Source organism: Burkholderia sp. Bp9012 (assembly GCF_003853825.1).
Classification (GTDB): Bacteria; Pseudomonadota; Gammaproteobacteria; order Burkholderiales; family Burkholderiaceae; genus Burkholderia; species Burkholderia diffusa.
In genome coordinates, this window is record NZ_QTQA01000002.1 from 224402 (window position 1) to 280637 (window position 56236).

Annotated in this window: 52 protein-coding genes and 1 pseudogene (1 of these 53 only partly in view); 28 read left to right on the top strand and 25 right to left on the bottom strand. The window is 65.6% G+C overall.

Annotation, left to right across the window (positions count from 1 at the left end; translation table 11 throughout):
- Positions 1-534, bottom strand: partial view of a pirin family protein gene (locus tag DIE11_RS03240; protein ID WP_124621476.1) — the 5' portion only. Its footprint begins 348 nt before the window's first position; the window shows 534 of its 882 coding nt (coding positions 1-534); it begins with the start codon at positions 532-534; the stop codon falls past the left edge of the window.
- Positions 535-782: 248 nt separating this feature from the next.
- On the opposite strand from DIE11_RS03240, the gene DIE11_RS03245 reads away from it, so the two are divergent.
- Positions 783-1661, top strand: coding sequence for an EamA family transporter (locus tag DIE11_RS03245; protein WP_174906360.1), 879 nt, complete (start codon positions 783-785; stop codon positions 1659-1661).
- Positions 1662-1706: 45 nt separating this feature from the next.
- On the opposite strand, the gene DIE11_RS03250 is transcribed toward DIE11_RS03245, so the two are convergent.
- Both DIE11_RS03250 and tsaE read right to left on the bottom strand, forming a co-directional pair.
- Positions 1707-3233 (bottom strand): N-acetylmuramoyl-L-alanine amidase, encoded by a 1527-nt coding sequence (locus tag DIE11_RS03250; protein WP_124621478.1) that lies wholly within the window; start codon positions 3231-3233, stop codon positions 1707-1709.
- A complete protein-coding gene (gene tsaE / locus DIE11_RS03255; RefSeq protein ID WP_059607989.1) occupies positions 3215-3766 on the bottom strand; it encodes a tRNA (adenosine(37)-N6)-threonylcarbamoyltransferase complex ATPase subunit type 1 TsaE in 552 nt (183 codons plus the stop codon). The genes DIE11_RS03250 and tsaE overlap by 19 nt, the downstream gene beginning before the upstream one ends.
- Positions 3767-3783: 17 nt before the next feature.
- On the opposite strand from tsaE, the gene queG reads away from it, so the two are divergent.
- Genes queG through xerD form a run of 3 tightly spaced genes read left to right on the top strand, consistent with a single transcriptional unit; the run spans position 3784 to position 6502 of the window.
- Positions 3784-5019, top strand: a complete 1236-nt coding sequence (gene queG / locus DIE11_RS03260) for a tRNA epoxyqueuosine(34) reductase QueG (RefSeq protein WP_124621479.1) — start codon at positions 3784-3786, stop codon at positions 5017-5019.
- A gap of 53 nt (positions 5020-5072) precedes the next feature.
- On the top strand, positions 5073-5540 hold the full coding sequence (locus tag DIE11_RS03265) for a methylated-DNA--[protein]-cysteine S-methyltransferase (RefSeq protein WP_059608017.1): 468 nt from the start codon (positions 5073-5075) through the stop codon (positions 5538-5540).
- A complete protein-coding gene (gene xerD, locus DIE11_RS03270; protein WP_124621481.1) occupies positions 5540-6502 on the top strand; it encodes a site-specific tyrosine recombinase XerD in 963 nt (320 codons plus the stop codon). The genes DIE11_RS03265 and xerD overlap by 1 nt, the downstream gene beginning before the upstream one ends.
- 46 nt (positions 6503-6548) lie before the next feature.
- On the opposite strand, the gene DIE11_RS03275 is transcribed toward xerD, so the two are convergent.
- Entirely contained in the window at positions 6549-8111 is a 1563-nt protein-coding gene (locus DIE11_RS03275) for a class I adenylate-forming enzyme family protein (protein ID WP_124621484.1), read from the bottom strand.
- Between the two features lie 295 nt (positions 8112-8406).
- On the opposite strand from DIE11_RS03275, the gene ybaK reads away from it, so the two are divergent.
- Both ybaK and plsY read left to right on the top strand, forming a co-directional pair.
- On the top strand, positions 8407-8898 hold the full coding sequence (gene ybaK / locus DIE11_RS03280; protein ID WP_059607993.1) for a Cys-tRNA(Pro) deacylase: 492 nt from the start codon (positions 8407-8409) through the stop codon (positions 8896-8898).
- Positions 8899-9080: 182 nt separating this feature from the next.
- Positions 9081-9719: a glycerol-3-phosphate 1-O-acyltransferase PlsY gene (gene plsY, locus DIE11_RS03285; protein WP_124621486.1), complete on the top strand. Its 639-nt coding sequence runs from the start codon at positions 9081-9083 to the stop codon at positions 9717-9719.
- 93 nt (positions 9720-9812) lie between these two features.
- Here the strand turns inward: plsY and DIE11_RS03290 are convergent, their stop codons facing one another.
- A complete protein-coding gene (locus tag DIE11_RS03290; protein WP_006762345.1) occupies positions 9813-10298 on the bottom strand; it encodes a YajQ family cyclic di-GMP-binding protein in 486 nt (161 codons plus the stop codon).
- Between the two features lie 136 nt (positions 10299-10434).
- Between DIE11_RS03290 and murB the strand changes: the two genes are divergently transcribed.
- Complete coding sequence (gene murB, locus DIE11_RS03295; RefSeq protein WP_124621488.1) at positions 10435-11484, top strand: UDP-N-acetylmuramate dehydrogenase; 1050 nt, start codon at positions 10435-10437, stop codon at positions 11482-11484.
- A 128-nt stretch (positions 11485-11612) separates the two neighbouring features.
- Here murB and argF read toward each other — a convergent pair whose 3' ends face one another.
- On the bottom strand, positions 11613-12542 hold the full coding sequence (gene argF, locus DIE11_RS03300) for an ornithine carbamoyltransferase (RefSeq protein WP_059607996.1): 930 nt from the start codon (positions 12540-12542) through the stop codon (positions 11613-11615).
- Positions 12543-12955: 413 nt separating this feature from the next.
- On the opposite strand from argF, the gene DIE11_RS03310 reads away from it, so the two are divergent.
- Positions 12956-13276: a DUF3579 domain-containing protein gene (locus tag DIE11_RS03310; protein WP_006762342.1), complete on the top strand. Its 321-nt coding sequence runs from the start codon at positions 12956-12958 to the stop codon at positions 13274-13276.
- A 148-nt stretch (positions 13277-13424) separates the two neighbouring features.
- Here the strand turns inward: DIE11_RS03310 and rpsT are convergent, their stop codons facing one another.
- Complete coding sequence (rpsT, locus tag DIE11_RS03315; protein ID WP_006482211.1) at positions 13425-13697, bottom strand: 30S ribosomal protein S20; 273 nt, start codon at positions 13695-13697, stop codon at positions 13425-13427.
- A 259-nt stretch (positions 13698-13956) separates the two neighbouring features.
- Here rpsT and murJ point away from each other — a divergent pair, with 259 nt between their 5' ends.
- Both murJ and DIE11_RS03325 read left to right on the top strand, forming a co-directional pair.
- Positions 13957-15552 (top strand): murein biosynthesis integral membrane protein MurJ, encoded by a 1596-nt coding sequence (gene murJ, locus DIE11_RS03320; protein ID WP_409364561.1) that lies wholly within the window; start codon positions 13957-13959, stop codon positions 15550-15552.
- An 8-nt stretch (positions 15553-15560) separates the two neighbouring features.
- On the top strand, positions 15561-16403 hold the full coding sequence (locus tag DIE11_RS03325) for a SirB1 family protein (RefSeq protein WP_059608018.1): 843 nt from the start codon (positions 15561-15563) through the stop codon (positions 16401-16403).
- Positions 16404-16480: 77 nt separating this feature from the next.
- Here DIE11_RS03325 and DIE11_RS03330 read toward each other — a convergent pair whose 3' ends face one another.
- The 5 genes from DIE11_RS03330 to lpxK all read right to left on the bottom strand — a co-directional run bounded on the left by DIE11_RS03330 (position 16481) and on the right by lpxK (position 20443).
- Positions 16481-17239, bottom strand: a complete 759-nt coding sequence (locus tag DIE11_RS03330) for an SDR family NAD(P)-dependent oxidoreductase (RefSeq protein ID WP_124621492.1) — start codon at positions 17237-17239, stop codon at positions 16481-16483.
- Between the two features lie 210 nt (positions 17240-17449).
- Positions 17450-18112 carry an adenylate kinase gene (adk, locus tag DIE11_RS03335; protein WP_059607999.1) on the bottom strand — a complete coding sequence of 221 codons (663 nt, stop codon included), beginning with the start codon at positions 18110-18112 and terminating at the stop codon, positions 17450-17452.
- A 208-nt stretch (positions 18113-18320) separates the two neighbouring features.
- The gene (gene kdsB, locus DIE11_RS03340; protein WP_059527793.1) at positions 18321-19112 is read right to left on the bottom strand and encodes a 3-deoxy-manno-octulosonate cytidylyltransferase; all 792 of its coding nucleotides are present in this window, start codon (positions 19110-19112) and stop codon (positions 18321-18323) included.
- Between the two features lie 118 nt (positions 19113-19230).
- Complete coding sequence (locus DIE11_RS03345; RefSeq protein ID WP_006750935.1) at positions 19231-19434, bottom strand: Trm112 family protein; 204 nt, start codon at positions 19432-19434, stop codon at positions 19231-19233.
- Complete coding sequence (lpxK, locus tag DIE11_RS03350) at positions 19415-20443, bottom strand: tetraacyldisaccharide 4'-kinase (protein ID WP_059608000.1); 1029 nt, start codon at positions 20441-20443, stop codon at positions 19415-19417. The genes DIE11_RS03345 and lpxK overlap by 20 nt, the downstream gene beginning before the upstream one ends.
- A 284-nt stretch (positions 20444-20727) precedes the next feature.
- On the opposite strand from lpxK, the gene DIE11_RS36165 reads away from it, so the two are divergent.
- From DIE11_RS36165 to sodB, 3 genes are all read left to right on the top strand, one after another.
- Positions 20728-20970: a hypothetical protein gene (locus DIE11_RS36165; RefSeq protein ID WP_185633708.1), complete on the top strand. Its 243-nt coding sequence runs from the start codon at positions 20728-20730 to the stop codon at positions 20968-20970.
- Complete coding sequence (xseA, locus tag DIE11_RS03355) at positions 20894-22276, top strand: exodeoxyribonuclease VII large subunit (protein ID WP_124621494.1); 1383 nt, start codon at positions 20894-20896, stop codon at positions 22274-22276. Before DIE11_RS36165 ends, xseA begins: the two co-directional genes overlap by 77 nt.
- 240 nt (positions 22277-22516) lie before the next feature.
- The gene (gene sodB, locus DIE11_RS03360; protein ID WP_044848579.1) at positions 22517-23095 is read left to right on the top strand and encodes a superoxide dismutase [Fe]; all 579 of its coding nucleotides are present in this window, start codon (positions 22517-22519) and stop codon (positions 23093-23095) included.
- 553 nt (positions 23096-23648) lie between these two features.
- Here the strand turns inward: sodB and DIE11_RS03365 are convergent.
- Positions 23649-23849, bottom strand: a complete 201-nt coding sequence (locus DIE11_RS03365; protein ID WP_124621496.1) for a hypothetical protein — start codon at positions 23847-23849, stop codon at positions 23649-23651.
- A 514-nt stretch (positions 23850-24363) separates the two neighbouring features.
- Between DIE11_RS03365 and DIE11_RS03370 the strand changes: the two genes are divergently transcribed.
- The 4 genes from DIE11_RS03370 (at position 24364) to DIE11_RS03385 (ending at position 30441) form a co-directional block, all read left to right on the top strand.
- On the top strand, positions 24364-27144 hold the full coding sequence (locus tag DIE11_RS03370) for a type VI secretion system Vgr family protein (protein WP_124621498.1): 2781 nt from the start codon (positions 24364-24366) through the stop codon (positions 27142-27144).
- A gap of 82 nt (positions 27145-27226) precedes the next feature.
- Positions 27227-29080: a GPI inositol-deacylase gene (locus DIE11_RS03375; protein WP_260437065.1), complete on the top strand. Its 1854-nt coding sequence runs from the start codon at positions 27227-27229 to the stop codon at positions 29078-29080.
- 98 nt (positions 29081-29178) lie between these two features.
- Positions 29179-30138, top strand: a complete 960-nt coding sequence (locus DIE11_RS03380) for a T6SS immunity protein Tli4 family protein (protein WP_124621500.1) — start codon at positions 29179-29181, stop codon at positions 30136-30138.
- Positions 30139-30153: 15 nt separating this feature from the next.
- A complete protein-coding gene (locus tag DIE11_RS03385; protein WP_124621502.1) occupies positions 30154-30441 on the top strand; it encodes a PAAR domain-containing protein in 288 nt (95 codons plus the stop codon).
- On the opposite strand, the pseudogene DIE11_RS03390 reads toward DIE11_RS03385, so the two are convergent.
- Positions 30441-30595, bottom strand: a pseudogene (locus DIE11_RS03390) (IS3 family transposase); the annotation flags it as partial. The gene DIE11_RS03385 and the pseudogene DIE11_RS03390 overlap by 1 nt on opposite strands.
- Positions 30596-30892: 297 nt before the next feature.
- On the opposite strand from DIE11_RS03390, the gene DIE11_RS03395 reads away from it, so the two are divergent.
- From DIE11_RS03395 to DIE11_RS03410, 5 genes are all read left to right on the top strand, one after another.
- Positions 30893-32422 carry a patatin-like phospholipase family protein gene (locus DIE11_RS03395; RefSeq protein ID WP_124621504.1) on the top strand — a complete coding sequence of 510 codons (1530 nt, stop codon included), beginning with the start codon at positions 30893-30895 and terminating at the stop codon, positions 32420-32422.
- A 940-nt stretch (positions 32423-33362) separates the two neighbouring features.
- Positions 33363-33515, top strand: a complete 153-nt coding sequence (locus DIE11_RS36170; protein WP_155626355.1) for a hypothetical protein — start codon at positions 33363-33365, stop codon at positions 33513-33515.
- Positions 33516-33574: 59 nt separating this feature from the next.
- Positions 33575-34252 carry a helix-turn-helix domain-containing protein gene (locus tag DIE11_RS03400; RefSeq protein ID WP_124621506.1) on the top strand — a complete coding sequence of 226 codons (678 nt, stop codon included), beginning with the start codon at positions 33575-33577 and terminating at the stop codon, positions 34250-34252.
- Positions 34253-34358: 106 nt separating this feature from the next.
- Positions 34359-36086 carry an ATP-dependent endonuclease gene (locus DIE11_RS03405; protein WP_124621508.1) on the top strand — a complete coding sequence of 576 codons (1728 nt, stop codon included), beginning with the start codon at positions 34359-34361 and terminating at the stop codon, positions 36084-36086.
- A gap of 10 nt (positions 36087-36096) precedes the next feature.
- Positions 36097-37473: a UvrD-helicase domain-containing protein gene (locus tag DIE11_RS03410; RefSeq protein WP_221622441.1), complete on the top strand. Its 1377-nt coding sequence runs from the start codon at positions 36097-36099 to the stop codon at positions 37471-37473.
- A 506-nt stretch (positions 37474-37979) separates the two neighbouring features.
- Here the strand turns inward: DIE11_RS03410 and chrA are convergent.
- Entirely contained in the window at positions 37980-39191 is a 1212-nt protein-coding gene (gene chrA, locus DIE11_RS03415) for a chromate efflux transporter (protein ID WP_124621512.1), read from the bottom strand.
- Between the two features lie 100 nt (positions 39192-39291).
- A complete protein-coding gene (locus DIE11_RS03420) occupies positions 39292-39999 on the bottom strand; it encodes a Crp/Fnr family transcriptional regulator (RefSeq protein WP_059608003.1) in 708 nt (235 codons plus the stop codon).
- 81 nt (positions 40000-40080) lie between these two features.
- Here DIE11_RS03420 and DIE11_RS03425 point away from each other — a divergent pair, with 81 nt between their 5' ends.
- From DIE11_RS03425 to DIE11_RS03435, 3 genes are all read left to right on the top strand, one after another.
- Positions 40081-40605: a DUF962 domain-containing protein gene (locus tag DIE11_RS03425; protein ID WP_124621514.1), complete on the top strand. Its 525-nt coding sequence runs from the start codon at positions 40081-40083 to the stop codon at positions 40603-40605.
- Positions 40598-41653 carry a 2-dehydropantoate 2-reductase gene (locus tag DIE11_RS03430; RefSeq protein ID WP_124621516.1) on the top strand — a complete coding sequence of 352 codons (1056 nt, stop codon included), beginning with the start codon at positions 40598-40600 and terminating at the stop codon, positions 41651-41653. Before DIE11_RS03425 ends, DIE11_RS03430 begins: the two co-directional genes overlap by 8 nt.
- Before the next feature lie 83 nt (positions 41654-41736).
- Positions 41737-42351: a methyltransferase domain-containing protein gene (locus DIE11_RS03435; RefSeq protein WP_124621518.1), complete on the top strand. Its 615-nt coding sequence runs from the start codon at positions 41737-41739 to the stop codon at positions 42349-42351.
- 15 nt (positions 42352-42366) lie between these two features.
- On the opposite strand, the gene DIE11_RS03440 is transcribed toward DIE11_RS03435, so the two are convergent.
- Together DIE11_RS03440 and mdtD are read right to left on the bottom strand one after the other, a co-directional pair.
- Positions 42367-43641: an EAL domain-containing protein gene (locus DIE11_RS03440; protein ID WP_124621520.1), complete on the bottom strand. Its 1275-nt coding sequence runs from the start codon at positions 43639-43641 to the stop codon at positions 42367-42369.
- A 183-nt stretch (positions 43642-43824) separates the two neighbouring features.
- Positions 43825-45264, bottom strand: coding sequence for a multidrug transporter subunit MdtD (mdtD, locus tag DIE11_RS03445; protein WP_059608008.1), 1440 nt, complete (start codon positions 45262-45264; stop codon positions 43825-43827).
- A 200-nt stretch (positions 45265-45464) separates the two neighbouring features.
- On the opposite strand from mdtD, the gene DIE11_RS03455 reads away from it, so the two are divergent.
- Positions 45465-45788: a DUF2917 domain-containing protein gene (locus DIE11_RS03455; protein ID WP_124621522.1), complete on the top strand. Its 324-nt coding sequence runs from the start codon at positions 45465-45467 to the stop codon at positions 45786-45788.
- On the opposite strand, the gene DIE11_RS03460 is transcribed toward DIE11_RS03455, so the two are convergent.
- Complete coding sequence (locus DIE11_RS03460) at positions 45761-46993, bottom strand: citrate/2-methylcitrate synthase (RefSeq protein WP_124621524.1); 1233 nt, start codon at positions 46991-46993, stop codon at positions 45761-45763. The genes DIE11_RS03455 and DIE11_RS03460 overlap by 28 nt on opposite strands.
- Before the next feature lie 139 nt (positions 46994-47132).
- On the opposite strand from DIE11_RS03460, the gene DIE11_RS03465 reads away from it, so the two are divergent.
- Positions 47133-48524, top strand: a complete 1392-nt coding sequence (locus tag DIE11_RS03465; RefSeq protein WP_124621526.1) for a CoA transferase — start codon at positions 47133-47135, stop codon at positions 48522-48524.
- Between the two features lie 21 nt (positions 48525-48545).
- On the opposite strand, the gene DIE11_RS03470 is transcribed toward DIE11_RS03465, so the two are convergent.
- A complete protein-coding gene (locus tag DIE11_RS03470; RefSeq protein WP_059528318.1) occupies positions 48546-49292 on the bottom strand; it encodes a GntR family transcriptional regulator in 747 nt (248 codons plus the stop codon).
- A gap of 168 nt (positions 49293-49460) precedes the next feature.
- On the opposite strand from DIE11_RS03470, the gene DIE11_RS03475 reads away from it, so the two are divergent.
- Positions 49461-50306 (top strand): aldo/keto reductase, encoded by an 846-nt coding sequence (locus tag DIE11_RS03475; RefSeq protein ID WP_059608012.1) that lies wholly within the window; start codon positions 49461-49463, stop codon positions 50304-50306.
- A 26-nt stretch (positions 50307-50332) separates the two neighbouring features.
- Here DIE11_RS03475 and DIE11_RS36790 read toward each other — a convergent pair whose 3' ends face one another.
- The 5 genes from DIE11_RS36790 to DIE11_RS03500 all read right to left on the bottom strand — a co-directional run bounded on the left by DIE11_RS36790 (position 50333) and on the right by DIE11_RS03500 (position 56124).
- Positions 50333-51427 (bottom strand): hypothetical protein, encoded by a 1095-nt coding sequence (locus DIE11_RS36790; protein WP_260437066.1) that lies wholly within the window; start codon positions 51425-51427, stop codon positions 50333-50335.
- A gap of 290 nt (positions 51428-51717) precedes the next feature.
- Positions 51718-52728, bottom strand: coding sequence for a HoxN/HupN/NixA family nickel/cobalt transporter (locus DIE11_RS03485; RefSeq protein ID WP_260437067.1), 1011 nt, complete (start codon positions 52726-52728; stop codon positions 51718-51720).
- A 183-nt stretch (positions 52729-52911) separates the two neighbouring features.
- Positions 52912-55023, bottom strand: a complete 2112-nt coding sequence (gene fusA, locus DIE11_RS03490; RefSeq protein ID WP_124621530.1) for an elongation factor G — start codon at positions 55021-55023, stop codon at positions 52912-52914.
- A 227-nt stretch (positions 55024-55250) separates the two neighbouring features.
- Entirely contained in the window at positions 55251-55751 is a 501-nt protein-coding gene (locus tag DIE11_RS03495; protein ID WP_059465624.1) for a DUF192 domain-containing protein, read from the bottom strand.
- A gap of 160 nt (positions 55752-55911) precedes the next feature.
- The gene (locus tag DIE11_RS03500; protein WP_072465376.1) at positions 55912-56124 is read right to left on the bottom strand and encodes a hypothetical protein; all 213 of its coding nucleotides are present in this window, start codon (positions 56122-56124) and stop codon (positions 55912-55914) included.
- Positions 56125-56236 lie beyond the last annotated feature (112 nt).

Sequence of the window (56236 nt, forward strand, 5' to 3'; positions counted from 1 at the left end):
CACGTACAGTGTGCGCGAGAACGTCTTGACGGGCGAGCGCAGGCCGAACGCGTCGCCGGCGATCACCGTCAGCGACACGCCGTTCTCGTCGCGCTGGGGCAGCGCGTCGGCCGCATGGTGCTCGAACGACGGCTCGGTGGTCTCGTGGGCGACGGGCAGCGCGACCCAGGTCTGGATCCCATGCACCGTGTGGCCGCTCGCGCGCTGAGCGTCGGGCGTGCGCTCCGAATGGACGATGCCGCGACCGGCCGTCATCCAGTTCACGTCGCCCGGCACGATCTCCTGCAGCGAGCCGAGGCTGTCGCGGTGCAGGATCGCGCCGTCGAACAGGTAGGTGACGGTGGCGAGCCCGATGTGCGGGTGCGGGCGCACGTCGAGCCCGGTGCCGGCCGGCAGCGTCGCGGGCCCCATGTGATCGAAGAAGATGAACGGACCGACGAGGCGCGCGGCGAGCGCGGGCAGCGTGCGGCGCACCTGCAGGTTGCCGATGTCGCGGATGTGCGGCTTGAGCAGGGCTTTGATCGAATCGGTCATGGCGGCCTCGTGGGCAACGGCTGGAATGCCGGTCATTGTACTGGCGGCGCGGTGGCGACGCGCGTGTCGGGGGCGCGTGCGAAATGATTCCCGGGTGTTGCGGACGTGCGGGCACGAGTCGTGCAAGCGCCATGTCGTTGTGCCCGTCGCCGATTCCATGCGCGCCGCGCGGGTATCGGGCCGCACGGCGAAATTCGGTAGACTGATCGGCTTCAGGAAACCATCCGACAATTGAGGAGACGCCGATGATGGCCACGAAGGACTTGCTGCTCGCGCTGGTCGTGATCGTGGCATGGGGCGTGAACTTCGTCGTGATCAAGGTCGGCCTGCACGGCATGCCGCCGATGCTGCTCGGCGCGCTGCGCTTCACGCTCGCGGCGGTGCCCGCGGTGTTCTTCGTGCGCCGGCCGCAGATTCCGTGGCGGATGCTGATCCTGTATGGCGCGACGATCCAGCTCGGCCAGTTCGTGTTCCTGTTCACCGGCATGTACGTCGGTATGCCGGCCGGCCTCGCGTCGCTCGTGCTGCAGTCGCAGGCATTCTTCACGCTCGTGTTCGCGATGCTGTTCCTCGGCGAGCGGCTGCGTGTGCAGAACCTGATCGGGCTCGCGATCGCCGCGGGCGGGCTCGTCGTGATCGCGGCGCAGGGCGGCCGCGCGATGACGCTCGCGGGCTTCCTGCTGACCATCTGCTCGGCCGCGATGTGGGCGTTCGGCAATATCGTCACGAAGAAAGTCGGCAAGGCCAATCTGGTGTCGCTCGTCGTGTGGGCGAGCCTCGTGCCGCCCGTGCCGTTCTTCCTGCTGTCGCTCTGGTTCGAGGGGCCGCAGCGGATCGGGGCCGCGCTGGCCGGGCTCGACGGCGCGTCGATCTTCGCGGTCGTCTATCTCGCGTTCGTCGCGACGCTCGTCGGCTACGGCTTGTGGAGCCGCCTGATGTCGCGCTATCCGGCCGCGCAGGTCGCGCAGTTCTCGCTGCTGGTGCCGATCGTCGGGCTGGCGTCGTCGGCGCTGCTGCTCGACGAGCATCTGACGCACGCGCAACTGATCGGCGCCGCGCTCGTGATGGGCGGGCTCGCGGTGAACGTGTTCGGGGCAAAGCTGGTGCGCCGCTTCGCGGCGTCGTGACGCGCCGGCACGCAGCGCGTGCCGGCGGCGAGGAAGGCGGCCGAGTCAGGCCATCCGGTTCTTCGCGAGCGGCGGATTCGCGGCGAAGTAACGTTTGATGCCGCGGAAGATCGCGTCGGCCATCTCGTCGCGATAGCTGTCGTCGTTGAGCCTGCGTTCTTCGTCAGGGTTGCTGATGAACGCGGTCTCGACAAGGATCGACGGAATGTCGGGCGCCTTCAGCACCGCGAACCCGGCCTGCTCGACCGAGCCCTTGTGCAGCTTGTTGATGCCGCCGACTTCCTTCAGCACGTAATTGCCGTAGCGCAGCGAATCGCGGATCTGCGCGGTCGTCGACATGTCGAACAGCGCGCGGCTGACGGCCGCGTCCTGTGTCTTGATGTTGATGCCGCCGATCAGGTCGGACGAGTTCTCCTTGTTCGCGAGCCAGCGTGCCGCGGCGCTCGACGCGCCGTGGTCGGACAGCGCGAACACCGACGAGCCGCGCGCGGACGGCGTCGTGAACGCATCCGCGTGGATCGACACGAACAGGTCGGCGCCGACGCGGCGCGCCTTCTGCACGCGCACGTTCAGCGGCACGAAGAAGTCGGCGTCGCGCGTCATCATCGCGCGCATGTTCGGCGCGCCGTCGATCTTCGCGCGCAGCTTCTTCGCGATGTCGAGCGCGATGTGTTTCTCGTACGTGCCGCCGCCGCCGATCGCGCCCGGATCCTCGCCGCCGTGGCCCGGATCGATCGCGACCGTCAGCAGGCGCACGGTGCCGCCCTTGCCCGATTTCGGCGCGGTGAACTTGTAGGTGTCACCGTCGTCTTCGCTGTCGTCGCGGCGTGCGATGACGGGCGGCGGCTTGGTGGCCGGCTTCGCGGGCGTGGAAGGCGTCGCGGCGGCTGGTGGTGTGCGCGGCGTGGCGGGCGTGTTCTGCGCGAAGCGCTGGAAGAACGCGTCGCTGTTGTCGTTTCCCGCGACGGGCGGCGTCGCCGGCCCGTTCAGCGCGCTCGGCGGCTGCATCTGCTGCGCGCGCGCCGTGTCGTTGAGCGCCTGCTCCTTGCGCTCCGTCTGCGCGATCAGGTCGGTCAGCGGATCGGGCGCGACGGCCGGATACAGGTCGAACACGAGCCGGTACTTGTAGGTGCCGACCGGCGGCAGCGTGAACACCTGCGGCTTCACCGAACCTTTCAGGTCGAACACCATCCGCACGACGTGCGGCTGATACTGGCCGACGCGCACCGACTGGATCTGCGGATCGTTCGGCGCGATCTTCGATACGAGGTCGCGCAGCGCCTGGTCGAGATCGAGCCCGTTCAGGTCGACGACGAGCCGGTCGGGACCCTGCAGCAGCTGTTGGCTATTCTGCAGCGGCTGGTCGGATTCGATCGTGACGCGCGTGTAATCGCGCGCGGGCCACACGCGCACGCCGAGCACCGACGATGCGTGCGCGAGCCGCGGCGCGACGAGACCGAGCACGAGCGTCGACGCACCCGCGCGCAGGATCTGGCGGCGCCGCCAGTTGTGCGTCGCGGTGGCCGCCGATTCGATCGAGCGGAACGGTTTGATCAACATCTTTCGAGACATGCCTTTCCTGAAGCGCTGAACGCCCGGACGGTGAGGGCGCGGCCGTCGCCATCCACGTCGAGCGAGAAAACCAGATCGGGCACGCCGAGCAGGGTGCCCGCCTGTTGCGGCCATTCGACGAGGCAGATCGCGCTGGAATTGAAATACTCGCGAAAGCCGGCGTCGGACCATTCGGCCGGATCGTTGAATCGATACAGATCGAAGTGATAGACCTCAAGTTCCCCATCGTCGCGTGCGAATGCGTAAGGTTCGACGAGCGTGTAGGTCGGGCTGCGCACGCGCCCCGGGTGGCCGAGGCCGCGCAGGATCGCGCGCACGAGGGTCGTTTTGCCCGCGCCGAGGTCGCCGATCAGCTGGATTTGCAGCCCGTCGAACGCGTGTGCATGGGCAAGTTCGCTGCGTGCCGCGTCGAGCGCGTGCGCGAAGCGGGTGCCGAAGGCCTCGGTCGCCGCTTCGTCGGCGAGTGCGATCACGCGCTCCGCGAGCGGGACGGGCAGCGTGTCGGCATGAGGCGTATGGGACGTGGCTGGCATTCTCGTAAAATAGTGCGATGAACCGATTACCGGAACTCGCCGCATCCGACAGGCCTTCGACACATGCCGAAGGCGCGGCACCGTGCGCGCTCGATGATGCGACGTTGACAGCGCTCGCCGCTCGCATCAGGGCGTGGGGGCGCGAATTGGGTTTCGGGGCGATCGGCATCAGCGATACCGATCTCTCGGATGCCGAAGCAGGCCTCGCCGCCTGGCTGGAAGCCGGGTGCCACGGCGAAATGGATTATATGGCGAAACACGGGATGAAACGCGCGCGGCCGGCCGAACTTGTGGCCGGTACGCGACGCGTGATCTCCGCGCGGCTCGCCTATCTGCCGGCCGAAACGCTTGCCGCCGACGTGCCCGATGCGTCATCTGGCGCGCTCGTGCCGCACGACTGGCGCGCACGCGAGCGTGCGCGTCTCGACGATCCGCAGGCGGCCGTCGTGTCCATCTATGCACGCGGCCGCGACTATCACAAGGTGCTGCGCAATCGGCTGCAGACGCTCGCGGAGCGCATCGAGCAGGAGATCGGCGCGTTCGGCTACCGCGTGTTCACCGATTCGGCGCCGGTACTCGAGGTCGAGCTCGCGCAGAAGGCCGGCGTCGGCTGGCGCGGCAAGCACACGCTGCTGCTGCAGCGCGACGCGGGTTCGCTGTTCTTCCTCGGCGAGATCTATGTCGACGTTCCGCTGCCGACCGACGCGCAAACCGCGCCCGACGTCGCGCCCGAGACACCCGGCGCGCACTGCGGCAGTTGCACGCGCTGCATCGGCGCGTGCCCGACCGGCGCGATCGTCGAACCGTATCGTGTCGACGCGCGCCGTTGCATTTCCTACCTGACGATCGAACTGAAAGGCAGCATTCCGGAGCCGCTGAGGCCGATGATCGGCAACCGCGTATACGGCTGCGACGACTGCCAGCTCGTGTGCCCGTGGAACAAGTTCGCGCAGGCTGCACCCGTCGCCGATTTCGACGTGCGGCACGGTCTCGACCGCGCGACGCTCGTCGAGCTGTTCGGCTGGGATGCCGAATCGTTCGACACGCGGATGCAGGGGAGCGCGATCCGGCGCATCGGTTACGAAAGCTGGCTGCGTAATCTCGCGGTCGGGCTCGGCAATGCGTTGCGCGCGCCGGCCGACCGGCTCACGCCCGATGCGCGCGACGCGATCGTCGCCGCGTTGCGTGCACGGGCCGACGATCCGTCGCCGGTCGTGCGCGAACATGTCGAATGGGCGCTGCGTGCCGCATGAAGGCGGCGTAAAGTGTCGGCGGCGCCGCGCGTTTCACCGGTGAGGAGAAGCTCATGTTCAACGCAGTCATCGACGCACCGTTCGGCAAGGTCGGCATTCGCACCGATGCCGCGGTGGTGCGCGAGATCGTCTATCTGCCCGAGTCGGTCAGATCGGTCGATCCGGACTCGCCACTCGCGAAGCGCGCGGTCGAGCAGATCGAACGTTATTTCGAGCGCGCGTCGGCGCGTTTCGACCTGCCGCTCGCCGACGTCGGCAGTGCTTTCCAGCATCGCGTGTGGAACGTGATCAGCGACATTCCGCCGGGCGCGGTGCTGACCTACGGGCAGGTCGCGAAGCGGATCGGCAGCGCGCCACGCGCGGTCGGTCAGGCGTGCGGCGCGAACTATTTCCCGCTCGTGATTCCGTGTCATCGCGTCGTGGCGGCAGGCGGCCTCGGCGGCTTCGCGAACCACGACGACAATGGTTATTACCAAAAAGTGAAGCGCTGGCTGCTGGCGCACGAAGGCGTGCCGTACTGATGAGTGAACCCTTGCTTTCTCCCGACCCCGCGCCCGGCGCCGACAGCGACGAGGCCGCGGCATCGCCCGCGCTGCTCGCGAGCCGCGCGTCGATCGACGTGTTCTGCGACGCGCTGTGGCTCGAGCACGGGCTCGCGCGCAACACGCTCGATGCGTACCGGCGCGATCTGATGCTGTTTTCGCAATGGCTGGCCGCGACCCACGACGCGTCGCTCGACTCGGTCGACGAAGCGATGGTGACCGGCTACATCGCCGCGCGCAGCGACGGCAAGGCGACATCGTCGAACCGGCGGTTGTCGGTGTTCCGTCGCTATTACGGCTGGGCCGTGCGCGAGCATCGCGCGAGCGCGGACCCGACGCTGCGCATCACGTCGGCGAAACAGGCCGCACGGTTTCCGTCGACGCTGTCCGAGGCGCAGGTCGAAGCGCTGCTCGGCGCGCCCGATATCGGCACGCCGCTCGGCCTGCGCGATCGCACGATGCTGGAGCTGATGTACGCGAGCGGCCTGCGCGTGAGCGAACTCGTCACGCTGAAGACCGTCGAGGTCGGGCTCAACGAGGGTGTCGTGCGCGTGATGGGCAAGGGCTCGAAGGAACGGCTCGTGCCGTTCGGCGAAGTCGCGCACGGCTGGATCGAGCGCTACCTGCGCGACGCGCGGCCCGCGCTGCTCGGCGCGCGCGCGGCCGACGCGCTGTTCGTGACCGGACGCGGCGACGGGATGACGCGCCAGCAGTTCTGGAACATCATCAAGCGCCACGCGCAGCAGGCCGACGTGCGCGCGCACCTGTCGCCGCATACGCTGCGGCACGCGTTCGCGACACATCTGCTGAACCACGGCGCCGACCTGCGCGTCGTGCAGCTGCTGCTCGGCCACAGCGACATCTCGACCACGCAGATCTACACGCACGTCGCGCGCGAGCGGCTGAAGACGCTGCACGCGCAGCACCACCCGCGCGGCTAGCGCGGCGCGCGTCGGCCACATGCGGGATGCGGCCCGCACCCGCGCGTCACGCGAGTTCGCGCAGCTTGTGCTTCAGCACCTTGCCCGTCGATGCGGCGGGCAGCGCATCGAGCACGCGGATGCGCGCGGGCCGTTTGTAAGGCGCGAGCCGTTGTGCGCACCATGCCTGCAGCGCGTCCTCGGTCGCGGTCGCGCCCGGCACCAGCTCGACGAACGCGAGCACTTCCTCGTTGCCCTCGACCGCGCGGCCGACGACGGCTGCCTGCACGACGTCCGGGTGCGCGTTCAGCACCTGTTCGACTTCGACCGGATAGACGTTGAAGCCCGAGCGGATGATCAGCTCCTTGCTGCGGCCCGCGATCGTCACCGAGCCGTCGGCTTCCTGGCGCGCGAGATCGCCGGTGCTCAGCCAGCCGTCCGGAGACACGGCCGCGCGCGTGGCGTCCGCGTTGCGGTAGTAGCCGAGCATCACGTTCGGCCCGCGCACGCGGATTTCACCCACTTCACCCTGCGGCACGTCCGTGCCGTCCGGCGCGACGATCCGCATCTCGACGCCCGGGATCGGCACGCCGACCGAGCAGTCGGCACGCGGCGCGTCGAGCGGCGTCTGCGTGATCGTCGGGCTGCTCTCGGTCATTCCGTAGCCGTTGTGCAGCGGCACGCCGTACATGCGCTCGACGCGCGCCTTCAGGTTGGCGTCGAGCGGCGAGCCGCCCGAATACGCGAAACGCAGCCGCGGCGCGTGCCATGCGTGCGCGTGCGTGTGCAGGTGCTCGAGGAGCTTCGCGTGCATCGCGGGTACACCCTGGAAGATCGTCACGCCTTCGTCGGCGAGCGCGATGCGCACGGCCTCCGGCGAGAAGCGCGGTGCAAGCCGCAGCGTCGCCCCGGCGTAGAGGCTGCCGAGGCATACCGACGCGAGCCCGTACACGTGCGACACCGGCAGCACCGTATAGACGACGTCGTCCGGCGACACGCGGCGCAGCGCGCTCGACGTCGCCGCGATGAACAGCAGGTTGCGGTGCGACAGCATCACGCCTTTCGGCGCACCCGTCGTGCCGGTCGTGTAGATCAGCGCCGCGCATTGCGCGGCGCCATCGGCCGCCACCGGTTCTTCGGGCGCGCTCGTGTCGACGCGGTACGACCACGCGCCGATGTCGACCGGCAGCGTGTCGGCCGGCGTCGCGTCGTGGCGTGCCGCGTGTGCGCGCGCATCGGGCGACGCCTCGGTCGCGAATGCGATCAGCTTCGGCCGCGCATGCGCGGCGATCGCATCGAGTTCGCCGGCCGACAGCCGGGCGTTCGACACGAGCGCCCATGCGTCGACGCGCGCGGCCGCGAACAGCAGCACGATCTGCGCGACGCTGTTTTCCGCGACGATCATCACGCGATCGCCGCCATGCACGCCGAGGCGCGCGAGCCGCTCGGCGGCCGCATCGACCGCTCGCGACAGCTCACCGTACGACAGGCGGCGCGCGTCCTCGATCAGCGCCGGATGCGCGGGCGCTTGCGCGGCCCAGCGGGCGGGCACGTCGGCGATGCGGCCGGGCAAGGCGGCGAGCAACGCCGGGACGTCGAGCGGCGCGGATGAGCGGACAGGCGAGGACATGGCGTCTCCAGAAGAAGGGCCGGGCGGCGGCGCGGCCAGTTTTGCGAACGATCGTGCCATGACGGCGGGCGCGCCACAATCGGTCAATCGGGCAATAGCGCTTCGCGATGTCCGCAATGATGACGGGCGGACGGACTGACGGACAGGTGCGCCGCGACGACGGGTGCTCGCCCCGGATACTGGTGCAAAAGGGCCGCGAGTATACCGCCGGTGCGCGGCACGCCGCCGCGAAGACGAGACAGGGCGATCGTGGGTTGACGCCCGCCCGCCGGTCGTTCGCCATTAAAATGCCGCCATGAGCAAATCCAGACACGTGTCCGAGACACCCGCGACCCAGCTGCTGCGCCGCCACGGCGTCGCCTTCGGCGAGCATCCGTACGATTACGTCGAGCATGGTGGCACCGGCGAGTCGGCGCGCCAGCTCGGCGTCGACGAGCACTGCGTCGTGAAGACGCTGGTGATGGAGGACGAGCACGCGAAGCCGCTGATCGTGCTGATGCACGGCGACCGCACGGTGTCGACCAAGAACCTCGCGCGGCAGATCGGCGCGAAGCGCGTCGAGCCGTGCAAGCCCGACGTCGCGAACCGCCATTCCGGCTATCTGGTCGGCGGCACGTCGCCGTTCGGCACGCGCAAGACGATGCCCGTGTACGTCGAGTCGACCATCCTCGAATTGCCGACGATCTACCTGAACGGCGGCCGCCGCGGCTATCTCGTCAGCCTCGCGCCGGCGGTGCTCACGACGCTGCTCGGCGCGACGCCCGTGCAGTGCGCGAGCGTCGACTGAGGGTTTCACCTTCGTGGCAGGCCGTGCTCGTTCGGTAGAATGGGCGCCGTTTCGGCCGGTCGGACCGCACGACCGGCCGAAACGGCCTCCCGGCGGTTCGCCGCGACGGCGCCCGCCGCAACCGGCCGGCATGCCGCGTCCGGCCGCCAATTCACCGATACGTTGAAAGAAGAGTTCTCCGCATGCAGATCCTGCTCGCCGCACTTGTTGCCTACCTGATCGGTTCGGTGTCGTTCGCCGTCGTCGTCAGCGCCGCGATGGGCCTGGCCGATCCCCGTTCGTACGGGTCGAAGAATCCCGGCGCGACCAACGTGCTGCGCAGCGGCAACAAGAAGGCCGCGATCCTGACGCTCGTCGGCGATGCATTCAAGGGCTGGCTCGCCGTCTGGCTCGCGCGGCACTTCGGGTTGCCCGACGTCGCCGTTGCGTGGGTCGCGATCGCCGTGTTCCTCGGCCACCTGTATCCGGTGTTCTTCCGCTTCCGTGGCGGCAAGGGCGTGGCGACCGCGGCCGGGGTGCTGCTCGCCGTGCATCCGGTGCTCGGCCTGGCGACCGCGCTGACCTGGCTGATCGTCGCGTTCTTCTTCCGCTATTCGTCGCTCGCGGCGCTGGTGGCGGCCGTGTTCGCACCGGTGTTCGACGTGTTCCTGTTCGGCACCGGCCACAACCCGGTCGCGTGGGCCGTGCTCGCGATGAGCGTGCTGCTCGTGTGGCGTCACCGCGGCAACATCTCGAAGCTGCTGGCGGGGCAGGAAAGCCGGATCGGCGACAAGAAGAAGGCCGCGTCCGACGGCGGCGCGCAGGACGGCGGGAAGGCCTGAGGAAGGCGATGACTGCTGCCGCCCGCAGGGGCGCCCGGCATGCGGGGCCCGGCGGCGCGGCGTGACCGGCGACGCTGCGGTCGATGGCGTCGATCAGTCGCGGAAGTTGTTGAAATCGAGCGGGGTGTCGGTCACGTCCTTGCGCAGCATCGCGATCACGCTCTGCAGGTCGTCGCGCTTCGTGCCGGCCACGCGCACCGCGTCGCCCTGAATGCTCGCCTGCACCTTGATCTTGCTGTCTTTCACGAGCCTGACGATCTTCTTCGCGAGGTCGCCCGTCACGCCCTTCTTCACGGTGACGATCTGCTTGACCTTGTCGCCGCCGATCTTCTCGACCTTGCCATAGTCGAGGAAGCGCACATCGACGTTGCGCTTCGCGAGCTTGTTGATCAGCACGTCCTTGACCTGGCCGAGCTTGAAATCGTCGTCGGCGAACAGCGTCAGCTCGCGCTCCTTCTGCTCGACGCGCGCGTCGGAGCCCTTGAAGTCGAAGCGCGTCGAAATTTCCTTGTTCGACTGCTCGATGGCGTTCTTTACTTCGATCATGTTCGCTTCGGAAACGACGTCGAACGATGGCATGGCATTCTCCCTTGAGATGCGTGCGCCCGGCTCGCGCGCGGGCACTCGCTATAATTGCGGACTGTTTGCCATTTTACCGATGCCCCTCCGTTTGCCCAAGGCCGGCCGTAAGGCCGCCCGGCGGACGTGACCGCGAATGCCGATGCCTCCTGACGATTCCGCCCTGTCGCTGCTCCCCGATCATCCGCTTGCCGCGCACAATACGTTCGGCATCGCCGCGAAGGCGCGCTTTGCCGCGCGCATCACGCAGGCGGCGCAGTTCGAGGCGCTGCACCGCGACCAGCGCGTCGCGTCGCTGCCGCAGCTCGTGCTCGGCGGCGGCAGCAACGTCGTGTTCACGCGCGATTTCGACGGCGTCGTGCTGCTCGACGAGATCGCCGGCCGCCGCGTCGTGCGCGAGGACGACGACGCGTGGTACGTCGAGGCCGGCGGCGGCGAGACCTGGCACGCGTTCGTCGCGTGGACGCTCGAGCACGGGATGCCGGGCCTGGAGAACCTTGCGTTGATTCCGGGCACCGTCGGCGCCGCGCCGATCCAGAACATCGGCGCGTACGGCCTCGAGATGAAGACCTGTTTCGACTCGCTGGTCGCCGTCGAGCTCGCGACGGGGCGCAGCGAGCGCTTCGACGCCGCGCGCTGCGCGTTCGGCTATCGCGACAGCTTCTTCAAGCGGGAAGGGCGCGGCCGGTTCGCGATCGTATCGGTGACGTTCCGGCTGCCCAAGCGCTGGACGCCGCGGCTCGGCTACGCGGACGTCACGCGCGAGCTCGACGCGCGCGGCATCGCGCCGGACGCGGCAACGCCGCGCGACGTGTTCGATGCGGTCGTCGCGATCCGCCGCGCGAAGCTGCCCGATCCGCTCGTGCTCGGCAACGCGGGCAGTTTCTTCAAGAATCCGGTGATCGATGCCGCGCAGTTCGACGCGCTGCGCGCGCGCGTGCCGGACGTGGTGTCGTATCCGCAGCCGGACGGGCAGGTGAAGCTCGCGGCCGGCTGGTTGATCGACCGCTGCGGCTGGAAAGGGCGCGCGCTGGGGGCGGCGGCCGTGCACGACCGGCAGGCGCTCGTGCTGGTGAATCACGGCGGCGCGACGGGTGTCGAGGTCCTCGCGCTGGCGCGCGCGATCCAGGACGACGTGCGCGAGCGGTTCGGTGTCGAGCTCGAACCCGAGCCAGTGTGCCTGTAACGCGGTCTTTCGTACCGCGCATTTCATTCGCTTCCGCCGCGTACAAACAAAAAGCGCCGATCGACGATCGGCGCTTTTTTGCATGCCGCCGGATGCCGGCGGCGCTCGGGTGCTGCGGGGTGCTGCGATCAGTGCTTGAGCCGGCCGAGCAGCAGGAACTCCATCAGCGCCTTCTGCACGTGCAGGCGGTTTTCCGCCTCGTCCCACACGACGCTCTGCGGGCCGTCGATCACGCCGGCCGTCACTTCCTCGCCGCGGTGCGCGGGCAGGCAGTGCATGAAGAGCGCGTCCGCGTTCGCATGGCCCATCATTTCCTCGTCGACGCACCAGTCGGCAAATGCCTGCTTGCGCGCTTCGTTCTCGGCTTCGAAGCCCATGCTCGTCCACACGTCGGTCGTCACGAGATCGGCGCCCTTGCACGCTTCGTTCGGATCGTCGAACACCTCGTAGAACGGCGCGCTGTCCGGCGACACGAGCTTCATGTCGAGCGCATAGCCCGGCGGCGTCGACAGGCGCAGCTTGAAGCCGAGGATCTGCGCGGCTTCGATCCACGTATAGAGCATGTTGTTCGCATCGCCGACCCACGCGACCGTCTTGCCGGCGATCGGGCCGCGGTGCTCGTAGTACGTGAAGATGTCGGCGAGCACCTGGCAAGGGTGGTATTCGTTGGTCAGGCCGTTGATCACCGGCACGCGGGAGTTCTCCGCGAAGCGCTTGATGACCTCCTGCTCGAACGTGCGGATCATGATGATGTCGACCATCCGCGAGATGACCTGCGCGGAATCCTCGACCGGCTCGCCGCGGCCGAGCTGCGTGTCGCGCGTGCTCATGAACACCGCGTGGCCGCCGAGCTGGAAGATGCCGGCTTCGAACGACAGGCGCGTGCGCGTCGAGCTCTTCTCGAAGATCATCGCGAGCGTGCGGTCGTGCAGCGGGTGATAGGTCTCGTAGTTCTTGAACTTGCGCTTCAGGATACCCGTGCGTTCGAGCACGTACTCGTAGTCTTCCAGCGAGAAATCCTTGAACTGCAGGTAGTGACGAATGGTTTTGGCGGTCATGAAACGAAATACGGCGGATTGCACCCGGCAGCAAGGCCGGACGGCGCCGCCGTCGGGTGTGGATAACTCAAAGCAGCATAAAGGATTTTCTGTGCTTTGACGAGCCGCGCCGAAAACCGGGGCGCGATCGTGGCGCACACTGGAGGATGCCGGAAGAGGGGGCGCGAGACGACGCGCGATGTCGCGCTGCGGTATAATTCAAAAGTTTTCTCCAGCCCGGCAGGCAAGGCTCTTCGCGCTCTGCCGGACACAAGCCATGCGCTGCACAAATCCGGTGCGGCGCGTCGGCGGCACGCAGCGACGGCCTGTTTTCGGGATATCGGAGCGCGTCTGTCGTCGTCCACTCCAGCTTTGTGTTCGCGTATCCAGGCGCCGTCGCCTGGACATCGCCGGGCCGTCACTTGGGTAACCACATGGCTGAAACCCCTCCGACCGAATTCTTCATCCAGGGCATCACGAAAGACGGGAAAAAGTTTCGCCCGAGCGACTGGTCGGAGCGTCTGGCCGGCGTGATGGCCTGTTTCGGGCCGGGTGCGAGCGGGCCGAACGCGCGCCTGAAATATTCGCTGTACGTGCGCCCGACGATGCTCGGCGACCTGAAATGCGTGATCCTCGATTCCCGGCTGCGCGACATCGAGCCGATGGCGTTCGATTTCGTGCTGAACTTCGCGAAGGACAACAACCTCGTCGTCACCGAGGCGTGCGAGTTGCCGGACTACAACGAGAAGAAGTGAATTCGGCGGGCGAGGGGGGCATCCCGCGCCCGCGCCTGACGGTCGCCCGGCGCGATGCGCAGGCGACGCGCAACAAAAAAGCCCGCCTAGGCGGGCTTTTTCGTGATCGCAGGAAACAGGAACGCCCGCGAGAGCGGGCGCGCCGGATTTACGCTGCTGCCTGCAGGCCCTTGACGGCTGCGGCGAGGCGGCTCTTGCTGCGAGCGGCCTTGTTCTTGTGAACGATCTTCTTGTCGGCGATCGTGTCGATCGTCTTCACGGCAGCCTTGAACAGCTCGGCAGCCTTTGCCTGGTCGCCGGCTTCAACAGCCTTGCGAACCGACTTGATCGCGGTACGGAATTTCGAGCGCAGCGCCGAGTTGTGCGAATTTGCCTTCGCGGCTTGGCGGGCGCGCTTGCGTGCTTGTGCGGAGTTAGCCATGACGGTTCCTTATCCTGTCCTGTTTCCAGAGCTTGGAGCCTGACGGCCAAGCGCTGCTTTTCGATCCGTCCCCTGAGAGCGATTGCCCAGGGGCGCATAAAAAACGGTGATTTTAACCGAGGCCGAGACATGAAAACGACAGGCGCCGTGCATGTAACAGGCTCAGAAACCGGCGATTATAGCAACAAAATCAAGCGCGTGGCAAGGTCAACGTGATGTCGGACGGACGGGGGCGCCGGCGACATGGGCCCTTTTCGGCATCCGTCCGTGCCGGGGCACGCAACGTCCGTATAATAAGCGCCCCATGAATCTATTCCGAGCCCTGCTGACGGTCAGCGGCTTCACGCTGCTGTCGCGCGTGACCGGACTGGCCCGCGAGACGCTGATCGCCCGTGCGTTCGGCGCCAGTCAATACACCGACGCGTTCTACGTCGCTTTCCGCATCCCGAACCTGCTGCGCCGCCTGTCCGCCGAAGGCGCGTTCTCGCAGGCGTTCGTGCCGATCCTGGCCGAATTCAAGAACCAGCAGGGGCACGATGCGACCAAGGCGCTCGTCGACGCGATGTCGACCGTGCTCGCCTGGGCGCTCGCCGTGCTGTCGGTCCTCGGGATCGCCGGCGCGTCGTGGGTCGTGTTCGCGGTCGCGTCCGGCCTGCATACCGACGGGCAGGCGTTCCCGCTCGCGGTCACGATGACGCGGATCATGTTCCCGTACATCGTGTTCATCTCGCTGACGACGCTCGCGTCCGGCGTGCTGAATACCTACAAGAGCTTCTCGCTGCCGGCGTTCGCACCGGTGCTGCTCAACGTCGCGTTCATCGCCGCGGCCGTGTTCGTCGCGCCGCACCTGAAGGTGCCGGTCTATGCGCTTGCTTGGGCCGTCATCGTGGGCGGCGTGCTGCAGTTCATCGTGCAGCTGCCGGGGCTGAAGAAGATCGACATGGTGCCGCTGATCGGCCTCAACCCGGTGCGCGCGCTGCGTCATCCCGGCGTGAAGCGCGTGCTCGCGAAGATGGTGCCCGCGACGTTCGCGGTGTCGGTCGCGCAACTGTCGCTGATCATCAACACCAACATCGCGTCGCGGCTCGGGCAGGGTGCCGTGTCGTGGATCAACTACGCCGACCGCCTGATGGAATTCCCGACCGCGCTGCTCGGCGTCGCGCTCGGCACGATCCTGCTGCCGAGCCTGTCGAAGGCGCACGTCGACGCCGATTCGACCGAATATTCGGCGCTGCTCGACTGGGGGCTGCGCGTCACGTTCCTGCTCGCGGCGCCGAGCGCGCTCGCACTGTTCTTCTTCGCGACGCCGCTCACCGCGACGCTGTTCAACTACGGCAAGTTCGACGCGCACACGGTCACGATGGTCGCACGCGCGCTCGCGACCTACGGGATCGGCCTCGTCGGCATCATCCTGATCAAGATCCTCGCGCCGGGCTTCTACGCGAAGCAGGACATCAAGACGCCCGTGAAGATCGCGATCGGCGTGCTGATCGTCACGCAGATCTCGAACTACGTGTTCGTGCCGCTGATCGGCGCTGCGGGCCTCACGCTGAGCATCGGCGTCGGCGCATGCCTGAACTCGCTGCTGCTGTTCCTCGGGCTGCGCAAGCGCGGCATCTACCAGCCGTCGCCGGGCTGGCTGCGCTTCTTCGTGCAACTGATCGGCGCGGCGCTCGTGCTCGCGGGTCTGATGCACTGGTGCGCGATCAGCTTCGACTGGACCGGCATGCGCGCGCAGCCGCTCGATCGCATCGCGCTGATGGCGGCGTGCCTGGTGCTGTTCGCTGCACTATATTTCGGTATGTTGTGGGTGATGGGCTTCAAATACGCTTACTTCAGAAGGCGCGCCAAGTGATGACCGCAATGACCCGCGTCCTCGACTACTTCAGCACGCTCGTGGCGGACGACGACAGTCTGCCCGTCACGGAAGCCGCGCTGTCGCTGGCGCAGGACGCGTATCCCGACCTCGACCTGCAGGGCACGCTGGCCGAACTCGACATGCTGGCGGCGCGGCTGCGCCGGCGGCTCGCCGACGATGCGGACCTGAAGGGCCGCGTCGCCGCGCTGAACGATTTCTTCTTCCGCGAGCTCGGCTTCGCGTGCAATCACAACGATTACTACGACCCCGATAACAGCCACCTGAACGCCGTGCTCAAACGGCGGCGCGGGATCCCGATCTCGCTGTCGGTGCTTTACCTGGAGCTCGCCGAGCAGATCGGCGTGCCGGCGCGCGGCGTGTCGTTCCCCGGCCACTTCCTGCTGCGCGTGACGCTGCCGGATGGCGACCTGATCATCGATCCGACCAACGGCCATTCGCTGTCCGAAGCCGAAATGGTCGAGATGCTCGAGCCGTACGTCGCGCGTGCGGCGGGCGCGGTCGACAGCGCGTTGCGCGCGCTGCTGCAGCCGGCCACGAGCCGCGAGATCATCGCGCGGATGCTGCGCAATCTGAAGACGATCTACCTGCAGACGGAACGCTGGCAGCGGCTGCTTGCCGTGCAGCAGCGGCTCGTGATCCTGCTGCCGGAACAACTCGACGAGGTGCGCGACCGCGGCTTCGCCTATGCGCGGCTCGACTATCTGCGCCCAGCACTCGAGGATCTCGAGCAGTATCTCGGCGAGCGGCCCGATGCGGACGACGCGACCGTCGTCGAATCGCAGGTGACCGAGTTGCGGCAGCGGATGCAGCGCGACGGCGAGGACTGAGCCGTCACGTCTCCCCGGAGCCCCGAACGTAAAAACGCCCGCATCGCGGGCGTTTTTCATTTGCAATTGCGAGGCCCTTACTTCGGCTGCATCCGGATCGCGCCGTCGAGGCGGATCACTTCGCCGTTGAGCATCGGATTCTCGACGATCTGGCGCACCAGCATCGCGTACTCGTCCGGTTTGCCGAGCCGCGGCGGGAACGGCACCATCGCGCCGAGCGCGTCCTGCACGTCCTTCGGCATGCCGAGCAGCATCGGCGTCTCGAACAGCCCGGGCGCGATCGTCATCACGCGGATGCCGTGGCGCGACAGATCGCGTGCGATCGGCAGCGTCATGCCCGCGACGCCGGCCTTCGACGCCGCGTATGCGGCCTGGCCGATCTGGCCGTCGTAAGCGGCGACCGACGCGGTGCTGACGATCACGCCGCGCTCGCCGCCGTCGTTCGGCGCGGTCGCAGCCATCGCAGCGGCCGCGAGCCGGATCATGTTGAAGGTGCCGACCAGGTTCACGTTGATCGTTTTCGCGAATACGTCGAGCGGATGCGCGCCGTCCTTGCCGACGGTCTTCGCGGCGGGCGCGATGCCCGCGCAGTTCACGAGGCCGCGCAGCGTGCCCGCGCGCGTCGCGGCGTCGACGGCCGCCTGCGCATCGGCCTCGCTCGACACGTCGCAGCGCACGAACACGCCGCCCAGCTCGCTCGCGAGCGCCGTGCCGGCCGCCTCGTTCAGGTCGGCGAGCACGACCTTGCCGCCGGCACGCGCGAGCATGCGGGCTGTCCCGGCGCCGAGGCCCGATGCGCCGCCCGTGATCAGAAAGACGTTGCCGCGAATCTCCATCACTGTCTCCTTGGTTGGGTCCGATGCCGGTCGATCGGAGGAAAGGCGGTGCGCCGGCCCACGCGGCGCACGCGTTCGATCGATTGTACGGGGCGCCGTCGTACGCCGGCCAGTGCGGCACGGTCGTGCGAATCCAGGTCAGACGAAACGGTCGCGGCAGACGAAAAAAAAGCCGCCCGGAAGGGCGGCTTGCGGTGCACGACGCGGTGCTTACTTCAGTGCGTCGAACGCACGCTCGCGGATTTCATCGACGCTGCCGAGGCCCGAGATCTTGCGATACTGCGGGGCTTTCAGGCCGTTTTCCTCGCCGCGCTGCGCCCAGTCGCCGTAATACTTGATCAGCGGCTTGGTCTGCGCTTCGTACACTTCGAGACGCTTCTTGACGGTTTCTTCCTTGTCGTCGTCGCGCTGGATCAGCGGTTCGCCCGTCACGTCGTCCACACCCTCGACCTTCGGCGGGTTGAACTTGACGTGGTACGTGCGGCCCGACGCCGGGTGCGTGCGGCGGCCGCTCATGCGCTCGACGATCTCCGAGAACGGGACGTCGATTTCGAGCACGTAATCGATCGCGACGCCAGCTTCCTTCATCGCGTCAGCCTGCGCGATCGTGCGCGGGAAGCCATCGAACAGATAGCCGTTCGCGCAATCGGCTTCCTTCAGGCGCTCCTTCACGAGACCGATGATCAGGTCGTCCGTCACGAGCTTGCCTTCGTCCATGAAGCGCTTCGCCTCGATGCCGAGCGGCGTGCCGGCCTTGACGGCCGCGCGCAGCATGTCACCCGTCGAGATTTGCGGGATGCCGAACTTTTCCTTGATGAAGTTTGCCTGGGTGCCCTTTCCCGCGCCGGGCGCGCCCAACAGGATCAAACGCATGGTGATATCTCCAGTATGTAGATTCGTGTGGCGAGACGCAAAAGCGTCGGCGACAACGTACGCGGGGCTTGCCTTGCACGCGGCGGACCGGTCTGATGCGGCGCGTCGGCGAAAAGCGACGCGCGGCTGCCGGGGCGGGCCGTGGCGGGGTCAAGCGAGGACGCGCGGGTCGCGGACGGCTCGCACAATCGCCTGATTATGCCACGGGTTATTTTGAACCCGGCCGAAAAAGGGCCTGCACGCGTGCAAGATCGGCCGGCGTGTCGATGCCGGCTTCGGGCGCATGCTCGGTGATCAGCACTGCGATGCGCTCGCCGTGCCACATCGCGCGCAGCTGTTCGAGCTGCTCGGCCTGCTCGATCGGCGCCTGCGCGAGCGACGGATAGGTGCGCAGAAAACGCGCGCGATACGCGTACAGGCCGATGTGACGATGGACCGGAAAGGCCGGCGCCGGCATGGCCGCGACGTCGGGCCAGTGCGGCTGGTACGCATCGCGGCTCCACGGAATCGGCGCGCGCGAGAAGTACATCGCGACGTTGCGCGCGTCGAGCGCGACCTTCACGATGTTCGGGTTGAACACATCGGCGGCGGCGTGGATCGGATGCGCCGCGGTCGCGATCGCGCAGTCCGGATGCGCGGCGAGGTGCGACGCTACGTCGCGCACGAGCGCCGGGTCGATCAGCGGTTCGTCGCCCTGCACGTTGACGACGACGGTGTCGTCGCTCCACCCGAACGTCGCGGCGACTTCCGCGAGCCGGTCGGTGCCGGACGGATGATCGGCACGCGTCAGCACGGCTTCGAAACCGTGCTCGCGGGCCGCGTCGAGCACGCTCTGTGCATCGGACGCGACGAGCACCTGCTGCGCGCCCGCTTCGCGCGCGCGCTCGGCGACGCGCACGACCATCGGCTTGCCGCCGAGATCGGCGAGCGGCTTGTTCGGCAGGCGCGTCGACGCGAGCCGGGCAGGAATGACGGCGATGAAGGGCTGCGGATGAGTCATCGGGGCTGGGCGGTGAGGGGGGCGGGGCGGGCGGCGCGTCGAAGGCAGGCCGCCCGGGGCAGGGGCCGGCACGCGGCCGCAGCGAACCGCGGCCAGGCGCCGGCGTAGCGGTGCGGCGTCAGCTGCCGGCCGGGCCGGCGGGGTCGACCGGCGTGCCTTCGACGGTCTGGCGTGCTTCGTCGACGAGCATCACGGGGATGCCGTCGCGGATCGGGTAGGCGAGCTTGTCCGCGTTGCAGATCAGCTCCTGCGCGGCGCGGTCATAGTGGAGCGGGCCTTTGCAGATAGGGCACACAAGGATTTCAAGCAGGCGAGCGTCCACGGAGTTTCTCCACAACGAGGGCAATGAGGCGAGGATCGAGCGCGGCTTCGACGGGGACGACCCACAGCCGAGCGTCGCGCCAGGAAGCGCCCAATTTTACTGCATCCTTCTCGGTGATCAGGATCGCATCGACCGCGTCGTCGACGAACGGATTGTCGGGGAACGCGTAGTGGTCGGGCAGCGCGCGCGTCGCCGGCGCGAGGCCGGCCGCGCGCAGCGTCGCGAAGAAGCGTTCCGGCGCGCCGATGCCGGCCGCGGCGAGCACGCGCTCGTTCGCGAACTGCGACAGCGGACGGCGCAGCGCCGGCTGGTCGAGGTGCCACGCGGCGCCCGGCGTGAGCGCGAGCGCATAGGTGTCGGGCCACGGCGGCAGCGCGCCGCTGTACGGATCGTTGACGAGCGTCGCGTCGCGGTGGCGCGACAGCGGCTCGCGCAGCGGCCCGGCCGGCAGCAGAAAGCCGTTGCCGCCGAGGCGATGGTCGAACACGACGAGCTCGACCGTCCGTGCGAGACGGTAGTGCTGGAGGCCGTCGTCGCTGACGATCACGTCGACGTTCGGGTGCGCGGCGCGCAGCGCCTGCGCGGCCGCGACGCGGTCGGGGCACACCCAAACGGGCGCGCCGGTGCGGCGCGCGATCAGGAGCGGTTCGTCGCCGGCCGCGCTCGCGCGCGATGCGGGCGTGACCGCGATGGGTGCCTTCACGTTCGCGCCGTAGCCGCGCGACACGACGCCCGGCGTGAACCCGGCCGCGCGCAGCGCGTCGACGAGCGCGATCACGGTCGGCGTCTTGCCGGTGCCGCCGACGGTCACGTTGCCGACCACGACGACGGGCACACCGACGTCGACCGGTTGCTTCCAGCCCTGCGCGTAGGCCGTGCGGCGCAGCGCCGCGCACAGGCCGAACACGCAGGCGAACGGCGTGAGCGCCCAGGCGAGGGCGCCGCGTCGCTGCCATTCGCGCGTGAGGCGTGCTTCGAGCCGCGCGAGCGGGCCGCCGGGCGCGCTCATCGGGCCGGACGCGGCGCGTCGTGCGCCGCGGCGTGGGACGGATTCATCAAGACGGATTCTCCGTTGGGCGGCGCATGCCGCAAGGTCTTCGGAAGGCGGCACTCTAGCGCGCCGCACGCGGGCGCGGCAAGCGCGGCCGGGCGACGCATCCGATGGGGGCGGATCGGAGCGGGTTGTGGATAACTCTGTGAAAAACTCCCCGCCCGTTCGCGTCAAACGCCCGTCGGATGGACATCGAATCGGCGTCGAATCAAACTGCAAGGTTTAAAAATATATAAAAATCAATGCGTTATACGGAATTGTCTGGTTTTTTCCGAGGTTTTCAAGTGTTTTTGGCGGACGATTACCAGAGTGTGGACACCTTCAGCGTGTTGCAGTGCGGGCGGGCGGTGCTGGACGCCGCGCGCGTGTCGGACTATCGTGTCGCCGCCAGCATTCATCTGACCGCCCATGCTTTCCGACTCTCCTTTTTCCGCTCCCGGCGCGACTCGCGGCGGCGACGAAGTGATTCCCGTTTCGGCGCTTAATCGCGCGATTTCGACGATGCTCGAGCGCTCGTTCCCGCTGCTGTGGATCTCGGGCGAAGTGTCGAATTTCACGCGCGCCGCCAGCGGCCACTGGTATTTCTCGATCAAGGACCAGCAGGCGCAGATGCGCTGCGTGATGTTTCGCGGTCGCGCGCAGTACGCGGAATTCACGCCGCGCGAAGGCGACCGGATCGAGGTGCGCGCGGTCGTCACGATGTACGAGCCGCGCGGCGAAGTGCAGCTCAACGTCGAAGCCGTGCGGCGCACGGGCCAAGGACGTCTTTACGAGGCATTCCTGCGGCTGAAGGCGCAGCTCGAGGCCGAAGGGCTGTTCGCAGCCGAGCGCAAGCGGCCACTGCCGGCGCACCCGCGCGCGATCGGCATCGTCACGTCGCTGCAGGCCGCCGCGCTGCGCGACGTGCTGACCACGCTCGCGCGCCGCGCGCCGCACATTCCGGTGATCGTCTATCCGGCGCCCGTGCAGGGGGCCGGTTCCGCCGAAAAGCTCGTCGCGGCCGTGCAGACCGCGAACGCGCGGCGCGAGGTCGACGTGCTGCTCGTGTGCCGCGGCGGCGGGTCGATCGAGGATCTGTGGTCGTTCAACGACGAAGCGCTCGCACGTGCGATCGCGGCGAGCGAACTGCCGGTCGTCAGCGGCGTCGGCCACGAAACCGATTTCACGATCACGGACTTCGCGGCCGACCTGCGCGCGCCGACGCCGACCGGCGCGGCCGAACTCGCGAGTCCGCAGCGCGCGTTGCTGTTGCGCGAGGTCGCCGACCGGCAGCGCGCGCTTGCGCGCAGCCTGGAGCGCGGGCTCGAGCAGCGTGCGCAGCAGCTCGACTGGCTCGCGCGCCGGCTCGTCAGCCCGGCCGAACGGCTGCAGCGGCAACGTACCCACGTCGAACAGCTGGCGGTGCGGCTCGCATCGGCGGCGTCGCGGCCGGTGCGCGACGCGCGTGCGCGTTTCGCGCTCGCGCAATTGCGCTGGCAGCGCGCGCGGCCCGACCCGGCGCAGGCGCGTCAGGCCGTCGCCGGACTGTCGCAACGTCTCGCGGTGGCGGTGCAGCGCCGTCACGAGCGCGATACCGCGCGCGTGTCGGCCTGCGCGGCGCGGCTCGAGGTGCTGAGCCCGCAGCGCACGCTCGAGCGCGGCTATGCGGCGCTGATCGACGCGCAGACCGGCCGCGCGGTGCGGGCGCCGAGCGCGCTGAAGCCGCAGCGCCGACTCACCGTGCATCTCGCCGAAGGCTCGGCCGACGTGTCGCTCGCCGACGTGCAGCCGCGGCTGACCGACACGATCTGACGACGACGGCGTAAGCGAAACGAAGGACGCGCGCCCGGCGGTCCGGACGTATCGAACGCCGGGCGCGGGAACGGATGCTGCGCATCGCCGTCTCGTCCTGCCGGATGAAGCGCCAGCGGCGATTTTCTGCATACCGCGGATAAATGCCCGTGAGTTTGCGGGGATATTCGGACTCGCCTACAATCGGACGCTCGGCAGCATTCAACACAGCCTCCCTACATACTCAACGAAGGAATCGCCATGGCTCATACGCTCCCGCCGCTCCCGTACGCTGAAGACGCACTCGCGCCGACCATCTCGAAAGAGACGATCGAGTACCACTACGGCAAGCATCACCAGGCATATGTGACGAACCTGAACAATCTGATCCCGGGCACGGAATTCGAAAACCTGTCGCTGGAAGAGATCGTGAAGAAGTCGTCGGGCGGCATCTTCAACAACGCCGCGCAAATCTGGAACCACACGTTCTTCTGGAACAGCCTGTCGCCGAACGGCGGCGGCGCACCGTCGGGCGCGCTCGGCGACGCGATCAATGCGAAGTGGGGTTCGTACGACGCATTCAAGGAAGCGTTCACGAAGGCCGCGGTCGGCACGTTCGGTTCGGGCTGGGCATGGCTCGTGAAGAAGGCCGACGGTTCGCTCGACATCGTCTCGACGAGCAACGCCGCCACGCCGCTGACGACGGCCGACAAGCCGCTGCTGACGATCGACGTGTGGGAGCACGCGTACTACATCGACTACCGCAACGCACGTCCGAAGTTCGTTGAAGCGTTCTGGAACATCGTGAACTGGGACTTCGCAGCGAAGAACTTCGCGTAAGTCCGGGCATCCCGCGTGTAGCGGGACAATATAGTCTGGAAAGTGCAATAAAGATCGGAAAACCCAGACTGAGCAGTGCAATAAAGTTTTGAAACTGTAGCGAAATTGAAAGCCCTCGATATGAGGGCTTTCTGTTTTTTATACCCGCATTTTTTAGGAAATCCTCGACTTCCAACGGCAGGAGGGTTTTCTGTCACAGCGCTGGCTGGTGTTCAACGCGAAGAATTTCAATCGCGCTGGGAGCAGTAGGTGTGGGCCGCCTAGACTTGAGGATCGTTGGCGCCGTCGCACAGCGGGCGCAATTGCCCCCATGGAACCTCTTTGGAAACGCCTGGCGATACGGTTGCATCGAGAATTTCCTGAAGCAGTGAATCCATGTTCGGCTCCCTCGTCGGCCCAGAGCAATCTTATGAAAAACGCGCGTGCTCCGCTAGACGGAGTGGAGACGTTCGTGTCGGCTGGGGCGCGAGCTGGCGAGTACCATGCGCGGCGGGCGCGAGGACTGAACGTTTGCGCATGCGGAACCCCTTTGAACGGGGACGTCCGCTGGACGTCATGGGATCAGCGAAAGCTTTCGCAGAACGGTCTCGATGACCGGCCGCCATTTCGGCGGGCAGCTGATCTTTCTAGGTCCCGTCCGTTTCGTTCGTAGCACCGCGCCATTTTTTTCCTTCGTGTCGGCGATCCAGCATGGTTTTACGGTCTTCCCGTGCGACACCCTGATTTCGTCAATGACAACCTGATACGTGTTCATCTGTACCTCCTGACGTTGGACACAAATGATCGTAGCGAAAAGCCAATCGGCTCGCGAAGCACCATTTAGTTGCTCCTTGTCCCTCAGTCTTGGCTGCGCATTCATCACCGCGACACTGCGCCGAAGTCGCAGTGGAACTGGAGACTGACCACGTGGGTGGCATCGCCCGCGGCCGTGTCGAAGTAGGTCAAGGTGCCGTCAGAAATCCCGCTCGATCAACATTTCATCGTGAAAGACTGCAAAAACGGCGGGCAGAATTTGTCCAGAATTTCGCAAAGACGGTGTGGCGACGTCGTGTTTCTGGATTCGATCGAGTATGAAATATCGTCAAATGCGTGCGATATCGTATTGGTGATTTGATACGATGTTTGGCGTATCAATGGGATGAGCGTCGTTCTCCGTCGCCTACATTTTCCCAACAATGATTTCGATACAGTGAGAGCGACGTGATCACCGGTCCGGACGTTCTTGCCTCCGCGGCCGTGCGGGGTATCTGAGAGGAAGGAAGAACAAAATGGAAGCCAGGGCATCCTCGGTCGGGGAGCTGTCGTCGAGCGGTCTTTTTGACGCTTTTCACCGGGGCATTTTGCAGAATGATCGGCTGCTGAAACTCGATACGCCCCTGGGCGCGAATACCCTCGTTGCATTACGTGCCGAGGGGTATGCAAAAATAGGGCGCGATTATCGGTGGACTGTCGATGTAGCGTCGATGCGCACCGATCTTGCGCTTCTGTCGTTGATGCATCAGCCCGTCACGTTGTGGATTCAGCAGGAAACCGCGCCATTCGCTGAGTCGACCTACCTTCCCGTCCACGGCTTTGTACACCGTATCGGGATGCTGGGTGCAGATGGTGGCCTGGCTGTCTACCAGCTGGAGATCTCGTCGGCTTTGCACTTCCTCGGGCATACCCGCGACGATCATTTTTGGCTCGAAAAGGATGCACGGGAGATTCTGGCGAATGTGTTCGACCGATATCCGCAGCTGCAAGGTCTCTATCGATTCGACACCGTCAGCACCCCGCGGGTGCGCTCGTATTGCAGACAGGCAGAGTCCGACCTGAATTTCGTCCATCGGCTGCTCGAGGATGAGGGTTGGTATTTCTACTGGGAGCACGCGACCACCCAGTCAGGGGAGCCACCGAAGACGACCCTGGTCATCGTCGACCGTCTTTCCTCGCTACCCCAGCCAAAGGATGCGACCTATACCCGCGGCAACGCGAGCAATGAAAGCAATGGCGTAGCGCAATGGGCAGCAATCCAGACGCTCCAAAGCGTGCGTTATACAACGCGTTCATTCGACTACAAGCGCCCGAATTACGACTTCGAGGCAGTTAGCGAAATCGAGTCGACGACCTACGAGATCGAGCAGCGTCGACAACGTGAAACGCAAAGCATCCCGACGGTGCCAATGGAGGTCTTCGAATCGACGCCGTATGGGTATCCCACCACGGATGCCGGTGGATCTCGCGCGCAATTGCATACGCAGGCCTGGGATGCGCAGGCATTGCGCTACGCGGCAGTCGCCGGATTGCGTTGGATCGACGCTGGGAGGCGTTTCGTGCTGCACGACCACCCCCGGCATTCGAACCCGGACGCCAAGCACCGCGAGTTCGTCGCGATCGAAGCGCGATGGCTCGTCGAAAATAATGTGCCTATCGCTCGCCAGGGAGCTGCTTTCCCGCACAGTTTGCAGCGGCGAGTTACCGACGCAAAGGCAGTTCGCGGGAGCGATTTCCAGTCGCCGCCACACCCGGCCGACGGCGAAACTGGATTCTTCGTCGTGGACGTCGAAGCTCAACCCACGACTATCGAATATCGGAGCCCGTTCGAGCACCGCAAACCAATCATGCATATCGAGCATGCGATCGTGGTGGCGCCAGAGGGGGAAGAAGCTTGGGCCGACGAATCGAATCGAATTCGCGTGCGGCACGCATGGGATCGCCAGAGTCCTGCAGGGGCTTTCAATACATCGCCGTTGCTGTTGTCGTTGCAGTCCGACACTGGGAATTCGTACGGCTCCGTACACGTTCCGCGCGCGGGGGAATGGGTGGCGATTAGCCACTGGGGCGGCGATTGTGATCGCCCGTTCGTGCTTGGACGGCTTAATGGCGGTACGACTCCACCGCCTTGGCATACGAATGTGTTGCTATCGGGTTTTCAGTCGAGTGGGTTCGGCGGTACGGGCGCTTTCAACTCGTTCGTTCACGACGATTCAACCAATCAAGGTGCGACGCGACTGACCTCCTTCACGGGTTCAAGCTACAGCTCGTTCCATCAGGGATATCTGATCAGCCAAGACCGGAACAAGCGTGGGCGTTACCTTGGTGCCGGTTTCCGGATTCACACCGACGACTACGGCGCGGTACGAGCGAACCGCGGCCTTTATTTGAGTACGCATGCCAAGGCGCACGACGCAGAGCAGCTCGACGTCGTTGAGGCGAGGGATCAGCTGACGCGATCGGGCATGCTTGTGGAATCGCTATCAAGCGCCAGCGCGACGGCGCAGGCCGAGTCGCTGGAGGGAAGTCAAGACACTCTGAAAGCCGTAGCCAAGGCCACCGAGCATCCCATTTCAGGACAAACGTCAGGGGGCAGGACCGATGGCGGCGGAACAGGGGAGGCCAACGGATTCGCCACCCCGATGATCATGATGGCCACGCCAGCCGATATCGGATTAACGTCCCGACAGTCGACTAGCATCGCAGCGGATCGACACATCAATCTGACCAGCGGCGAACACACTCACCTTGCCACGGGCAAATCCCTCATCGTTGCGGCTGCAGAAAAGATCAGCCTGTTTGTGCAAAAGGCGGGGATGAAACTGTTCGCTGCAAAGGGCAAGGTCGAAATCGCTGCGCAAAGCGACGCGTTGAGCCTGTTCGCCGATCGCGACGTAACGGTTACTAGCAATCAAGGTAGAGTCGTAATCGAGGCGAAGCAGGAGCTGATTCTGAAGTGTGGTGGCTCGTACATTCGCATCACCGCGGAAGGTATCGAAGACGGCTCGCGAGGACCTCGTACGATCAAATCGGCCTCATTCAGTCGTCAAGGTCCGAGCTCGATCGCTGAACACATGAACAGCTTGCCTAAGACTGCGTTCAACGACCCCTATGTGCTTCGCCACTCGATCACAGGTGAAGTGCTCAAGAATCACCCGTACGAGTTCGTACGGAGTGATGGAACAGTCATCAAGGGCGTGACGGACGAACTCGGTAAGACTTCGGTGCAGAAGAACGTGGACGTCGAGACGATGATTGTGCGTGTGTTGCCTCGCACGCTCAACAACGTCGGCTAGCGGTCCGAATCGTGGATCGCGTCAATCGGCATCAGCACATCTTGAATCTCTCCGATCAACCGCAGTAATCGTAGGTACCGGTATGGGTCCGAACAATTCCGGCAGCAACAACCCAGCGAAGCAATCCGATACGGTCGTCATTCAAGGGCAGCACGAGCCAGGCGGTGGGTCGTCCGCAAAGGTGACGTTAACGCCGGATGCCAACAAATGCACTAAAGAGTTTCATTGCGACCCGCGGCCACCTATCCCGGTGATTTTTATTCCCGGGGTGATGGGCTCCCTGCTAATCAACAGAAATACTGGGCAGGAGATTTGGAATCCGCCGAATGAAACCAACCGCGCTGCGATAGCATTCGGCTGGAATGGATACTTCTCAGATGCGTCGGAGCGCGAAACAAAGTACGACACATCGTCGGCAGTCGTCTCCACGCTCGGCGCGATCGTGACGACGGGTTGCGATCTGACGGCCGACGAAGCGCGACGGCGAGGCTGGGGATCGGTCCATTCGAAGAGTTACCATGGATCGCTCGCTTGGCTTGAGCGCGAGCTCAACCACCCAATGAAGGAGGGAAAGCTCCTTGGCGCCTGGGCAAGCGGTGATCCGAAAGGTGAAGACTTCACTTTGAATCCGGTCATCGGGACAGCGCCATCGAGCTACGGCGCGAATGGTCCGGGTATCGACCCGCTGAAGGTCGACTCGGATGAATTTAAGAAGTTCTGCCAGTACCGATATCCGGTGTATGCGATCGGCTACAACTGGTTGCAATCGAATCTGCTGTCGGCCGAAGACGCCGTGAAGGGTGTTGACTATGTCGACCAGAAAACCCACAAGAAATACCATTTGATGGGCATCAAGGAGATCTGCGCCGAGAACAAAGTAAAGAAGGCAATCATCATCACCCACTCCATGGGGGGGCTCGTCGCCCGCATGGCTTCAGTGATAGCGGGTTACGACGACTTGATGTATGGCGTGATCCACGGGGCGCAGCCAGCGACTGGCGCACCGTTGGCCGCACGACGGTTTCGCGCCGGCGCTGAAGGGGAGGGGGCAATCCTCAATAAGGTACTCGTGGGGCGAAACGCGCCGGAATTTACGGCAATCACGGTCAATGCACCCGGGCCGTTGGAGCTCCTTCCGATGCCCGACTATCACGACTATGAACCTTGGTGGGTTGTTCGCGACATGAAGCGACAGGAAGTACTCGCGCTGCCGAAGAAGAACGACACACTGAAGTTGTTCACGTCACAGGCGTGGTACGGCTTGGTCCCCAACCAGTCCGACGCAATGCTCGATCCTGCTGGAATTGCCAAACAGCGCCTGCAAACGACTCAGCCTGGCATGACGCTGCAGAAGAACTTTCTGACGACAATGCAGGACGTGGTTGACCGGCAGCATCAACTGATAAACAACTATCATCCGAACACCTTTGCCTTCTACGGGAACGGTCCCTTGCGACGGTCGAGCGAGGTTGACCCGACAAAGGGCGGTACAGCCAAGGCTCCTACCAAGCAGGAGACCACTGCACCAGCGGATAAGCTGCTCACCTTCGGCCGAATCTATTGGCGTGGTGACTTCCCAGCAGGTACGACCGAAGAGGACCTGATGAAGGCCGAACTCTTGAGCGACGACCAGAAGGGCCAGGTCCGTATCCGCGTTAAGGGGCTTGTCTGTACACTCTTTGCGGAGATCATGGATCCCAATTTTCCGCAGGAGCGAGGCTTGATCTTTGGGGATGGCACGGTGCCGAGCTGGTCTGGGGAATCCGTCGCACGTGGCTTGAAGGCCGGTGTCCCTGGCGAAAAGGCGAAGGGTGTGCAGATCGCCTTCACGCAGAACGGGTTTGATCACCAAGGCTGCTTCGGGCATCCGTGGGCGAAGTGGGCCACACTCTATAGTATGGTCAAGGTCGCAAAATCGATCGACGTTCCCGTATGACAACATTAAACCAGTTCACAAATCGAATCGCAGTCGCGCTCGTGGCCTTCTCGGTAGGGATGGCCGCGTGCTCGAAGAGTAATCCGTCGGAGTTGCCTATGACCACCCCCGTGATGCATGACACCCGCCCGTGGTGTATTGGCCGTTTCGTTGTCGACCTTCCCCATGATGCAGAGGTGTACAACCAAGAATATAAGTACATGGGGTACTCGATCGATGTAGCGAAGAACGTAGGTCAACAGGAATTCGGACGGAGAGTAGAGGCGCGCGAGCACGAGCTGAAGACCAAGCTGCGGGTTGATCCGCATAATTCCTTCTCGCCGACGAAGACTCCGTGGCTCCATCAGGCGGTACAGCCCAATGACTACTCTCGTCTCTTTGTTTTCGGGCGATACGACGTCCCGCCCGCCGAGCTCTCATACGACGTGGAAGGGTACGCGTGGTCGCACGACACGCAATTCACCCTGAAGAACAAGTTCGGCGATGGCTATGACCAGAGCGCGGTCCAGAATGCGTCCGAGATCCTGCGAAATATTCGTCCGCGTGATGAAGGGGACGTGCCGAACGATGGCGCATTTTGCTTTAACGGCGGCCTGATCGGCGGCAAGCAACTTCCGGCTTTCGATGCCACCGTCGCGGCCGGTCTTGTTCCGGGGCGACCGTCTAATCTGATCGTGAAGCTGCGCGAATCTGTTGCTGCCGATCAGAAGGCGTCGCTGTTGAGCGGGCTTTCGGAATTTGAGGCTCAGCTGAAGCCGTACGCGGGGCACTATAAGGTATTGCGAAAGGGCAAGCGTCAAGTCGCCGGCATTCAAGCCGAGGAAATTCTCGTCGACATCCATGAAGATGGCGTTCAGAAGTACCAGTTCTATCTGTTAGCGGCCGGGGTAGCGGGAGATCCATCAAAACCGCACACCGCCATTCAATTGCTGTTCGGCGCGGAACCTGACGCGGTAAATCCCGCGTCCGTGACGACGTCACCGGTGAACGAGGAACAGGCCATCCAGGCGTGGGATACGGTCCTGAACAGCTTCCACTATCGTGGCGCCGCGAAGTAAGCAGGAGGTGGGGGAATGCCGCGCTATGACATCGTGAAGGGCGATCTGACAACCGTTGGCGGAGTGGTGCAGAGCGGGGATGGGGCAGACCTGATAAACGGTCGCGAGCAAGCCTACGAACATGATCCCGTCTTTTGTCCAGTCTGCAAAACCGTCGGGAAAATTGCGTGCGATGGCCCGCGGATTTCCACCACCGGACCCGATGGAAGGCAGGCCGCGCTCAGTGACGATCTTTGCATCTGTCTTTGTTCTCCGCCACCACGTCTGGTCGCCTCGCAGACGACGTCGTGTAGCGACACTTAGCTGCCGCGACTGGCCCGGTAGATGGCCGCCACGTCGACGTCCAGTGCCTCGTTGGCCTGTACCTGGCGCTGGGCGGGCGAGCCCGCCACTGGCAGTACCCGCGGCGCGAGACGGCCAGCACCCTGCACAGCCGGCTCACACTGTACTGGTCCCGTCCGCATACGGCTAACGTTTCGCCGGCGATACTTTCGTGCCTCAAGTTTTTGTAGCACGTTGTCGATAAGTTGGGCACATCTCCGAGACCTGTTGACCTATGCTACTAAACGTTCCGTGCGCCACGGTTGTCAAGCCCTTCTTTTTTCGTTTATGTGTTGGCGCGATACTCGTCGCGCTCGTCAGCGCCTGCGCTAGTACTGATCCCGCAGCGAATAACTACGTTAACAAGCCAAACACATGGTCAGTTTCGGAGCGTACGTTTAGCGCTGTCACGCGAACGTCGGCGAGCGCTGACATGAGTGCAGCAATAGAAATTCCCGAATCTGAAAAGAAGTATCGCCCGTTTTTGGGGGTGGCGATATCTGGGGGTGGAAGCCGGGCGGCGAATTTTGGCATGTACGTTTTGAAGGAACTGGAAAGGCTTGGTGTTCTGAATCGCATAGACGCCATTTCTTCAGTATCAGGCGGTTCTATCGTCGCCGCCCACTTCGGACTTTACTATCCAAAACTTAGGGGCGATTACTGGGATTTTGCTGAGAAAGATCTACGTCAGGATTTCCGAGATGATTGGCTTGCGAGACATGCCAATCCTGCTAATTGGCGAACGTTGAGCGGTAAAGGGTTTAATGCAAGTACCATACTGGCCAAAACGTACGATGATATGCTTTTTCATGGTGCGGTTTTCCGGCAAATGAGTTTTCCGGGGCCAGGGAGTCCACACATTCTGATAAATTCTACCGTCGTTGGTGGTCCGGAGCTGCTGAGCAATTGTTTGGCACAGGGAAGAAATGCTTTCAGTCAGCGGCTGAGTACGTTTGTCTTTTCTGACGACGCCTTCAAATTTTGTCTTGGCTCCGACTTAGGCACTTATTCAATCGCCCAAGCTGTTGCGGCCTCGTCAGCATACCCACTTGTATTTTCACCTGTGGTATTGACAAGCTACCCGCGTGTCATGATGGGGGATAAAGGAAATGAACCTCTTCAATATCTGCATGTCATGGACGGGGGTGTATCTGACAACCTCGGGGTTGACGCGCTGGTATCGGCGGCTAACGGGCGATGGCATCATGGACTTGCAGAAGAAAGTCTCAACACATCGTTGGCAGTTTCATCCGACAAGGTCCCTTGTTTCATAATTGTGGTGGATGCATTCATCGACGATGGAGAAAAACTCGAAGAAGAGTACCCGGACCTAAGACATTCATTGTTGGACAGAATCATTGACCCGTCATGGCACTACGCCTTCGACGCGCTGCTCCAACGGCGGCGCTCGGATTCATTGCTAAATCTTGGAATCGATCTCGAAGCAAGAACACCGTCCGGTGACTACACAAGAGCCGTTTCAAGTCATGTGATTCCGCTGAGGGGTGAGCGCGGAATGGTTCAGAAGCGCTATGGAGACCTCATTGTTTTGGAGCCGAACGCGGGCGACTTGACATGTGGGGTTTGGCATATCTCGCTTCGTGACGTCTTTGAGCTTGGCGCCGGTACCCCCGGGTTTTTTTCCAATTTCGATAACGTAATGCTGCGCGGAACTACATATGCGCTGATCACAAATACAAAAACTGATCTTAAATTCACTGGGGCGGAATCCTGCAGGCCAGAGGTATATCAACGCGCGTTGGCTGATGCTGCGAAAATTCTTGTTCGAGAAGATGCCGAAGGATTGAGTGTTCTGCATAAGTGGTTGATCGATCATTCGATCGATACCAATACGAGTTGGGCGCCCGACCCACCGGGAACGAACGGTGAACGATTCAATGTGACGGCGGTAAAGAAAGGACCTTCTGGAAAGCCTTCTGGATTAGTGAAATGCTTGAACTAGCGGACGATTGTTCGCGAGTAGTAAATTGTCTACTTGCGACGCCAACGTCGTCAGCCGGCGGACGGTGCTTTGCGAATGGCAACGTTGAAATGAGCTCAAATCCGAAGCGGACCTTAGTAGAAGAAGAAAAAAGGAGGCGGGCTTAGTATAAAGATGCCATGTATCGCTGGAGCGGCTCAGTGGTGGCATCGACCTTGAGGCGATCTTCGCGGCTCGGACGCCGGGCTGGCACCAGTGCATGGACCGAGAGGCCGGGAGGGCGGCGATAGCGATCAACGGTCGTTCGGAGCGATGGTGCCGGCGATCAGTCTTGGACTGGCGGCTGCCCGTTCAACGATGCTTGCGAGTGCCAGCAGACGAATTCTGCGGTCATTGCCGTTGCGCCCTGAAGGAGACCGTCGATTCGGGATCGCGAAGCGTCTGGAGCGGGAAGCCGGGAGGGTTGCCGGAAGATGCCACTGGCGCCGTCTACCCAAAGTCGGCTGAAAGGTTACCGCCATTCTTTTCCACGAACAGCTGGCGGACCCGGCGGAGAGTTCCTCAAATGGCGCATGATGCTGGTCGAACTCACGGCGCCTTGAAGCAGCAGTCCAGCGAGGCAGTCGCGATGGCGCAAGGCCGTTTTCGTTACTGTCCCTTAGTGCACAACGCAAAGGGGCGAGGCCAGCAGTCCGTGCAGACTTCGAACGGAGCCCCGGTACTCTGAATAGACGGTCGCATTCGCTTCCCGACGGTGACTTCAGTTCACGGAGGCGCAGGATAGCCCCTCTCGTGAACTAAACTAAGCATCGCATGAACGGCGCGCGACGAGCATAAGTTATTGCTGCATAAAGCTTTTCAAGATATTCTGGCTTGTAGATCCTGCACCTATATCTAGATACACTTTCCTAAAGTCGATAAATTCCGGTTCATCAGCTCAACGTCCGAAAGGAAGGACCAGATGAACAAGGAGTTGCTGCTTTTCTGCTTGGATTGGTTGTCGGCAAACGCGCCGTCGCTGGTCCAGCTGCTCACCGCGCTGGTGCCCGTCATGGCGCTTGGGGTCGCCGGGTACGCGCTTTACGTCGCGTCGAAGAAGGGGGGCCAGAAGTGATCCGATCCTCGCAATGGCATCGACTGCCCTCCGCACCTGTGCTCGCGGCTCTGCCTGAGATGAAATGGAGCACTGCTGACAATGCGAGGCCTGCAGCTGAAACGTCGGCGCTGATGTTGTTTGTTGCGCTCAACTTCATGGCGACGGCATGGCTCGACGAGCAAGGGCGGTACGTGGCAGTCGCCGAAGGGACGTACGTTGATCTCGGCGAGGCGACCGGCTTATCGCGCGCGCTGATCTCGGCAGGACTGCAGCGCCTGGTGACGCTCGGTCTGATTTCGCCAGAGGGTTCACATCAGAAGCGCCGCTATAAGATCAATTGGCCGGGGGAGCACCGCTTCTTCAAGTTGCCCTGCCATGCGATCGTGGCGGGCAATGTGATCAAGCCGTTCGCGCATTTCACAATGCGCTCGAAGCACGAACTGCACGCGATGAAGCTTTACCTCTACTTCGCGGCGGTTCGTAGCAACCACGCCTATTTTTCGATGGCATCGTACGAAACCATCTCCGAGCGGACTGGCATCTCCGAGCGGGACATCCGCAAGGCGATCAGTCTGCTGATCGGCACCGGGCTGCTGGTCGGAATCAACCGCGACCACAGCCACGTCTCGACCGTGAATGAGCCAAACAAGTACTACCTGACGGGCTATCAGGCGCTGGTGCAGCAGAAGAGCGGCACCCCCGACGGAGGGACCGCCGCCACGCCGGCATCGACGGTCGCAGTTGCCATTACCTAGCGTGAGTGGGTGCGCCGAGCAGGATTCCCGCGGCGGCTTCGTTCTGCCGACAGAAGAAGGAAACATCGCGTGCATGGCGTGCATGGCGGACAGGACGGAGTATGGGATGCAGGTAAGACAACTGAAGATCAGCAACTTTCGTGGGATCGGTGCACTCGACTGGAAACCGCAGTCTCCGCTGTGCTGTCTCATCGGCGTGGGCGATACCGGTAAATCCACGGTCCTCGACGCCATCGAGGCAGCCCTGTCCTCACGCTGGCTCACCTTCAGCGAAGTTGATTTCCTCGATGGAGATACGGCGACGCCAATCTGCGTCGAGGTCACGGTCGGAGAATTGTCGAAGGCGCTGAAGTCAGACGAGCGCTTTGGCCTGTACATCGGCGGCTGGTCGGTAACTGGGACGCTGAACGACGAGCCGGAAGACGGCGATGAACCGGTGCTCACCGTGCGACTAACTGTCGACGCCACGATGGAACCAATATGGGAGCTAGTGCGCGACTCTGCCACCCACCCGCGCACACTCTCGAACAGGGACCGTGCGTTGTTCGGCCTGGTGCGGCTGGCAGGCGACGACGCCCGACACCTGACTTGGGGCCAAGGCTCGGTGCTTGCCAAGCTGACGGGTGTTGCCGACGACGCCGCTCGCAACCTTGCCGATGCCTACCGCACGGCGCGCAGCAGCGCGAAGCTCGACAAGGTGACGGCACTTGCGGATGCCGCGAAAGTGGCGCAGGCGCAGGCCTCCTCCCTCGGCGCTTACGTGCAGGATGAGTACGGCCCCGGCCTTGAGCTGCTGCGAGGTGGGTTCTCCACCAGTTCGATCGCACTCCATGACGGCAGCGTCCCCTTGCGGCTCGCGGGTCTAGGAACCCGGCGGCTGGCGACGCTGGCAATTCAGCGTTCCGCCATCACGGAAGGCGCCATCGTCCTGATCGACGAAATCGAACATGGCCTTGAACCGCACCGTGTGATCGGCGCGATTGCACGCCTCAAGGAGGCACAGGCGGCCGCCGCGACGGAGAAGAGGGCGGTGGGGCAGCTTCTCATGACCACACACTCTGATGTCGCAATCGGCGAGATCGAGGCGCGCAACCTCTATGTCGGGCATCGCGACAGGACCAGCAAGTGTGTCGAATTTCAGGCACCTTCGATGCTCTTAGCCTTTGCGAAGTTGATGAAGAAAACGCCGCGAGCCCTATTCGCGCGCCGCATCGTCATCTGCGAGGGCGTGACAGAGGTGGGTCTGTTGCTTGGCTTCCGCGATCCTTTCTGCGCAAGCAATAGGGGTGTCCCCGTCGAACAGCGCGGCGTCGCTTTTGCAGATGGCGAAGGAGCGCAAGCCCCGCAACTGGCAATAGCGCTTGCGGCGCTCGGCTACCCCGTCGCCTTGTATCGGGACTCGGACCGTCCGCTGACACCCGACGAGACGCGCGACGTTGTCGCCGCCGGCGTCGTGATTTTCCAGTACGACGGCGCGATGGATACGGAGACGGCGCTGTTCACAGCAGCCAGTGATGCGCAGGTGCAGGCACTGCTAGACTACGCTCGCGCGGAGAAGACTGAAGAATCGGTCGCGGCGACCCTGAAGGGCAGGGACGCCGAGTTGACGCCTGAGACGACGAGCCTTGCCTTCAACACGTGGGAACTGTTTGTTACCGCAGACGGGGCTGCTCTTCGCGCGACTCTGGCGGAAGTCGCGTCAAAGAAAAACTGGTTCAAGGAACTGCATTCGGGGCGCGCCATCGCGCCCATCGCATGGGAGATTGTCGAGCAAGCGCCCGCGTCGGCTTTCTCGAGGTGCGTACGAGCGCTGGGGGCTTGGCTCTATGCCTGAGGCCCGCATCTTGGCCGAGCTTCCCGTCGGCTCTCTGATCGCCCCGGCGGGCCACGGAAAGACCGAGGCTATCGCGAAGACGGCGGCGCTAGGTATCCGGACGCTTATCCTCACGCATACACATGCGGGCGTAAACGCGTTGCGCAGCAGGCTGAAGCGTCTCGGCATACCAGCAGCTGCGGCGAACGTAGACACCATCGACGGATGGTGCATGCGCTATGTGCGCGCCTTCCCCAAGCGCGGCCACCCGCCAGCGGGCATGCCCACCGGAGCCGAATGGAGCGCGCTTCGGCAGAACGCCCTCAACGTGCTGAAGATCTCGGCGGTCCGCGACGTGGTGCGATCCTCGTATGACCGTATCCTGATTGACGAGTATCAGGACTGCGATCCCGGCCAGCATGCGCTTGCCATCGCGCTCTCCGAGATTGTTCCTACGATCGTATTCGGCGATCCGATGCAGGGCATCTTCGAATTCGCGAACGCCCGGCTGCGCTGGCAGCGCGATGTTTATCCGATCTTCCCGCTCGCGCTCGAGCTGGAAGAGCCGCGCCGCTGGCAGAAGAAAAACCCGGCCCTTGGTGCTTGGATCGCCGAGACGCGCCAGCGCCTCATCCGCGGCGAGCGCATCGATCTGGACTCCGGCCCGGTCACGTTTCGGTACACCGACGAAGCCTTCGACATGGGCGCGTTCTTCGAAGGCATCGGGGATCGCGAGGGAACATCCGCTGCGATCCATTGCCGCCGGGGCATGTGTGACAACCTGGCCCGCGCAACGCGAGGCATGTACCAGTCCATCGAGGAGGTTGCTGCTAGGCGGCTGACGAGATTCGCTTCCGACTGGGATGGCAGCGCAGACGCACAACAGCGTCTGGACACCGTCTTGGCCCTGAGCAAAGATTGCTTCCATAAGCGCGAGAAGCAACCCAACGAGGAGTTGTCGCCCGACCAAGCGCAGGTCATCGACGAAATGAAGACTGCCGCGCGACAACTGGGAGGCGCTGACTGTGCCGAAGCGGCTCGCGAGTTCATGCGGCTCGCGCGGCGCCACCCGCGCTGGCGGTTATTCCGGGGCGAGCTATGGCGCGACGCCGAGCGTGCACTGGGCGAGCTGGCTGCCGATCGGGCGGCTACCCTCGCTGAAGCCGTGCTGAAGATCCGACTGCGTGTGAGTGCTGCGGGCCGCTCTCTGCAGCGACGGACGATCTCGACGCCCCTGCTGCTCAAGGGCCTGGAGTTCGATCACGTGCTGATTCCCGACGCCTCGCACTTCGGCAACGAGGACTACGCGCAGGCGAAGCTCTTCTACGTCGCAATCTCCCGTGCGACGCAGAGCCTGACTATCACCGCACCGGATCGGTATGTTCAATTTCCAAGGCCCGATCTATGAGGGGGACGCTGTTTAGGTGGATCAATCGGGACACCGCGCGCACGACCTTGATGGCCGCTGTTCGTGCCTCGACGGCGGGGTTCTTGTACGGCGGCGGTGGAAGTCGTCGACACCCAGAGTCTTCCGCAAACTTAACTCTCGCGGTGTGATCGTCCTTACCCGTCCACTGCGATTGCACAGATGAACAAAAAAATCAGGGAATATGCTTTCAATGAGATTTCATCTCGGGCTGAAAACGCGGATGACATAGGGGGGATACGCAATTGTTTATGAGAAAAGAGAATTTCATGCGAAATTTGATATAAAGAGCCGATGATTTCCTGTTCCAACTGCGCATGCGCGAGGTTGGTGCGCTCCAAACTTAATTGCGAAACGTTCCAGACTTTATTGTCACGGGACAGGCATCCCGCGCCTCTGCGGCGCGCGGCATCCCCCAAAAAAAAGCCCTCGTCACGAGGGCTTTTTTGTTTTGATCGGGAATGAATCGACGCGCGGCATTCGCCCGATCAGACGATCATCCCCGACAACCAGCCGAGCGCCGCGCTCGCGATCACGACGGCCCACGGCGGCACGCGCCAGAACACGAGCGCGACGAACGCGACGAGCGCGGCAGCGAAGTCGCGCGGCGACACGATCGTGTCGCTCCACACCGGATGATAGAGCGCGGCAAGCAGCAGCCCGACGACCGCCGCGTTCACGCCCGCGAGCGCGGCCTGCATACGCGTGCTGCGACGCAGGCGTTCCCAGAACGGGGCAGTGCCCGCGACGAGCAGGAACGACGGCGCGAAGATCGACACCAGCGCGATCATCCCGCCGAGCCAGCCGTTCGGCGCGTCGCGCAGCAACGCACCGAGGAAGGCCGAGAACGTGAAGAGCGGCCCCGGTACGGCCTGCGCGACGCCATAGCCGGCCAGGAATGCCGAGTCGCCGACCCAGCCCGGCGCGACGACGGCCGCTTGCAGCAGCGGCAGCACCACGTGGCCGCCGCCGAACACCAGCGCGCCGGTGCGGAAGAATGCATCGACGACGGCGAGTGTGTTCGAGTGGAGCGCGCTTGCCGCGACCGGCAACATGACGATCAGCGCGGCGAACAGTACCAGCCACAGCAGACCCGCGCGGCGCGACACGTGCAGCGGCAACGGCTCGTGGGCGCCGCGCTCGGGCTGCGGCAGCAGCATGAGACCGGCGGCGCCTGCCGCGACGATCACGACCACCTGCAGCCACGCGGCCGGGACGAGCAGCGCGATGCAGGTCGCGATCGCCATCAGCGTGACGCGGCGCGCATCCGGGCAAAGCGTGCGCGCCATGCCCCACACCGCCTGCGCGATCACCGCGACCGACACGATGCGCAACCCGTGCAGGGCGCCTGCCGCGACCGGCATGCCCGTCGCGTGGACGCCGAGCGCGAACAGCATCATCAGCAGCGCGGACGGCAGCGTGAAGCCGAGCCATGCGGCGAACATCCCCGCATAGCCCGCGCGCGACAGACCGATCGCCATCCCGACCTGGCTGCTCGCCGGCCCCGGCAGGAACTGGCACAGGCCGACGAGATCCGCATAGGCGCGCTCGGTCAGCCAGCCGCGTCGCGTGACGAACGCGTCACGGAAGTAGCCGAGATGCGCGACGGGCCCGCCGAACGACGTGAGGCCGAGCCGCAGGAATGCGACGAATACGGGCCACGCATGACGGGACGGAGTAGTGACGGTGGACGTGTTCAAGAGCGGATGCGGGGAGGGCGAACGAGCCGCCACGATAGCGCAATGCCATGACGGCGGGAATGCGGCGTTGCGGCGATTGCGCGGCGGCGTCAGGGCGCCGTCACGGCGTACCGCCGGGCAGGCCGCTCGCGCGGCGCAGCGCGTCGACGTCGACGAGTTCGATTTCGCCGACATGCAGCCGCACGATGCCGTCGGCCTGCAGCGCCTTCAGCAGCTGGTTGGTGGTCTGCCGTGTGAGCGAGAGCATTGCCGCGAGCTTTTCCTGCGACATCCGGATGCGCGTGCGGCCGGCGCTGATCCCGCCGTAGCCGTCGGCGATCATCAGCAGCCGCGCGGCAAGCCGCTGCGCGGCCGGCATCACGCTCATCGATTCGACGGTCAGGAAGCTCAGCCGGAGCTTTTGCGCCATCAACAGCGCGAACTGCCGCCAGTATTGCGGTGTGGCGTCGAGCATCGCGACGAGCGCGGCCTGCGGGACGTGCAGCAGCAGCGTGTCGTCGAGCGCGATCGCATCGTGCGTGCGCGGTTGGCCGTCGAACAGCGCGATCTCGCCGAACCACGTGACGGGGTCGGCGACCGTCAGCAGCGCTTCCTTGCCCTGCGGATCGACCGCGCCTATGGTGAGGGAACCGGCCAGCACCGCATACAGCCCGCACGGCGGGTCGCCGCGGCGGAACAGTGCCTGGCCGGCCGGCAGGTGCCGCAACGCGGCGCGGGCGAGCAGCGCCTCGCGCAACGCGGGCGGCAGCGCGGCGAACCACGGGTGCGCTTCGATCTGCGGCAGGTACGGGGCGAGCGGCGAGGGCATGGGCACGCGATGTCGGATAGCTGACAGAGGTTGTCGGGCGTGACGCGCATCATAGCGCTCGATGATCGTTCAGGAGACACCATGAAGACGCTCGAGGATCACCTTTCCCAGTATGCGGCCTACCATCGCGACGTGCGCAACATTGCGACGCATCTGGTCGGCATTCCGATGATCGTGTTCGCGGTCGAGGTGCTGCTGTCGCGGCCGGCGATCGGCGTGCTGGCGGGCGTCGCGCTGTCGCCGGCGCTGCTGCTCGCCGTGGCGTTCGCGGTGTTCTACCTGCGTCTCGACCTGCGCTTCGGGTTGGCGATGACCGCGCTGTTTGCGCTCGGCCTGTGGGCTGCGCAGACGCTCGCGTTGCTGCCGACCGCGCAATGGCTCGGGATCGGCGTCGGCGCGTTCGTGGTCGGCTGGATCGTGCAGTTCGTCGGGCACTGGTTCGAAGGGCGCAAGCCCGCGTTCGTCGACGACCTGGTCGGCCTGATGGTCGGGCCGCTGTTCGTCGTTGCCGAAGTCGCGTTCTTCGTGGGCCTGCGCGGCGACGTGCGCCGTGAAGTCGAGCGGCGCGCGGGCCCGGTCCACGGCGGCGTGCGCTCGCATGTCTGACACGTCGGCCGCGCCGGTCTGCGTGTTCGGCGCGGGCGCGGTCGGCTGCTATCTCGGCGGCCGGCTCGCGGCGGCAGGGACGCCTGTCACGCTCGTCGGCCGCGCACGGATCGGCGACGCGATTCGCGCAAACGGGCTGACCCTGACAGACCGGCGCGGCCATCGCGCGACGCTCGCGCCGTCCGAGGTCGCATTCTCGACCGATCCGGCCGCCGCGGCCGCCGCGCGGCTCGTGCTTGTCGCGGTGAAGTCGGCCGCGACGCAGGACACCGCGGCGCAACTGGCCGACGTGCTGCGGCCCGGCACGATCGTCGTCAGTTTCCAGAACGGTCTCTACAACGCCGACGTGTTGCGCGATGCGCTGCCGCAAGCGACCGTGCTGGCCGGCATGGTGCCGTTCAACGTGATCGAACGCGGGCCCGGCGCGTTTCACCAGGGCTCGGCCGGCTTGCTCGCGGCCGACGCGTCACCGGCGCTGCAGCCATTCGCCGGCGCGTTCGCCCGTGCCGGGCTACCGCTCGCGCTGCACCGCGACATGCGTGCCGTGCAGTGGGCGAAGCTGCTGCTGAACCTGAACAACGCGGTCAATGCGCTCGCGAACCTGCCGTTGCGCGACGAACTCTCGCAACGCGCGTATCGACGCTGCGTCGCGCTGGCGCAACGCGAGGCACTGCACGTGCTGGCGCGCGCCGCGATCCGGCCCGCGCGGCTCACGCCGTTGCCGGCTGCCTGGATTCCCGCCGTGCTCGACTCGCCCGATCCCGTGTTTCGCGCGCTGGGCGGCCGGATGCTCGCGATCGATCCGCTCGCGCGTTCGTCGATGTCCGACGATCTCGCCATGCGCCGTGCAACCGAAGTCGAGTGGATCAACGGCGAGATCGTCCGGCTGGCCGCGCGCGTCGGTGCGCAGGCGCCGGTCAACGCGCGGCTGTGCGCGCTCGTTCACGACGCCGAAACCTCGGCATCGCGGCCAGCCTGGCGCGGCGATGCGCTGTGGGCCGAGCTGACCGCGCACGCGCATCGCGCGGGCGACATGAGGGCGGCATAACCCCGCGCTACACCACGCGCGATGCGCAACGGCTAAGATGCGGGGTGCGTCGCACGACAGGACGCGTACGCGGAGCAATCGCCATGGTGGATCGCCCGACTCTCGATGCCTACGAAGCCCATGCCGCGCAATACGCGCAGGACTGGCTCGACCAGGCCGCCCCCGACGACATGTATGCGCTGCTCGAGCAATATTTCTCGCCGGGGCCGACCGCCGACGTCGGCTGCGGCGCGGGGCGCGACACTGCGTGGCTCGCGTCGCAAGGATTCGACGTGCGCGGCTACGATGCGAGCGCGGCGCTGCTCGCCGAGGCTCGCTTGCGTCACCCGTCGCTGACGTTCGAACTGGCTGCGCTGCCGGCGCTCGCGGGCGTGCCGTCCGGCGCGTTTCGAAACGTGTTGTGCGAGACGGTCGTCATGCATCTCGACCAGGCGGATGCCGCTGCGGCGGCCGCGCGCCTGGCTGCACTGCTGATGCCTGGCGGCACGTTGTACCTGAGCTGGCGGGTGGCCGGCAACGGCGCGTTGCGCGACGAGCGCGGCCGCTTGTACACACCGCTCGATTCGGCGCGCATGCATGCGGCGCTCGGCCCCGGCATGCACGTGATCGACGAGCACGAGGTGGTCAGCGCGTCATCCGGCAAGCGCGTGCATCGGCTGATCGCGCGCCGGGACGACGACGTCGATGGCGCCGCATGAGCGCGGCGCGCGAACTCAGTCGCGGTTGAGCGCCGCTTCCCAGTTGATGTCGACGCACAGCACCTGCATGCCGGTCGCGGCCGGCGCGGCGATCGATGCGGTCACGCACAGGTGCGCTTCGTTGATCGACAGGTACGGCGGCGTCAGATGCACGCGGCCCGGCGCGCGCATCGCATGGATGAAGTAGGGGCGGCGCTCCCAGCTCGCGCCTTCCGAATGCAGCAACGGCCGGAAGCGTTTGGCCCGCTGCGACACGCTGCCGCGCGCGAGCACGTTGTCGCCGATCTGGCGGCCCGATGCATCGAGCAGGAAGCAGCGCGCGGTTTCCGGCAACCCGAGCACGGCGCCGGCGGCGTCGATCAGCGGTTCGCCCGCGACGAGCTTCTGGCTCGCTTCCTCCAGCGCGGCGACATAAGGCGCGAGGCGTTCGGCCTGCGTGCGCTCGCGTTGCGCGACGCGCAGCCGCAACGCGGCCGACAGCGTATCCATGCAGCCCGCGGCGGCCTGCGGTTGCACGGGGTCGACGCTCGGCCCCGCGAAGTATTGCCCTTGCACGAAATCGACGTCACATTCGAGCGCGATCAGCGCCTCGCGCTCGGTCGAGAGCCCGCCCATCAGCACGAGCTGGCCGGATTCGTGCAGCAGCGACACGAGCCCCGGCAGCACGCGCTCGAGATGCGAGTGTTCGCTCGCCTGCGCGAGGATCCCGCGGTCGAGCGTGACAATGTCGGGATGCAGGTGCCACACGCGGTCGATGTTCGAATGTTTCGCACCGAAGCCGCCGAGCGCGATCAGGAAGCCGGCCTTGCGCAGGCCGTCGACGATCGCCGCATAGCGCGGCGTCTCGCCGCCTGCCTGCTCGGGCACTTCGAGCACCACGCGATGCGGCGGCAGGCCGAGCGCCTTCAGGTTCGCGAGCAGCGCGTCGCCGTAGACGGTGTCCATCAGCGCGGCCGGATGCAGGCTCAGGAAGAGCCATTCGTCGTGACTGTCGAACGCGTGGAAGTTGCCGAGATGCAGCGATTCGGCAAGCCGGCCGAGCTCGAGCAGGTCGCCGCGCCGCGCCGCCTGCGTGAACACCTCGTGCGACGCGACCTGGCGGCTGTCCTCGTCGTGCGCGCGCAGCGACGCGTGGTAACCGATCGCGCGGCGGTGCGACACCGAGAAAACGGGCTGGAACACGCTAAACACGGTGTACGCACCGTACAGCACGGTGCGCCGCTTCCCGTCGTCGCCGGCGACGGGGCGGGGCGGCTGAAAGCCGGGTGGATCGATGTCGATCATGCTCATGATGTCGGCCGAAGGAAGACTGCCAGTTTACCTAGAGAATAGGCCAGCAAGAAGCATGCACGGCATCGGGCCCCGTGCCACGCCCCGTCGCGGTCGCCGGGTGCCGCGCGGCGCAGCCATGTTGCACCGACATGGTGCGCGGCGCGCCGTCGTGGGGTTTCCCGGCACGGCGCGCGCGGTCCGTCACGCGCGCTCGGACGGATCGGTCTTGTGCTGCGCGCGGCCGCGGATCTCGGGCGCGAGCTGCGCGAAGATCCATGCGGACGCGGCCGTGATGATCCCGACGCAGACGAAGGTCGCATGGAACGCGGGCAGCGTGTTGCTCGGCGTCACCGTGCGCAGCATCCCGGTGAAGGTGGCCAGCAGCGCGCCCGCGACCGTGACGCCGAGGCTCATCGACAGCATCTGCACGAGCGAGAACAGGCTGTTGCCGCTGCTCGCGCCGCCGGTGCCGAGGTCCTTCAGCGTCAGGGTGTTCATCGCGGTGAACTGCATCGAGTTGAAACCGCCGAACAGCGCGAGATGGATGACCTTCACCCAGACGGGCACCGAGTCGCGCATCAGCGCGAAGCTTGCCATCATCACGCCGACCATGATCGTGTTCGCGAGCAGTACCTTGCGGTAGCCGTGCTGCGTGATCAGACGCGTGATGATCCGCTTCGAGAACATCCCGGCCGCCGCGACCGGCAACATCATCAGCCCGGCCTCGAATGCCGAATAACCGAGACTCACCTGCAGCAGCAGCGGAATCAGGTACGGCATCGCGCCGCTGCCGATCCGCGCGAACAGGTTGCCGAGCAGGCCCACGCTGAACGTGTGGATCTTGAACAGTTCGAGCGAGAAGATCGGCTGCGGCGCGCGCACCGCGTACAGCCCGTACGCGACGAAGCACGCAAGGCTCAGGATCAGCAGCACGAGCACGGCCGCGTGCTGCATTCCGAGATCGGCGAGCCCGTCGAGCGACAGCGAGATCGCGACCATCCCGATCGTCAGCAGCAGATAGCCCTTCAGGTCGAAGCGGCCGACGGCCGGGTTGCGCGAGTCGGGCATCGAGTAGAAGGTCGCGACGCAGCCGGCGATGCCGACCGGCACGTTGATCAGGAAGATCCAGTGCCACGACGCGATCTTCACGAGCCAGCCGCCAAGCGTCGGCCCGATCAGCGGACCGATCAGCCCGGGGACCGCGACGAACGACAGCGCGGCCAGGTAGCGCTCGGCCGGGAACGTGCGCAGCACGGCGAGCCGCCCGACTGGCAACAGCATCGCGCCGCCCACCCCCTGCACGACGCGGAACACGACGAGCTGCGACAGCGTATGCGCGTTCGCGCACAGCAACGAACCGAGCGAGAACACCAGGATTGCGCTGAAGAACACGCGCCGCGTGCCGAACGTGTCGGCGAGCCAGCCCGAGACGGGGATCATCACCGCCATCGTCAGCGAGTATGCGATCACGACCGACTGCATCCGCAACGGCGATTCGCCGAGGCTCGCGGCCATCGACGGCAGCGCCGTGTTGACGATCGTCGCATCGAGCGTCTGCATGAAGAAGCCCGTCGCAACGAGCCAGAGCATCACGGTGAGGTTCTTTTCGCCGGGAGCGGCGGCGGGCGGGCGTTGGAACATGGGGGCGGACCAGTGGCGCGGGACAGCCGCCATTGTAGGCAAAGCCGCCGTGCCGCGCAGGATCGGCGCGGGTGCGCCGGACGCCCGTCCGTCAGCCGACCGGTACAGTTCAGCCGAAAGTGTCTGCGGGCGTATCTGTCCGGGGGGCGACGCTGTCCGAAATACTGGTGTCCTCGAACCCACGCGACCCGGAGGCGGCCATGCGAGAACTGCGACTCTACGAGATGGACGGCAACGAGCCGGCCGGGCGGTGGCGCATCGTCGATCGCACCGCGCTGCAGGTCGCGGACGGCGACCTGTGGGCGACGATCGAGGGCCGGCCCGACGATCACTGGCTGCGCGCCGGCGAGACGCTGGCGCTGCTGCCCGGCATGCGCGTATGGATCAGCGCGGCGGCGGGCGGTGCGGTGTTCGCGTTCGGCCCGAAGGCGGCGCCGGACCTGCAGGCCGCGCCGATCGCGTGGCGACGGTTCGCCGCATGGCGCGGCGGCCGTGGTCAGGCAGCCGCGTCGCTGCCGACGTAGCGCGCGCGGGGCCGGATCAGCTTGCCGTCCGCATATTGTTCGAGCGCGTGTGCGATCCAGCCCGCGGTGCGGCCGGCCGCGAACAGCGTGAACGCGGCGCCCTCGGGTAGCGCAAGCGAGCGTTCCAGCACCGCGAGCGCGAAATCGATCGCCGGTCGCAGGCCGGTCGCCGCCTCGACGCGCGCGGCGAGCCCACGGGCCATGCGTAGCGGCGTCCGGTCGGGCAGCATCGCGTGCAGCGCGTCGAGCAACGCGCGGGCGCGCGGATCGCCGTCGGGATAGAGCGGGTGCGCGAAACCCGACAGCGCGGTGCGCGCACCGTCCGCCCGTTCGTCGTGCGCGACGCGCAGCGCGAGGTAGCGGTCGAGGTCGGCGGCACGCGCCGCTTCGTCGAGCAGCGCGCCCGCGCGGAACGTCTCGCCGCCGTGGCGCGGGCCCGACAGCGCTGCGAGCCCGCCCGCGATCGCACCGAACAGGTGGGTGCCGGTCGACGCGATGCAGCGCACCGCAAAGGTCGACGGGTTCAGTTCATGATCGGCGCACAGCACGAGGGCGCGGCGCAGCAGGTCGGCTTCGTCGCGTCGCCGGAGCCGCCATGCTGCGGCGAGCTGCCGATGCACGGGCGCGTCGCCCGGCGCGATGCCGGCCAGCGTGGCCGTCGTCACGCGCAGCAGCAGCGTGGCCGAGTCGAGCTGCGCGTCGCGCCCTTGCGCCCACAGGCGCGGCAGCGAGGCGGCCGCGGCGGGGAGCAGCACCAGCGTGCGCTCGAGCGGCGCGAGATGTGCCCAGCGGCGAGCCCAGTCGTCCCACTGCGCGGCGTCGAAACCGGTCGACGCAAGCGATGCCGCGCCCAGCCGCGCGGGCGGACAATCCCACAGTCGTGCGGCCGTTTCCTCGAGTGTCGCGTCGTTCGCGAGCGCGATCGCATCGGCGCCGCGATAGTGCAGGCGGCCGCCGGCGATCTGCGTGATCCGTGATTCGAGCACGGGCACGCCCCAGTCGAGCGAGCGTTCGGCGACGCCGCCCGCGCGTTTTGCATCGGCGCGGCGGCGCGCGAGCAGGCGCACCTCGTCCGCGTCGTAGCGGCGGCGCTTGCTCGCGCCGTCCGGCAGCGAGCGCAGCAGGCCGCGGCTCACATACGCGTAAAGGGTGCTCACGCTGACACCAAGGATGCCGGCGGCTTCCGGCGCGCTGAGGGACGTCATGCCGATCGCTCCTGTCGGGGCGCATGTAGCGCGGCCCGGCTACAACTATTCGTTATGTATTGATTCGCGCAATCAAGATTGATCGCGCCCGTCGCGAATTCTAGACTCGAATCCGTCTCCTCAACGGCTCGCTTTCACCATGACACCCGAACTCGCATTGTCCCGCTTGTGGCAACTTGCACACGGCGAACCCGGCGCGCTGGCCCGCGCGGCCGTGACGGGGCAGGACCCCACGCTGCCGTCGACGTTCCACGTCGGCACGCTCGCCGCCGCGACGATCGCGGCAGCCGGGCTCGCGGCGGCGGAATGCCACCGGCTGCGCACGGGCGTGGCGCAGCGCGTCGACGTGTCGATGCGCGACGCGCTCGTCGCATTTCGCAGCGAACGCTACCTGCGCGTGGACGACGGCCTGCCGCCCGAGCCGCGCCATCCGGTAACGGGTTTCTACGACACGCGCGACGGACGCTGGATCCAGCTGCATGCGAACTTTCCGCATCACCTGCACGGGATTCTCGACGTGCTCGGCTGCGGCCCGCAGCGTGACGACGTTGCGGCGGCGATCCGCACGTGGGACGGCGCGGCGCTGGATACCGCGCTGGCCGAGGCCGGCCTGTGCGCGGCATTGATCAGAACCCCTGACGAATGGGCGTCGCACGACCAGGCACGCGCGCTCGCGTCGCTGCCGTTGTTCGAGATCGAGCGGATCGGCGACGCGCCCGTCGAGGCGATCGGCCGCGGCGAGCCCGACCAGCCGCTCGCGGGCGTGCGCGTGCTCGATCTCACGCGCATCATCGCGGGGCCGGTCGCGGGCCGCACGCTGGCATCGCACGGTGCACAGACGCTGCTCGTCAACGGTCCGCACCTGCCGAACATCGCATCGCTCGTGATCGACAACGGGCGCGGCAAGCGCTCGACGTGGATCGACCTGCGCGAGGCGGCCGGCGTTGCCACGCTGCGCGAGCTTGCACGCGATGCCGATGTATTCCTGCAGGCCTATCGCCCCGGCGCGCTCGCGGCGCGCGGGTTCTCGCCGCAGGCGCTGGCGGAATTGCGGCCCGGCATCGTGTGCGTGTCGGTGTCCGCATACGGGCATGCGGGGCCGTGGTCGATGCGGCGCGGCTTTGACAGCCTCGTGCAGTCGGCGAGCGGTATCGCCTGGCGCGAGCAGCATGCCGCGCATGCGGACGGCCCGCGCCATCTGCCGTGCCAGGCGCTCGATCATGCGACCGGTTATCTCGCGGCGTTCGGCGCGATGATCGCGCTTGCGCGCCGTGCAACGGAAGGGGGGAGCTGGCACGTGCGGCTGTCGCTCGCGCAGACGGGACGCTGGCTGCAATCGTTCGGCACGGTGCCGGACGGCCTGCATGCGCCGGATTTCACGTTCGACGACGTGCGCGACCGGATCGACCGGACCGCTTCGCCGTTCGGCATGATCGATGCCGTGCGTCCGGCCGAACGTCTGTCGACGACCCCGCCGCGATTCACGCGGCCGCCCGTGCCGCTCGGCACGGACGAAGCGCGCTGGCAATGAGCGCCGGCGGCACCGTGCGCATTACTTGCGCAGCTCGACGACGAAGTCGTAGTAGTCGTTGCGGCAGTAGGTATCGGTGAGCTCGATCGCGCGCTGGTCGGCCGTATAGCCGATTCGCGTGATCAGCAGCAGCGCGTCGTGCGGCGCGATGCCCATCTGCTGCGCGATCTCGTCGGTCGCGTTGACCGCGCGGAAATGCTGCAGCGCGCGCACGATGGGCGTGCCGCGTGCTTCGAGATAGCTGTACAGCGAACCGCCGATCGCCTGCGGATCGGGAATCAGCGTGGCGGGGAACGTCGAGTTCTCGACGGCCATCACGATGCCGTCGGCGAGGCGCAGGCGTTTCAGCCGTGTAACCGATGCGGCCGGCGACAGGCCGAGCTGGATGACTTCGTCCCGGTTCGCCGGCTGAATCTCGCGTTCGAGCCACTGCGAGCTCGGCTTGAAGCCACGGCGCTCGAGCATCTCGCTGAAGCTCGACAGCCGCGACAGCGGATCCTCGTAGCGCGGCTGGATGAAGTTGCCGGCGCCTTGCGTGCGGCGGATCAAGCCCTGCTCGACGAGCAGCGCGATCGCCTTGCGCGCGGTGATGCGCGACACGCCGAGCGCTTCGGACAGCACGCGTTCGGACGGCAGCGCCTCGCCGGCCGCCCAGCGATTGTCGTGGATCGCGTCGCCGAGCTTGCGGGCGAGCTGCAGGTAGAGCGGCGTATCGTTCTCGGGGTCGGGGCGCAGGTCCTGCCAGCGGTCGTCCGTGGGTGCCTTCATGGAATGGGTATCGATCAGATTGCCGGCCATTCTAAGTCATCATGCGGCGCCGTTATATCCGGTTTTTGCCGTGCAGCAGGTGGACGCCGCGCCGATTGACTACACTGATGCGTCGTATTCGATGCTACGGCCGCGGGTGCGCGGCCACCAATCCGCAGCGAGGAGCGCATGACAGACACGATCGCCACGGTCGTCCTGCCGGACGGCGAGACGATTCCGAAGCTCGGCCTGGGCACTTGGGAAATGGGCGAGCGGCCCGCGCGTCGCGCGGACGAGATCGCCGCATTGCGTGAGGGTATCGCGCTCGGGATGACGCTGGTCGACACCGCCGAGATGTACGGAGACGGCGCGACCGAGGCGCTCGTCGGCGAGGCGCTGACCGGACTGCGCGACGGCGTGTTCCTTGTCAGCAAGGTGTATCCGCATCATGCGAGCAGGCGTGGCGTCGTCGCCGCGTGCGACGCGAGCCTCAAGCGTTTGCGTACCGACCGTCTCGACCTGTACCTGCTGCACTGGCGTGGTTCGGTGCCGCTCGAGGAGACGGTCGAGGGATTCGAGGCGCTGCGGCGCGCGGGCAAGATCCGCCATTGGGGTGTCAGCAACTTCGACACGGCCGACATGGCGGAACTCGTCGACGAGGCGGGCGGCAGCGCGTGCGCGACCAACCAGATCCTCTACAACATCGCGCGGCGCGGCCCGGAATTCGACCTGCTGCCATGGCTCGCCAAGCACCGGATGCCGGCGATGGCCTACAGCCCGGTCGATCACGGGCGGTTGCCGAAGCGTTCGCCGCTCGACGAGATCGCGCGGCAACGCGGTGTATCGGTGATGCGCGTCGCGCTTGCCTGGGTGCTCTCTCGGCCGGGTGTATTCGCGATCCCGAAGGCGTCGCGGATCGAACACGTCCGCGACAATCGCGCGGCGCTCGATCTCGAGTTGAGCGATGACGAGCGCGCGCAACTCGACGGCTACTTCCGTCCGCCGCGCAGCAAGCGCGCGCTCGAAATGCTCTGACCGTGCCGGGTCAGGCGATGCATCGGTCAGTGGCCATGGCCACCGGCCGATCCACCGTTGCCGCCATTGCCGTTTCCGTTGCCGACACCGTTGGCACCGCCGTTGCCGGCGCCACCACTCCCGTTGCCATTGCCGTTGCCGCCGCCATTGCCGTGGCCACCGTTGCCGCCGTTGCCACCGCTGCCGCCGCTGCCGCCGTTGCCGCCGTTGCCACCGCTGCCACCGCTGCCGCCGTTGCCGCCGTTGCCACCGCCGCCACCGCCGCCACCGCCGCCACCGCCATTGCCGCCGTTACCGTGACCGCCGTTGCCGCCGTTGCCGCCGTTGCCGCCGTTGCCGCCGCCGGCGGCTCCGCCGCCGGGGCCGCCGCCGCAGCCGCCGCCGGGGCCGCCGCCGCGGCCGGCACCGCCGTTGCCGCCGCCGTTACCGCCGCCATTGCCACCGCCGTTGCCACCGCCGTTGCCACCGCCGCCGTGGCCACCATGACCACCCGAGGTACCTCCACCTGAGGTGCCGCCACCCGAGGTACCGCCACCCGAGGTACCGCCTCCTGAGGTGCCGCCACCCGAGGTACCGCCACCCGAGGTACCGCCACCCGAGGTACCGCCTCCTGAGGTGCCGCCACCCGAGGTGCCGCCACCCGAGGTGCCACCTCCTGAGGTACCCCCACCGGAGGTACCGCCACCCGAGGTGCCGCCACCCGAAGTACTACCACCTTTACCCTCGTTGCCTGATGCACCGCCGCTACGACCTGTTCCGCTCGTACCACCGGATGTCGCCCCGGTCGATCCACCGACGCCTGCAGGCCCGACGGTGCCGCTTCCACCATTCCCGCTGCTACCTGGGCTGCTACTGCCAGAGGTGCTTCCGGCGCCGCTGCCCACAGCGCCTCGGCCGGCATATATGTGGACCGCGCAAGCAGCCGGACTGGCGGCACAGGACGCCGTGTCGTCGGCGAGCATCATGACGGGGTCTGCGCTGGCGGTCGGGTCGGACGCGACGTCGGGCATCGAATCCTGGGCAATCGCGTAAGAACAGCAGCATGCAAACGCGGCTGCGGCCAGCAGGGTCGTGCGATAGCACCATCCCGCCGTACGGGACAGTTGATTCGTTCTGCTCATTATTGATCTCCCCGATGCGCGCGATGCCTCGTCACGCGCGACCATCAACGTGTGATGCAGGGGACCAGCAACGATGCATTGTCGTATCGGCGGCCGATGCGTGTCGGACCGGCGTCAGAAGCCAGCCGGGAACACGAATCGGCACGCGGGCCCGCCGTGCGAATCCCTAACTGCGAGATTCGTGCCACCGACCGGCCGTGCCCGTGGCGCAAGGCGCGCACGTATCGCGCGACAGCGTGTGATACGCCGTCGTGAGCGTTTTGTTTCCGAAATGAAACGTCTGACTACGTCTATCGCGCCGTCGGGCCGGCAGCACGCGGCCAGCGATGGCAAAGGATCGACGCGATCCATGTGACGAGAAACAGCGCGACGATGCCGTAACCGATCGCGCCGAAGCGCGCGCCAAGTGCGTCGAGCGCCTCGCGTACCGGGCCCGTCAGCGACAGCTTGTCGGCGAGCAGGCCGGCGGCCTCGATCCCGCCGACCGCCAGTGCGACGGCCGCCGAGAGCAGCGTGATGCTCGCGTTATAGAGCAGCTTGCGCCGCGGGTCGTCCATCGCCCAGCCGTACGCATGAATCATCAGCACATTGTCGGTCGAGTCGATCAGCGTCATGCCGGCCGCGAACAGCGCGGGAAACAGCATGACCGAATGGATCGGTAACGCGTGGCTTGCCTGCGCGGCAGCGATCGCGAGCAACGCGATTTCTGTTGCAGTATCGAAACCCAGGCCGAACAGCACGCCGACCGGATACATGTGCCAGCTTTTCGACACGAACCGGAACAGCGGGCGCAGCAGCCGCGACACGAGGCCGCCCGCGCGATGCGCGTGCGCGGCACCGTGAGCCGCGTCCGGCGCGCCGCGATAACGCCGCCACACGTCGCGCAGGATCACGAGGTTCATGCACGCGAGCACGAGCAGGAAGGTTGCTGATACCGCCGTGCCGATCGTGCCTCCGATTTCGCGGAATGCGTCGAAGCGGTCGCGCAGCGCGAACGCGCTCAGCGCGATGCCGAGCGTCGCGACGACCACGATCGTCGAGTGGCCGAGCGAGAAGAACAGGCCGACCGTCACCGGACGCTGGCCGTCCTGCATCAGCTTGCGCGTCGCGACGTCGATCGCGGCGATGTGATCGGCGTCGACCGCATGACGCAGCCCGAGCCCGTACGCGATCGCCGCGGTGCCGAGCAGCAGCGGACGGTCGTGCATCACCGCGAGCGCCCACATCCAGACGGCGACGTTCGCGGCGATCAGGCCGGCATACAGCATCAACAGGCGGCGCAGGGCAGGGGTGGGTGGCATCGGGGTGGTTCCGTCGGACGAATCGCGATGCATTGTGGCATGCGCAAAAATGGCCTGGCGTGCCGATCAAAAACGGCGTCGGGGCGTCGGCCATCCGCCGTGCTGCGCTGGACGGATAAAAAAAAGCCCGTCCGGAACCGGACGGGCCTGAGGTCTGCGCGCAGCTGGGCGCGCACTCCGCGCTTACTTCACTTTCGCGTTGATCACGCCTTCCGACACGTTCGCCGGCGTTTCCGCGTAATGCTTGAACTCCATCGTGTACGTCGCGCGACCTTGCGTCGCCGAGCGCAGCGACGTCGAATAGCCGAACATCTCGGCGAGCGGCACTTCGGCGCGCACCAGCTTGCCGCCGCCGCCCGCGATGTCCTCCATCCCCTGCACGATGCCGCGCCGGCTCGACAGGTCGCCCATCACGTTGCCCATGAAGTCCTCCGGCGTCTCGACCTCGACCGCCATCATCGGCTCGAGCAGCACCGGCTTCGCGCGGCGCATCGCTTCCTTGAACGCCATCGAGCCGGCCATCCGGAACGCGTTTTCGTTCGAGTCGACGTCGTGGTACGAGCCGAACGTCAGGTGCACCTTCACGTCGACGACCGGGTAGCCCGCGAGCACGCCGCTCTTGAGCGTTTCGGTGATGCCCTTGTCGACGGCCGGGATGAATTCGCGCGGAATCACGCCGCCCTTGATCTCGTCGAGGAACTCGTAGCCCTTGCCGGGGTTCGGCTCCAGCGTGATCACCGCATGCCCGTACTGGCCGCGCCCGCCCGACTGCTTGACGAACTTGCCTTCGACATCGGAGGCGGTCGTGCGCACCGTTTCGCGATACGCGACCTGCGGCTTGCCGACCGTCGCTTCGACGCCGAACTCGCGCTTCATCCGGTCGACCAGGATTTCGAGGTGGAGCTCGCCCATCCCCGAAATGATCGTCTGACCGGATTCCTCGTCGGTCTGCACGCGGAACGACGGATCTTCCTGCGCGAGTCGGTTCAGCGCGAGGCCCATCTTTTCCTGGTCGGCCTTCGTCTTCGGCTCGACGGCCTGCGAGATCACCGGCTCCGGGAATTCCATCTTCTCGAGGATGATCGGCTTGGCCGGATCGCACAGCGTGTCGCCCGTCGTCGCTTCCTTCAGGCCGACCGCCGCCGCGATGTCGCCCGCGCGCACTTCCTTGATTTCCTTGCGCTCGTTCGCGTGCATCTGCAGGATCCGGCCGAGCCGCTCCTTCTTGTCCTTCGTCGCGTTCAGCACCGTGTCGCCCGATTCGACGACGCCCGAATACACACGGAAGAAGATCAACTGGCCAACGAACGGGTCGGTCATGATCTTGAACGCGAGCGACGAGAACGGCTCGTCGTCGCTCGGGTGACGTTCCGCCGGCTTCTCGGGATCGTGGAAGTCGTGACCGAGGATCGCGGGCACGTCGACCGGCGACGGCAGGTAGTCGATCACCGCGTCGAGCATCGCCTGCACGCCCTTGTTCTTGAACGCGCTGCCGCACAGCATCGGCACGATCTCGTTCGCGATCGTGCGCTGGCGCAGCGCGGCCTTGATCTCGTCCTCGGTCAGCGATTCATGGTCGTGCAGGTACTTCTCGAGCAGTTCCTCGCTGGCTTCCGCGGCGGCTTCGACCATCTTCTCGCGCCATTCGTGCGCGAGCTCGACGAGATTCGCCGGGATCTCCTCGTACGTGAACTTCACGCCCTGGCTTTCGTCGTCCCATACGATCGCCTTCATCTTCACGAGATCGACGACACCCTGGAAATGATCTTCCGCGCCGATCGGAATCTGGATCGGCACGGCGACGCCCTTCAGGCGCTCGCCGATCTGGCGCTGCACGCGGAAGAAGTCCGCGCCGACGCGGTCCATCTTGTTGACGAACGCGATGCGCGGCACCTTGTACTTGTTCGCCTGGCGCCACACGGTTTCGGATTGCGGCTGCACGCCGCCGACCGAGTCGTAGACCATGCACGCACCGTCGAGCACGCGCATCGAGCGCTCGACCTCGATCGTGAAGTCGACGTGCCCGGGGGTGTCGATGATGTTGATCCGGTGTTCAGGATAGTTGCCGGCCATGCCCTTCCAGAAGGCCGTGGTCGCGGCCGACGTGATCGTGATGCCGCGTTCCTGCTCCTGCTCCATCCAGTCCATCGTGGCCGCGCCGTCGTGCACTTCACCGATCTTGTGGCTCACGCCGGTGTAAAACAGGATGCGCTCGGTCGTCGTGGTCTTGCCGGCATCGATGTGAGCGCTGATCCCGATATTGCGATAGCGCTCGATGGGGGTTTTGCGGGGCACGTGAACCTCCTGGTGGTTCGGATCGTAAGCGGGCCGGCTGCACCGGCCCGGGCTGAAACAAGCGAGATTTAAAGCATAGCGCTTGTCCGAGGCTTTTGCAGATGCGGGCAGCGTTGGCCGAATCAAGGCGCGCGTCGCCATCGGCCGGCGAAAAAAAACCGGCGCCCAACAACGAGTGATGGGCGGCCGGCTTCGGTCGACGTGCGGCGGCGCCGCGGCAATGGCCGTTACTGGGCCTTGGGCAGGCCTTCGAGCTTCATGCCCGGCTTGATGCCCTTCGCCGCGAACCAGCCCTTGCTCATTTCGAGCGCATAGACGCCGTTGTTGCGCGGGCAGTGGTTGTCGGTCGTCTCGGCCTTCATTTCGTCGATGTCGGTGATCGTGCCGTCCGCGCGGATGAACGCGATCGACAGCGGGATCAGCGTGTTCTTCATCCAGAAGCAGTGCACGGCGTTCTCGTTGAACACGAACAGCATGCCTTCGTTCGGTGCGAGCTGCGACCGGTACATCAGGCCCTGTTCGCGGTCGGCGTCGTTCGCGGCGACGGCCGCGTCGATCACGTACATGCCGGCGCGCAGCTTCGCGCGCGGGAACTCGCTCGGCTGCTTGGCGCCCGGCGGCATCTGCGCGTGGGCGGTCTGCATGCCGAGCGCGAGGACGGCGAGCGCGGCGGGAAACACGGCGGCGCGCGCAAGGCGGCCGAGCGACGAGCGCAGGGAGAATCGCACAGCAGGGCTCCTATCGGGAAAACGAGACCCGCATGGTACGCGAAGCGCGCCGGCGGGCACAAAAAAGAAAAAGGCAGATCGCCTCGCGGTGATCTGCCTTTCAACGCCGTAAGAACGGCAAGACTGCGTGTTCTTGACTGCGTTATTACAGCTTGCTTACTTAGTTCGAAGCAGCTGCCGGTGCTTCGGCTTCGCTAGCTGCCTTCTTAGCTGCGTGGTGCTTCTTCTTTGCGTGGTGCTTCTTGGCAGCGTGCTTTGCCGGTGCCGAAGCAGCTGCCGGAGCAGCAGCCGAAGCAGCTTCCGGAGCCGAAGCTTGTGCGAAAGCTGCCGTTGCGAAGAGGCCAGCGACCAGAGCGGCGATCAGTTTGTTCATGTTGTGTTCCTCAGCTTTAGTTAATTAACCAAATGACCCGGCAATAGGAGTCATGTCGTCTAACGGTGCCATCCACCTTTCGGTTGACAGACGCTTCGAGAAATTTCTCATT

Excerpts from the sequence above, each read along its gene's own strand:
- DIE11_RS03245 (WP_174906360.1), top strand. The coding sequence starts at position 783 with ATGGCCACGAAGGACTTGCTGCTCGCGCTGGTCGTGATCGTGGCATGG.
- DIE11_RS03250 (WP_124621478.1), bottom strand. The coding sequence starts at position 3,233 with ATGTCTCGAAAGATGTTGATCAAACCGTTCCGCTCGATCGAATCGGCG.
- tsaE (WP_059607989.1), bottom strand. The coding sequence starts at position 3,766 with ATGCCAGCCACGTCCCATACGCCTCATGCCGACACGCTGCCCGTCCCG.
- queG (WP_124621479.1), top strand. The coding sequence starts at position 3,784 with ATGAACCGATTACCGGAACTCGCCGCATCCGACAGGCCTTCGACACAT.
- DIE11_RS03265 (WP_059608017.1), top strand. The coding sequence starts at position 5,073 with ATGTTCAACGCAGTCATCGACGCACCGTTCGGCAAGGTCGGCATTCGC.
- xerD (WP_124621481.1), top strand. The coding sequence starts at position 5,540 with ATGAGTGAACCCTTGCTTTCTCCCGACCCCGCGCCCGGCGCCGACAGC.
- DIE11_RS03275 (WP_124621484.1), bottom strand. The coding sequence starts at position 8,111 with ATGTCCTCGCCTGTCCGCTCATCCGCGCCGCTCGACGTCCCGGCGTTG.
- ybaK (WP_059607993.1), top strand. The coding sequence starts at position 8,407 with ATGAGCAAATCCAGACACGTGTCCGAGACACCCGCGACCCAGCTGCTG.
- plsY (WP_124621486.1), top strand. The coding sequence starts at position 9,081 with ATGCAGATCCTGCTCGCCGCACTTGTTGCCTACCTGATCGGTTCGGTG.
- DIE11_RS03290 (WP_006762345.1), bottom strand. The coding sequence starts at position 10,298 with ATGCCATCGTTCGACGTCGTTTCCGAAGCGAACATGATCGAAGTAAAG.
- murB (WP_124621488.1), top strand. The coding sequence starts at position 10,435 with ATGCCGATGCCTCCTGACGATTCCGCCCTGTCGCTGCTCCCCGATCAT.
- argF (WP_059607996.1), bottom strand. The coding sequence starts at position 12,542 with ATGACCGCCAAAACCATTCGTCACTACCTGCAGTTCAAGGATTTCTCG.
- DIE11_RS03310 (WP_006762342.1), top strand. The coding sequence starts at position 12,956 with ATGGCTGAAACCCCTCCGACCGAATTCTTCATCCAGGGCATCACGAAA.
- rpsT (WP_006482211.1), bottom strand. The coding sequence starts at position 13,697 with ATGGCTAACTCCGCACAAGCACGCAAGCGCGCCCGCCAAGCCGCGAAG.
- DIE11_RS03325 (WP_059608018.1), top strand. The coding sequence starts at position 15,561 with ATGACCCGCGTCCTCGACTACTTCAGCACGCTCGTGGCGGACGACGAC.
- DIE11_RS03330 (WP_124621492.1), bottom strand. The coding sequence starts at position 17,239 with ATGGAGATTCGCGGCAACGTCTTTCTGATCACGGGCGGCGCATCGGGC.
- adk (WP_059607999.1), bottom strand. The coding sequence starts at position 18,112 with ATGCGTTTGATCCTGTTGGGCGCGCCCGGCGCGGGAAAGGGCACCCAG.
- kdsB (WP_059527793.1), bottom strand. The coding sequence starts at position 19,112 with ATGACTCATCCGCAGCCCTTCATCGCCGTCATTCCTGCCCGGCTCGCG.
- lpxK (WP_059608000.1), bottom strand. The coding sequence starts at position 20,443 with ATGAGCGCGCCCGGCGGCCCGCTCGCGCGGCTCGAAGCACGCCTCACG.
- DIE11_RS36165 (WP_185633708.1), top strand. The coding sequence starts at position 20,728 with ATGCGTTATACGGAATTGTCTGGTTTTTTCCGAGGTTTTCAAGTGTTT.
- xseA (WP_124621494.1), top strand. The coding sequence starts at position 20,894 with ATGCTTTCCGACTCTCCTTTTTCCGCTCCCGGCGCGACTCGCGGCGGC.
- sodB (WP_044848579.1), top strand. The coding sequence starts at position 22,517 with ATGGCTCATACGCTCCCGCCGCTCCCGTACGCTGAAGACGCACTCGCG.
- DIE11_RS03365 (WP_124621496.1), bottom strand. The coding sequence starts at position 23,849 with ATGAACACGTATCAGGTTGTCATTGACGAAATCAGGGTGTCGCACGGG.
- DIE11_RS03370 (WP_124621498.1), top strand. The coding sequence starts at position 24,364 with ATGGAAGCCAGGGCATCCTCGGTCGGGGAGCTGTCGTCGAGCGGTCTT.
- DIE11_RS03375 (WP_260437065.1), top strand. The coding sequence starts at position 27,227 with ATGGGTCCGAACAATTCCGGCAGCAACAACCCAGCGAAGCAATCCGAT.
- DIE11_RS03380 (WP_124621500.1), top strand. The coding sequence starts at position 29,179 with ATGACCACCCCCGTGATGCATGACACCCGCCCGTGGTGTATTGGCCGT.
- DIE11_RS03385 (WP_124621502.1), top strand. The coding sequence starts at position 30,154 with ATGCCGCGCTATGACATCGTGAAGGGCGATCTGACAACCGTTGGCGGA.
- DIE11_RS03395 (WP_124621504.1), top strand. The coding sequence starts at position 30,893 with ATGAGTGCAGCAATAGAAATTCCCGAATCTGAAAAGAAGTATCGCCCG.
- DIE11_RS36170 (WP_155626355.1), top strand. The coding sequence starts at position 33,363 with ATGAACAAGGAGTTGCTGCTTTTCTGCTTGGATTGGTTGTCGGCAAAC.
- DIE11_RS03400 (WP_124621506.1), top strand. The coding sequence starts at position 33,575 with ATGAAATGGAGCACTGCTGACAATGCGAGGCCTGCAGCTGAAACGTCG.
- DIE11_RS03405 (WP_124621508.1), top strand. The coding sequence starts at position 34,359 with ATGCAGGTAAGACAACTGAAGATCAGCAACTTTCGTGGGATCGGTGCA.
- DIE11_RS03420 (WP_059608003.1), bottom strand. The coding sequence starts at position 39,999 with ATGCCCTCGCCGCTCGCCCCGTACCTGCCGCAGATCGAAGCGCACCCG.
- DIE11_RS03425 (WP_124621514.1), top strand. The coding sequence starts at position 40,081 with ATGAAGACGCTCGAGGATCACCTTTCCCAGTATGCGGCCTACCATCGC.
- DIE11_RS03430 (WP_124621516.1), top strand. The coding sequence starts at position 40,598 with ATGTCTGACACGTCGGCCGCGCCGGTCTGCGTGTTCGGCGCGGGCGCG.
- DIE11_RS03435 (WP_124621518.1), top strand. The coding sequence starts at position 41,737 with ATGGTGGATCGCCCGACTCTCGATGCCTACGAAGCCCATGCCGCGCAA.
- DIE11_RS03440 (WP_124621520.1), bottom strand. The coding sequence starts at position 43,641 with ATGAGCATGATCGACATCGATCCACCCGGCTTTCAGCCGCCCCGCCCC.
- mdtD (WP_059608008.1), bottom strand. The coding sequence starts at position 45,264 with ATGTTCCAACGCCCGCCCGCCGCCGCTCCCGGCGAAAAGAACCTCACC.
- DIE11_RS03455 (WP_124621522.1), top strand. The coding sequence starts at position 45,465 with ATGCGAGAACTGCGACTCTACGAGATGGACGGCAACGAGCCGGCCGGG.
- DIE11_RS03460 (WP_124621524.1), bottom strand. The coding sequence starts at position 46,993 with ATGACGTCCCTCAGCGCGCCGGAAGCCGCCGGCATCCTTGGTGTCAGC.
- DIE11_RS03465 (WP_124621526.1), top strand. The coding sequence starts at position 47,133 with ATGACACCCGAACTCGCATTGTCCCGCTTGTGGCAACTTGCACACGGC.
- DIE11_RS03470 (WP_059528318.1), bottom strand. The coding sequence starts at position 49,292 with ATGAAGGCACCCACGGACGACCGCTGGCAGGACCTGCGCCCCGACCCC.
- DIE11_RS03475 (WP_059608012.1), top strand. The coding sequence starts at position 49,461 with ATGACAGACACGATCGCCACGGTCGTCCTGCCGGACGGCGAGACGATT.
- DIE11_RS36790 (WP_260437066.1), bottom strand. The coding sequence starts at position 51,427 with ATGAGCAGAACGAATCAACTGTCCCGTACGGCGGGATGGTGCTATCGC.
- DIE11_RS03485 (WP_260437067.1), bottom strand. The coding sequence starts at position 52,728 with ATGCCACCCACCCCTGCCCTGCGCCGCCTGTTGATGCTGTATGCCGGC.
- DIE11_RS03500 (WP_072465376.1), bottom strand. The coding sequence starts at position 56,124 with ATGAACAAACTGATCGCCGCTCTGGTCGCTGGCCTCTTCGCAACGGCA.